The organism is Conexibacter sp. CPCC 205762 (assembly GCF_030646155.1).
GTDB lineage: Bacteria > Actinomycetota > Thermoleophilia > Solirubrobacterales > Solirubrobacteraceae > Conexibacter.
Genome location: NZ_JAUTDN010000021.1, coordinates 1 through 56,172, shown reverse-complemented (window position 1 = coordinate 56,172; position 56,172 = coordinate 1). Strand labels below are relative to the sequence as shown.

Sequence of the window (56,172 nt, the reverse complement as noted above, 5' to 3'; positions counted from 1 at the left end):
AAGCTCAACCGCTCGCACGTCGTCCACGGCACGCAGGCGCTGATCCTGCCGACGCTCGGCCGCACCGAGCTGGACATGCAGGCGCGCGGCGCGCAGGCGGTCACCGTCGAGGACTCGATGGGGATGGTCCACCACTCGCGCGGCACGCTCGCGCCGGCGTCGGAGGAGCTGCGCAGCGAGGTCGCGATCGTCGCCGGGCTGGCGCGCGCCGTGCTCGGGCCCGTCGACGGCGGCCGCGCCGGCGCCGACCTCCCGTGGGAGCGGTTCGCGGGCGACTACCGCCTGCTGCGCCAGAAGATCGAGCAGGTCGTGCCCGGCTTCGAGCGGTTCGAGCAGCGGATCGCGCAGCCGGGCGGCTTCGCGCTGCCGCACCCGCCGCGCGACTCGCGCACCTTCCCGACGACGACCGGCAAGGCCCGCTTCCTGACCAACCCGCTGACGTGCGTGACCGTGCCCGAGGGCCGGCTGGTGCTGCAGACGCTGCGCTCGCACGACCAGTACAACACGACGATCTACGGCCTCAACGACCGCTACCGCGGCGTCAAGGCCGGCCGCCGCGTCGTCTTCCTCAGCGCCCGCGACATCGAGCAGCTGGGCTTCGCGGAGGGCGACGTCGTCGACCTGATCGGCGAGGCGCCGGACGGGATCGAGCGACGGGCGGACCGCTTCCGCATCGTCAGCTACGACACGCCCCGCGGCTGCGCCGCCGCCTACTACCCGGAGACGAACCCGCTCGTCCCGCTCGACTCGACCGCCGACGGCTCCAACCAGCCGGCGTCGAAGAGCGTCATCGTCCGGCTGCAGCGCAGCGCGGCTTAGCCGGCGCCGACGCTCGCGCCGACGTGCTGCAGGTGGGCGTGCATCGCCTGCTCGGCGGCGTCGCCGTCGCCGGCGTCGATCGCGCCGACGATCGCGCCCATCTCCTCCAGCGCGAGCGTGCGCAGGGCGGGATCGCTCGCGGTGCTCGTGCGCGAGTGGCGCAGCAGGTCGGCGATCGCGCTGAAGAGGACGCGCAGCGGGACGCTGCCGGAGGCCTCGACGATCGCGGCGTGGGCGGCCACGTCGGCGTCGCCGAAGTGGTTGGCGTCGGGCAGCGCGGCGCGCATCTCGGCGACCGCCTCGTCGAGCAGGCGCAGGTCGTGCGCGTCGCGGCGGGTCGCGGCGAGGCGCGCGGCGAGCGGCTCCAGCCGGCGGCGGACCTCGAACAGGTCGCCGAGGTCCAGCGGCGCGCGGTAGGTGCCCGAGCCCTGGCGCGACTCGATGATGCCGAGGTCCGAGAGCCGTCTGAGCCCCTCGCGCAGGCTCGAGCGCGAGACGCCGAGCTGGGCCGCCAGCTCCCGCTCCGGCGGCAGCCTCTCGCCAGGCGCGACGTGCTCGTCGGAGAGCAGCTCACGCAGGCGTTCGGCGACATGGTTGCGTGGCGGCATCGCAGCCGATTATAGTGGTCGGACCATATTGGTCTGACCATTTTTGAGGTATCCATGCGCATCGGCACCGCCATCTCGAACGGCACCCCCACGCCCGTCGTCGACCGCGACGGCGCGCTCTACCCGCTCGACGTCCCCGCCGGCACGACCGTGCGCGATCTGATCGCCGCCGGCGGCGCGCTGCCGGCCGTGCGCGAGCAGGCGCTCGACGACGCGACGCTGACCGCGCCGCTGGCGCCCGGCAAGATCGTCGCGATCGGCCTCAACTACATGGACCACGTCCGCGAGACGGGCATGGAGGCGCCGAAGTCGCCGCTCGTCTTCACCAAGTTCACGACCAGCGTGATCGGCGACGGCGACGAGATCCGCGTCGACCGCGCGATCACGCAGAGAGTCGACTGGGAGGTCGAGCTGGCCGCCGTGATCGGCAGAACGGCGTCGCGCGTGTCAGCCGAGGAGGCGCTCTCGCACGTCTTCGGCTACACCGTCGCCAACGACGTCTCCGCGCGTGACGTGCAGTTCGCCGACGGCCAGTGGGTGCGCGGCAAGTCGCTCGACACCTTCTGCCCGCTCGGCCCGGCGATCGTCACCGCCGACGAGGTCGCCGACCCGCAGACGCTCGCGATCACGACGCGCGTCAACGGCGAGGCGGTGCAGGACTCGAACACGAAGGAGATGGTCTTCGGCGTCGCCGAGCTGATCTCGTTCTGCTCCCACAGCTTCACGCTCGAGGCCGGCGACGTGATCCTCACCGGCACGCCCTGGGGCTGCGGCGAGTTCATGGACCCGATCCGCTCGCTGCAGGCCGGCGACGTCGTCGAGGTCTCGGTGGAGGGGATCGGCGCGATCACCAATACGGTCGTCGAGCTGTAAGGCGGGGTGCGGAGGCGCCGCCGGCGTGGTGGCGGCGGCGCCTTCCTATCCTCGGTAGACGTGAGTCAGGCCCCACCACGCGACGGACGTCGCATCCTCGCCCTCTTCCGCCCCTATCGCGCGCGCCTCTCGCTCGTGCTCGGGCTGATCGTGCTCTCCGCCGGATTGAGCATGATCTCGCCGTTCCTGCTGCGCGAGGTGCTCGACGTCGCGATCCCCGACCAGCGCACCGGGCTGCTGTCCGCGCTCGTCCTCGGGATGATCGCGATCGCCGTCGTCACCGGCGCGCTGAGCGTCGGGCAGACCTACCTCTCCAACATCGTCGGCCAGCAGGTGATGCACGACCTGCGCGCGTCCGTCTACCGCCACCTGCAGCGGCTGTCGCTCGCCTTCTTCACGAGAACCCGCACCGGCGAGGTGCAGTCGCGCATCTCCAACGACATCGGCGGGATCGACAACGTCGTCACCTCGACGGCGACCTCGATCGCCTCGAACGTGACGACGGTCGTGGCGACGATCGTCGCGATGGCGCTGCTCGACTGGCGGCTGGCGGTCTTCTCGCTGATCCTGCTGCCGTTCTTCGTCTGGCTGACGCGCCGCGTCGGCCAGGAGCGCAAGCGCATCACGGCGACCAAGCAGGGCAGACTGGCCGACCTCTCGTCGCTGGTGGAGGAGTCGCTGTCGGTCTCCGGGATGCTGCTCGGCAAGACGATGGGCCGCGGCGGCGACCTCGCCGAGCGGTTCGCGCGCGAGTCGCAGGAGCTGGCCGGGATCGAGGTGCGGCAGCGGATGGCCGGGCGCTGGCGGATGGCGACCGTGCAGATGACGTTCGCGATCATGCCGGCGGCCGTCTACTGGTTCGCCGGGCAGTCGATCGCCGACGGCGGGCAGGCGATCTCGATCGGCACCGTCGTCGCGTTCACGACGCTGCAGACGCGGCTGCTGTTCCCGATCGGGCAGCTGCTGTCGGTCGGGCTCGACGTGCAGACCTCGCTGGCGCTGTTCGAGCGGATCTTCGAGTACCTCGACCTGCCGGTCGACATCGAGGAGGCGGCCGACCCGGTGCGGCTGCGGCCCGAGGAGGTGCTCGGGGAGGTGCGCTTCGAGGACGTCGGCTTCCGTTACGCGCGGACGCTGCCGGACGGCTCTCCGGCGCCGTGGACGCTGGACGGGATCGACCTGGTCGTGCCGGCCGGGACGCGCACGGCGATCGTCGGCGAGACCGGCGCCGGCAAGACGACGCTCGGCTACCTGGTGGCGCGGCTGTACGAGGCCGAGCGGGGCGCGGTCACGATCGACGGCGTCGACATCAGACAGGTCTCGTTCGACTCGCTCGCGGCGACCGTCGGCGTCGTCTCGCAGGAGACCTACCTGTTCCACGCCTCGGTGCGCGAGAACCTCCGCTTCGCGCGGCCGGACGCGACCGACGCCGAGATCGAGGCGGCGGCGCGCAACGCCCGCATCCACGACCTGATCGCCTCGCTGCCCGACGGCTACGACAGCGTCGTCGGCGAGCGCGGCTACCGCTTCAGCGGCGGCGAGAAGCAGCGGATGGCGATCGCGCGGACGCTGCTGCGCAACCCGCCGGTGCTGGTGCTCGACGAGGCGACCAGCGCTCTCGACACGCAGACCGAGCAGGCGGTGCAGGAGGCGTTGGACCGGCTCGCCGAGGGCCGCACGACGATCACGATCGCTCACCGCCTGTCGACGGTGCGCGACGCCGACCAGATCGTCGTGCTCGACAGAGGCCGGCTCGCCGAGCGCGGCACGCACGCCGAGCTGATGGCCCGCGGCGGCCTCTACGCGCGGCTGGTCGCGCGCGACGACGCGGGCGCGCCGTCGGCTCCTGCCGCGTGATGCGGGCACCGCGCCGCCTCACGCCGGCTGGCGCGTAACATTCGCGTTGCAGATGAGCAACACGCCTGTCATCGACGCGTCGCTGCGCGCTGCTGCGCGGCGGGCGTTCGCCCGCTACGGCTACTCCGGTGCGACCGTCGAGCGGATCGCGCAGGAGGCGGGGCTGTCGCGCGTGACGCTTCACCGCCGCGGGATCGACCGCGAGGCGCTGCTGGGCGCGCTGGCGGAGGACGCCGCGGACGCCTACCGGCGCGCACTGTGGCCGGCGCTGACCTCGGCCGGCAGCGGGCGCGAGCGGCTGGAGGCGGCGCTGACCGCGATCTGCGCGACCGCCGACCGCGAGCTGGACGTGCTCGTCGCGCTGCGGGCGCGACGGGACGCGGTCTTTCACGACGCGGGCGCGGGAGGCGTCGGCGCGGCGGGCGATGCCTCGGCGGGCGACGCGGGGGCCGATGACGAGAGCGGCTCAGACGGACTCGGGACGCGGGCCGTCTTCTTCGAGCCGCTGGCGCGGCTGCTGCGCGACGGTGCCGCGGACGGGTCGCTGCGGGCGCAGGACGATCCGGACGAGGTCGCGGTCGTGCTCTTCAACCAGGTCGGCGGGACCTACATCCACCTGCGCGGCGAGCATGGCTGGAGCCATGAACGATGCCGCGATGCACTGGTGCAGCTGACTATCCAAGGACTTGTCTCACCCTCGACCTGAGGGTGAGACAGGGTGTCAGAGCAGCGCGTAGAGCGCGAGTGCCGCCAGGCCGCCGCTGGCAGCGGTGAAGGAGGCGACCGTGACGATGCGATAGGGCAGCTTGTCCGACTGCTCCCGCCCCCACGCGAGCGGCACGAACAGCAGCGGGTTGACGACCAGGCCGAAGGCGAGCAGGGCGGTGAGCCACGCCGGGCGGTCGGGCACGACCTGGTCGATCGCGATCAGGATCAGCCCCATCGAGACCCAGTCGAGGTGGAGCTGGCGGAAGCGCGCCGGCGCGACGACGCCGTGCCGGGAGAACCATTCCGGCTGCTGCATCGTCGCCAGCACGAGCCAGCCGGACAGGCCCGCGAGCGCGAGCGAGATCAGGCCGAGTGAGCTGAGCAGGGGCATCGTCGTGACGGTTGGGGGTGGACATCAACGTTGCATATGGGTAACGTTGATGTTGCATGAGAACTCTAACTCGCCAGCCCGAGCGGCGCGCCGGTTACGTTCGTGCCGCCGGCCGCGCCCCGCTCGCGCTCTACGACCCGCTCGTCGCGCTGACCGTGCGCGAGCGCACCTTCCGCTCCCGCCTGCTCGCGCAGGTGCTCGACGGCGCACCGCCCGAGCGGCCGCTCGATCTCGTCGAGGTCGGCTGCGGGACCGGCTCCTTCACCACCATGTTGGGTGGGGCGGGCGTGCGCGCGATCGGGATCGACGGCGATCCGGCGACGCTGGCGCGGGCGCGCGGGAAGCGCGGCGCGGAGGCCGTCGACTGGCGGGAAGGGCTCGCGGACGCGCTGCCGCTGCCGGACGCGAGCGCCGACCGGGTCGTGATGTCGCTGCTGCTGCACCACCTCTCCCCCGCGACCCAGCGGACCGCGCTGGCGGAGGCGCGGCGGGTGCTGCGGCCGGGCGGCCGGATCCACGTCGCCGACTGGGGGCCGGCGCGCGATCCGCTGATGCGGCTCGCCTTCCGCGGCCTCCAGCTGCTCGACGGCGTCGAGAACACCGCTCCGCTCGGCAACGGCGAGCTGCCCGGCCTGCTCGCCGCCGCCGGCTTCGGCGACCAGCGCCTGCACGACCGTCTGCGAACGCTCGGCGGCCCGCTGGAGCTGCGCTCCGCGCGGGCGGCCGGCTAGGCCGCGCGGCCGACCCGCAGCAGTTCCCGCCACTCCTCCGGCGCAAGCTCGGCCGGCGCGGTCGTGGCGACGAACTCCTCCAGCACCTCGATGAAGCGCGTCGGCTCGTCCAGCTGCGGGAAGTGGCCGGAGCGCTCGAACAGCTCCAGCCGGCTCGACGGCACGAGCGCGTGCGCATCGCGCCCGTGCGAGGCGGGAATGACGCTGTCGTGCTCGCCCCAGACGATCAGGAACGGGACGTGCTCGGCCAGGTAGAGACGGTCGCGCGCGTCGACGCGCTGGCCGCCGGCATCGACGATCGCGCGCAGCGTGTGGACGAACGCGGCGCGCGCGTCGCGGTCGGCGAGCGAGGCGTGACCGGCCGCGATCTCGGCCATGTCGGTGCCGGCGCGCAGGCCGAGGCGGCCGAGCAGCGAGCCGACGAAGCGGCCGGCGTCGAGCAGGTAGTGGTTGACGAGCAGCGGCAGCACGACGTCGGAGCCGGGCAGCGTCGCCGCCCGCAGCAGCACGCTGACCTCGCGCCCCAGCCCGCCGCTGGCGACCAGCACCAGCCGCTCGCAGCGCTCGGGGAACTGGTACGCGAGCTGCATCGCGACGCCGCCGCCGAGCGAGTGACCGACGAAGGTCGCGCGCTCGTGGCCGAGCGCGACGAGCAGGTCGCGCACGCCGCTGGCGTAGGCGCCGAGCGAGTAGTCGCCGCGCGGCTTCGCCGACTGGCCGTGTCCCAGCAGATCCGGCGCGATCACGGTGAAGTGGCGCGTCAGCAGCGGGAAGACGCGCTCCCACGTGCGCGACGTCGAGGTGATCCCGTGCACCAGCACCAGCACCGGTCCGCTGCCGCCGGCGCGAAAGGCGATCCGGTGGCCGTGGAGCGTCATCTCCTGCAGCTCGAAGCGGTCCATCTTCAGGACCGTACCCGCGCGAGGGCCTGCGCGAGCCGGTCCGGTCCGGCGATAGCCTCCGCGCCGGATTTCGGCCGAACACCATCTTGCATCGACAACCATCGAACCGATAGCGTGAACGCATGCCCTTCGCCGTGACCAAGCCGCTCCGCCAGGAGGTGGAGCGCGCCTTCCCCGACCGTCCTTTCAGCGTCCGCTTCTGGGACGGCAGCGTGCTGCCCGCGACCGGCGGCCGCGGTCTCGAGTTCACGATCAGATCGCCGCGCGCGGTCGCGCACGCGCTGCGCGCACCCGGCCAGCTCGGGATCGGCCGCGCCTACGTCTCCGGCGAGATCGTGCCGAACGACATCGACGCCGCGATGGATCTGCTGCAGGAGTGGAAGCCGGCCCCGATCGACGGCAAGGCGAAGACACGGCTGATGGTCGCCGCCGCCCGCGCCGTCGGGCTGACGCGCCCGCCGAAGCGGCCCAACGCCGAGATCATCCTCAGCGGCAAGCCGCACTCGCGTGAGCGCGACGCCCAGGCCGTCCGCCACCACTACGACGTCTCCAACGAGTTCTTCAGACTGTTCCTCGGCGACGACATGACGTACTCGTGCGCCGTCTTCTCGCGCGGCGCGAGCACGCTCGCCGAGGCGCAGGAGACGAAGCTCGACCTCGTCGCCGCCAAGCTCGGGCTCAGAGCGGGCGAGCGGCTGCTCGACGTCGGCTGCGGCTGGGGCAGCATGGCGATCCACGCGGCGCGGCACTACGGCGTCTCAGTCGTGGGGATCACGCTGTCGCAGCCGCAGGCGGAGATCGCGCGCAGACGCGTCGCCGCCGCCGGCCTCGCCGACAAGATCGACATCCGCGTGCAGGACTACCGCGACCTCGGCGACGAGCAGTTCGACGCCGTCTCCTCGATCGGCATGGTCGAGCACGTCGGCGAGGACAACCTCGACGAGTACGCGCGCGTCCTGTACGCCGCGCTGAAGCCGGGCGGGCGGCTGCTCAACCACGGCATCACGCGCCTGCGTCACAGCGATCCGAAGGCGGGGCCGTTCTCCGAGCGCTACGTCTTCCCCGACGGCGCGCCGCTGCACCTCAGCCGCAACCTGCTCGCGATCGAGCGCGCCGGCTTCGTCGCGCAGCACGTCGAGGGCTTCGCGAACGACTACGCCGAGACGCTGCGGCACTGGTACGAGAACCTCGACGCGCGCCTCGACGAGGCGACGGCGCTGGCCGGCGAGGAGCGGATCCGCGTCTGGCGGCTCTACCTGCGCACGGCCCGCAACGGCTTCCTGACCGGCTTCATCGGGATCTACCAGGTGCGGGCGCAGAAGCCCGGCCCGGACGTGCTGCCGGGCCAGACGCCGGCGGGCGCGGACGGCAGAGGGCAGTCGGCGCTGGGGAAGTAGACGGAGCGCTGGCGATCGACTGGTCGATCGCCAGCCAGTCACCACCCTCTCCCGGTGACCGCCTCGAGCTTATCTCCAAGCGCCGCGTCACAATGGCGAGCAAGCCGCTGCGCCCACCGAATTCGCAGCAGCACATCGGTGACTGTCCACAATGCCGGTTCGCCGCCATGCGCGACATCGTTGCGATAGGTGACCAGCTCGCCCCCGTACTCCTTGAGATCTCTCAGATACCGCGAGCCGTGCTTGGTTTCGATCCGTTCGAAGAGGTTGATGTCACAGCGTCTCAGCAGCGCCTGCGCCTTTTCGGGCCATGGGTTCCAGACCCGGTCCGGAAGCGAGTCGGTTCTCAGAGTCCCGGCGGGAAGCGAAGCTTCTTCGATCCACAAAACCGCATACCGCCGGTGCATTTCAGCGAGTTGTTCGGGCTTCGCCTTGCGCCGATCCATGTAGCGCTCACAGAGCTCGGCACGCAGCACCTCAGGCAGCTTTCTGGTCGCGGTACCACTCTGGTCGATGCGTTCGAGGAACTCCTGGGCCTGCGACTCAAGACACCCTTGAAGGCGGCCGCTGACCAACATGACACATCCTTTTGTCATAGCCATCGAGAGCGCACCGGAATGGCCTCCCCGGCGCCGATCAGGTTTCGGCATGCTGCGCTGCATCGTCGGGCTCGACGGATTGGCGACGAGCAACTGCACCGCCTCCCGCAGATTGACGATGAAGTCGCCCCACGCCTGTGACGTCGCCATCTCTCACCCAGAGATCTCGCTGAGGATGGCCGACTCAAAGCCGAGTCTTCTCAGCTCCTTCGCATAGATGGAGACACGCGTGAAGAGGCGCGTGCGATCGCCGGTTGCCCGCGAGATGGCATCCTCGAAGTCATCGTTGTCGAAGGTGAGGGACGCCGTCATCTGCTCGATCTCTCTGCGCGCTTTTCTGAAATCGGCAAGTGGAGCGTCAACGCGCGCAAAATTGAGCATCACGGCGTCGAACATCGCGCTGTTGACCGTCGGTCGCCAGTCCCATTCGTCCGTCTCCTGATCGACTTCGGCCCGACGGAAGCATTCGCCGCCGAACACGACGAAAGCCTTCTCTGCCGTCGCAAGAAATCGCTGTTGCTTCTCTTCCAGCGCCTTCTCGCCAAGGTCGTGATGGTCTCGCATGTAGCTGTTGAGGAACCGCTTGAGATTTGGTCGGTACAACCCGAGACGCTCGTCGAGCGCCATAAAGCGAAGCACCAGTTCCTCAAACGCCATCCGACTGTCGTCACGATTCGCCAAACAGCGTCTGAACTCAGACGACTGAGCTGTTTCACGGAGCATCGTGTTAAACGATCCGCGGAAAACACTGTTCCGCAGCTCCTGTGCATTGAGTGGCACCGACCCGGTGTTCAGACGCTCGAAGACGTCAAATCGGATCTCCGGGTCTGAGTCCTCGGTGATAACGATGCACCGTATCGTCCGGTTGCGGATCAGACGCTGTTGCCGCTCGGTGAGTCTGTGAAATTTCTTGCGGTTCAGGTCACTGAGGACCTCCAGCCCCGTAAGCGCAAACTGATTGTCGAGAAAGCGAACGAGCGAACGCATACGCTGCTGCCCGTCGATCACCGACCGCGAGCCATCCGCTTCATCCGCCAGATAGCACACAGGAATCGGAACGTTGATGAGCAAGCTCTCCACGAGCTTGCTTGCTTTGCGGTTATCCCAGACGTACTTGCGCTGGTAGACCGGCTGAAGGTGGAGCGATCTTGTCGTCACCTGGGTGACGAGATCGCCGATAGCGAGATCATACGGCTGGGTGATAAGCCGCCGATCCGGCGGTCTGATGTGCTCAAAGTCACCGCCCTCCGAATCGTCAGCGACGTTTTCGATGACGACCGGGTTGTCCGCCGGCGGCTCCAGCTCTTCCTCCGCCAAATCGATGCCGCTCACGTCTTCTTCGTCGTCCATGCGCGCAACGCTATCGCGCCACTCGGCCCCCTCGCCAGGCATCATCCGCTTACGGATAGGACTCCGGCGTACCCGGTCTGATGTTCTGAGCATTGCCACTAGAGTCTGCCGCGAGCGTTTCTCGCCCCCTGGCCAAGCCTCTTGGCGCGGCCAGCACGCGACGTCACAGGAAGGGCCTCAGACGTAGCCGCGCAGGGCGGCGGCGGCGCGGGGGCCGTAGCCGCCGCCGAACAGCGCCGCGTGCAGCAGCAGCGGCGCCGCCTGCCACAGCGCGACGCGCTCGGCGGCGCCGGGGGCGAGCGGGGCGACCTCCTCGTAGGCGGCGAAGGCGCGCGGGCCGGGGCCGCCGAAGAGGCGCAGCATGGCGAGGTCGACCTCGCGGTGGCCGCCGTGGGCGGCCGGGTCGATCAGCCACGGCTCGCCGTCGGGGCCGTGCATCACGTTGCCGCCCCAGAGGTCGCCGTGCAGCCGTGCCGGCGGCTCCGGCGGCCCGGCGATCCCCGGCTCGCCGCCGTGCAGCCGTTCGATCACGCGCTCGGTCAGGCGCAGGGCGGCGTCGTCGAGCCCGCCGCGGGCATGCGCGAGGCGGGCGAGCGGGCGCAGGCGATGCTCGGCGTAGAAGGCGGGCCAGGTCGCGGCGCCGGCGCGCGTCCCGGCGGGGGCGGCGGCTGCGGGGGCGGCGGCATCGCTCTCAGCGATCGAGATCGGGCCGATCCGCCAGCTGCCGTCGGGCGCGCCGAAGCGGCTGGCGCCGGCGGCGTGGAGGCGGGCGAGGCCGCGGCCGAGCCGCTCGTCGGCGTCGGGGGCGGGCGGGGCGGCGTCGATCCAGGGGAGCGCGAGCAGGCGGATCGGCGGCGCGGCGTCGGCGTCAGGCGCGGGGGCATCAGGCGCGGGGGCATCAGGCGCGGGGGCATCAGGCGCGGGGGCGGCGGCGTCGAGCACCGCACGCGGGAACGGGAGCGGGAGGGCGCGGGCGGCGGCGAGCCAGCGCAGGCCGGTCGCCTCGGCGGTGTAGACGCCGGGCGCGGCGTCGGCGCTCGTCTTGACGAAGATCCGCTCGCCGCTGGCCAGCGTCGCCGCCCAGGCGTCGTTGAGCGAGCCGCCGGGGATGCGGCGCAGCTCGCGCACCTCGTCGCCGAGCGCGCCCGCGAGCGCGTCGGCGAGGGCGCTCATCGCGCGGCGCTCGCGCGGGTGGGGCGCGGCGCGGCAGTGGGCGCGCGCGTCAGGGGCGGCGGCGCCAGCGCGCTCACGCCACCGCACCGTCGCGGCGGAGCGCTTCGAGCAGGCCGGCGCAGGCGGCCTCGACCAGGTCGAGCACGTGGTCGAAGCCGTCGGCGCCGCCGTAGTACGGGTCTGGCACGTCGAGGTCCGGAGAGCCGGCGCTGGCGGGGTCGTACTCGCGCAGCAGGTGGACCTTCGCGGCGGCCTCGGGATCGGGCGCGAGCGCGCGCAGGGTGCGGGCGTTGTCGCGGTCCATCGCGATCAGCAGGTCGTGGCGGCCGAAGTCGGCGGCGGTGACCTGCTGGGCGAGGCTCTGCATCGCGAAGCCGCGTGTCGCGGCGGCCGCGGTCGCGCGTGCGTCCGGCGGGTTGCCGACGTGCCAGCCGCCCGTCCCCGCGCTCGCGAGCGCGATCTCGCCGGCCAGGCCCGCCTCCTCCACGAGCCGGTGCATCACCGCCTCGGCCGTCGGCGAGCGGCAGATGTTGCCGAGGCAGACGAACAGGATCCGCGTCGGCAGGTGCGCCGGGGGCGGCGGGGTCGTCATCGCAGCGGCAGCTCCCGGCCCATCCGCGCCGCGACGCGGCAGCCGACGCCGACGCAGGTGCGCATCGCCGAGACCTGCTGCGACAGCGCCGCCAGCCGCTCGGGCGACGCCTCCCCCGCGATGTTCTGCAGCTCGTCCGGGTCCACGCGCCGATCGTAGAGCTCGCGCTCGCCGTTGGCGTACTCGACGTACAGCAGGTCTCTCGTGCGCAGCGCCTCGTACGTCGGCGGGTTGCCGCTGCCGCGCAGCGGGAAGTCCGGGTCGGCCGGCGAGGTGACCGCGCCGCGGTGCTCGACCAGCGCCGCCTCGCGCCAGTCCAGCGGCGCCGGCTGGCCGCGCAGGAACGGCACCAGGCTGCGGCCGTCGACGGCCGCCGGCACCACAGCGCCGCCCAGCTCGCTGAAGGTCGGGCAGAGGTCGACGTTCTCCGCCACCGCGTCGATCGTGCTGCCGGCCGGCACGCCCGGCCCGGCGACGACGAGCGGCACGCGGATGTCGGGGTCGTACGCGGTCAGCTTGCCGGGCGTGAGCCGGTGCTGGCCCATGTGGAAGCCGTTGTCGGAGCTGAAGACGACGTAGGTGTTCTGCTCGACGCCGAGCGCTCTCAGCTCGCGGCGGATCTTGCCGAGCGCGCGATCGACCGCCTGCACCGAGCGGACGCGGCGCTGGAAGAGCTCGTCGATCCGCGCCTGCTGGCCGGGCGACAGGCGGCCGTGGTTGCGCAGCCAGCTCGGCTTGTCGCTCAGGTCGACCTCGTCGAAGGCGGCGCTGCGCGGCGCCGTCACGGACGCGAAGCGGCCCTCGTCGCGCGGGGCCGGGGTCGCCGGCGTGTGCGGCGCGAAGCTCGCCAGCTCGAGCATGAACGGCTGCCCGTTGCCGACCGCCGAGCGGACGAAGCCGACCGCGTCGCGGCGCAGCACGGTCGTCAGGTAGTCGCGCCTGCGCCAGCCTCTGCGCACGACCCTGTCGTCGCGCACCATCCGGTAGCCGTAGCCGGGATAGCCGTTGCCGACGCCCTGCCAGTCGGTCCAGCCCGGCGGGATGTACGGCCTGCCGGCCGCGTCCTTCACGCTGATCGGATTGTACTGGTTCATGTACTTGCCCATCAGCGCGGTGCGATAGCCCTGCGCCGCCAGCGCGGTCGCGAAGGTCGCCTGCTCCTGCCCGCGCGAGCGGAAGGCGAGGAAGCCGCCGTCGGCGCCGGTGTTCTTGTAGATCCCGGTGTTGTGCGGGTACTTGCCCGTCAGGATCGAGGCGCGCGAGGGGCAGCAGAGCGAGTCGGTGACGATGTAGTTGCTGAACGTGACGCCCTCGCTGCGCAGCTGCTGCACGTTGGGCATGTAGTCGACGAGGTCCCACGAGAGGTCGTCGGTCAGCACGAAGACGATGTTCGGCTTCGTCGTGGAGAGGCCGCTCTGGGCCTGGGCGCCCGCGGCGAGCGCGAGCAGCAGGATGATGGCCGCGGCGAGCGCGGCCAGCGGTGCACGTCCGGCCTTCATCTCAGCGTCCAAAGTACGGCAAGCGGCTGAGCTTGGCGCTCTTCAGCACGCGCTTGTAGATCTGATCCAGCAGCGGCAGGTTGTCGCGCGCGATGTTGCTGTGCTCGCCCGGGTCCTTGCGCAGGTCGAACAGCTCGCGGCCGCGGTTGTTGCCGTCGGCGATCAGCGCCCAGCGGCCGTCGCGGTAGTACCAGTGGTTGGCGTAGCCGCCGAACCAGAACGGGCGCGCCTCGGCGGGCGCTCTGGAGGACAGCAGCGGTGACAAGTCTGAGCCGTTCATCGAGGAGGGGCGTCTCGTCCCCGTCATCGACAGCAGCGTCGTGCCGACGTCGTGCGGCGAGGAGAAGTAGTCCGTGCTCTGACCGCCGCGGCGGCGGTCGGGCGCGCGCAGCAGCATCGGCACGTGGATCAGCTCCGGATGCAGCTCCAGCGCCGGCTTGCCAGTCCAGCCGCGCTCGCCGAGCACGATCCCGTGGTCGCTCAGCAGCACGATCGCGGTGCTGTCGGCGAGGCCGGCGTCGTAGAACTTCGACAGGAAGTGGCCGAGCCAGACGTCGGTCTGCGTGACGGCCGCGGCGTAGATCCCCGGCAGCCGTCTCAGCTCCTCGGCGGTGAGGTATCTCGACGGGCGGTAGCGGACGTTGCCGGGCTCGTTGCCGCTGTAGCTGGCGTCGAGGTATAGGTCGCGGTACTTCTTCACCGGCGCCCACGGCTCGTGCGGGTCGAAGCAGTCGACGACGAGCGCGAACGGCCGTCTCGCGCGGCGGGCGCTTGAGAGCACGTCGAGCGCGTGGCTGAAGACGCGGGCGCAGCACTGCTCGCGCTCGTCGCGCGCGCCGGAGAGGTTGGCGAGGTGCTGCCGCATCCCTCTGACGTACGCCTCGGTCTGCATGTCGCGCGGAAGCCAGTGACGCGCGCTCGCGAGCGAGATCGAGGAGGAGGGCCGCAGCGCGCCGACCTGCCCGCCGATGCGCATGAAGCGGTCGACGCTTCTGCGCAGCGGCGCCCACGTCGGGTTGAAGCCGAGGAAGGGGTTGTCGGTCACGTAGCCGGTCCAGTAGCCGGCCTTGCTCAGCGCTCTCAGCCAGGTCGTCTCGCCCTCGCCGAGGCCGGTCCAGCCGGGCGTGCCGGGCAGGTTGCGGGTCGGCTTCCAGCCGCTCCAGGGGTAGACGCGGCGGCTCGTCATCAGCGAGCGGCGCGCCGGCACGGTCGGCATCGCCTCGGGGAAGGCGCGCGTGAAGCGCAGGCTCTCGCGCGCGAGCGCGTCGATGTTCGGCGTCCTGACCTTGCTGCCGTTGACGCCGACGTGGTCGTAGCGGAGCGAGTCGATCACCAGCACCAGCACGTTCGGCCCGTCGGGCGTCTGCGCCGCGCGCGCGGCGCGCGAGGCGGCCTGCGCGGGGGCGGGTTGGGCGGTGCTCGCCGCGACGGCAGCGGCGCCGGCAGCGCCGGCGGTGCCGAGAAAGCGGCGACGGTCGATCCGTGACTCCATGGTTGCTTGCGACACCCTCGTGTCGCGAAAGGTGCGGTGGCGCGTCAGGCCGTCACTCGCGGATGTGGAGTCTCTCGCCCTGCGGGCCGAAGATCGCGATCAGCTCGACCGGACCGTCGACGGAGCCGAGCCAGTGCGGCGTCCAGCAGCTGAACTCGGCCGCCTCGCCCGGTTCGAGCACGAGGTCGTCGTCGCCGAGGATCAGCCGCAGCCTGCCTCTCAGCACGTAGACCCAGTCGTGGCCGGCATGGGTGCGCAGCGGCTGCGGCTCGTTCTTCTCGGCGCCGATCCGCATCTTGTAGGCGCGCAGGCCGCTCGCGGCCGGGTCGTTGGTCAGCTCCCAGTAGGTCGTGCCGCTGCGCGTTCTCGGCGCGCTGCGGATGCGCGGGTCGGGCTGGATGCGGACCGCCAGCAGCTCGTCGACGGTCACGTCGAGGGCGCGGGCGAGCGCGGGCAGATGGTCGAGCGCCATCCGCCGGCCGCCCGACTCCAGCCGGCTGAGCGTCGAGACGGCCATCCCGGCGCGCTCGGCGACGGCGGCGAGCGTCAGCCCGCGCGCGACGCGCAGCTCTCTCAGCCGGCGGCGGACGCGCGCGTCGGTGTCCTCCGGCTCGTGGGCGTGCGCGTGCTCATGCGTCTGGTCAGTTGCCATTTCAGCAAAAGACCTTGCCAGATGCGGGGTGGGAACGCAACGCTGTCGTGCATGAACGAACCGTGGGACTGCATCGTGATCGGCGGCGGGGCCGCCGGACTGAGCGCCGCGCTCGTGCTCGGGCGCGCGCGACGCACGACGCTGGTGATCGACGCCGGCAGGCAGAGCAACCTGCCCGCACACGCGATCGGCGGGCTGCTGGGACAGGACGGGACCTCGCCGGCCGCGCTCTACGCCGCCGGCCACGAGCAGCTCGAGGCGCTGCCGAGCGTCGAGCTGCGCGGCGGCGAGGTGGCGCGGGCGGAGCGGGTCGAGCGGGTCGGCGACGCGGGCGCGGGCTTCGGCGGCGCGGCGGACGCGGGCGGCGGCGGCGGCGCGGCGGCTTCGCGAGCCGGCTTCGCGCTGACGCTCGCCGACGGCAGCCGCGAGCTGACGCGGCGGCTGCTGATCGCGACCGGGATGGACTACGTCCCGCTCGACCTGCCCGGCGTCGCGCCGCTGTGGGGCGACAGCGTCTTCCACTGTCCCTTCTGCCACGGCTGGGAGGTGCAGGGGCGGCCGTGGGCGGTGCTCGACGGCACGCCGCACGGCTTCGACCGCGCGCTGCTCGCGCGCAACTGGAGCGACGACGTCGTGCTGCTCAGCAACGGCCCCGCGACGCTCGCCGACGACGAGCACGCGACGCTGCGGCAAGCCGGCATCGCGCTCGACGAGCGCCCGGTCGCGGAGCTGCGCGCCGACGGCGGCCGCCTGCGCGCGGTCGCCTTCGCCGACGGCGGCGAACTGACGCGCGACGCGCTCCTGATCGGGCTGACGATGGAGCCGCGCGTGGCGCTCGCCGAGCAGCTCGGGCTGCGGCTCGACGGCCGCGGCGCGATCGCCGTCGACGGCTTCCAGCGCAGCTCGCTCGACGGCGTCTTCGCGGCCGGCGACGCCGGCGGCTCGATGCAGGTCGCGGCCGCGCTCGGCAGCGGCGGCGGCGCCGGCGGCTTCCTCGCGATGAGCCTCGTCGCCGAGGACTTCGGCCGCGCCTGGCCGCCGCTGGCGAGATAGGCGCGCGGGGGCGGCGGCGCGCCCGGCTGCGGCGCGCGGCGCAGCGCGGCGGGCGGGTCCGTAGTTCCCCGCGGCGGTCTGCGGGATCGCCCGGCTGGCAGCGGGGGACCGACGCGGGATCGTGATGACACCCCGTCACCGCAACCCGCTTCGCAAAGGAGCCGACGATGCGCAAGGAAGCCCCGGACGCACCACTCCTCTTCGTCTTCATGCTGCCGATGCTCGCGATCGTCGGCATGGTCCTCTGGATCGGCGCCTCGCCGACCTGGCTGATCGTCGGTCTCACGATGGCGACGATCGTGCTGACCACCGGCATCGTGATGTACGCGATCAAGCGTCTCCTCGACGACGGCGACGGCGAGGGCAACCCCGACGTCATCCCGCACTGAGGAGCACAAACGGCGCGGAGGGCGGCGGAGAGGTCCGCCGCCAGTTCCGAGCAGGCTGGCGACGGCAAGGCGACGGGGCCCGCCGCCGTCGGGTATCACCCCTTCGGTGACGATGCAGCCGCCCTCCGCCCCGATCCCCTCGGCCGCCGCGCTCGCAGCGCGCGCGGTCGACGTCGCGCTGCGCGACGGGGCGCCGATCCACGTGCGCCCCGTCCGCGCCGGCGACCTGCCCGCGCTGCGGGCGTTCCTCGAATCGCTCTCCGCCGACTCGCGCCGGCTGCGCTTCTTCACCCCCGCCGCCGACCTCGGCGCCGCCGCCCGCTGGGCCGCCGAGGTCGATCGCCACGAGCGCGACGGGCTGCTCGCGCTGACCGGCGACGGGGCGATCGTCGGCCACGCCGCGTGGGCCCGCTACGGCCCCGGCGCCGACCGCGCCGAGGTCGCCTTCGAGGTCTCCGAGACGATGCGCGGCAGAGGGCTGGCGACGATCCTGCTGGCCCACCTCGCCTTCGGCGCGCGCGCCCAGGGGATCGCGACGTTCGTCGCCGAGGTGCTGCCGGAGAACCACAAGATGCTCGCCGTCTTCCGCGAGAGCAGACTGCCGCTGCAGGTCCACTCCGAGCCGGGCGTGCTGACCGTCGAGATGCCGACGGCCTTCACCGACGAGGCGCGCGAGCGCTTCCGCCAGCGCGAGCGGCTGGCGGCGGTCGCGGCGATGGACGCCGTCCTCAGACCGCGCTCGATCGTCGTCGTCGGCGCCTCGCCCGACCGCGCGACGATCGGCGGCGCGCTGTTCGCCAACCTCGTCGCCGGCGGCTTCACCGGCACGCTGCACGCCGTCAACAAGCGCGGCCGGCCGATCGGCTCCCACCCCTGCCAGCGCACGCTCGACGAGGTCCCCGGCGAGCTCGACCTGGCGGTCCTGGCGATCCCCGCAGCCGAGGTGCTGACGGTCGCGCGCCAATGCGGCGAGCGCGGCGTGCGGGCGCTGGTCGTCGTCGCCGCCGGCTTCGCCGAGGCGGGGCCGGAGGGCGCCGAGCGTCAGCGCGAGCTGATCGCGACCTGCCGCGGCGCCGGCATGCGGCTGATCGGCCCCAACGCGCTCGGCGTGCTCAACACCGACCCGGCGATCAGGCTCGACGCGACCTTCGTGCCGACGCAGCCGCCGCCGGGCGGGATCGGGCTGCTGTCGCAGAGCGGCGGCGTCGGGATCGCGCTGCTGGAGCAGGCGCGGGAGCTGGGCGTCGGCATCTCCGCCTTCGCGACCGTCGGCAACAAGGCCGACCTGTCCGGCAACGACTTCCTCGAATGGGGCGAGCAGGACGAGCGCACGAGCGCGATCCTGCTCTACCTCGAGTCGTTCGGCAACCCGCGCAAGTTCGCGCGGATCGCGAGACGGGTCGGGCAGCGCAAGCCGGTCGTCGCCGTCAAGGCCGGCCGCACCAGCGCCGGTCAGCGCGCCGCCTCCTCCCACACCGGCGCGCTGCTGGCCGGCAACGAGCTGGCCGTCTCCGCGCTCTTCCGCCAGGCCGGCGTGCTGCGCGCCGACACGCTCGGCGAGCTGTTCGACCTCGCCGCGCTGCTGGAGCGCCAGCCGCTGCCGGCCGGCCGCCGCGTCGCGATCGTCACCAACACCGGCGGGCCGGGGACGCTCGCGGCCGACGCCTGCCAGGCGGCCGGGCTGGAGCTGCCGCTGCTGCCGGAGCGGCTGCGGCGCGAGCTGGGCGCGATCGTGCCCAGAAGCGCCGGCCTCTCCAACCCGGTCGACCTGCTCGTCGACGCCTCGCCGCAGGCGTTTGCGGAGGCGGTCGAGACGATCGGCCGCAGCGACGCCGTCGACGCGATCATCGCCGTCTTCGTCGCGCGCCCGTTCGCGCGTGCGGAGGACGTCGCGCGGGCGCTGCACGGCGCCGCCGCGACGCTCGACGGCCGCCTGCCGCTGCTGTCGGTCTTCATGACGGGCGACTCGCTCGCGCAGGCGATCGGCGAGGAGAACGCGGCCGCCGCTCAAGCGGCCGCCGCCGACGACGACGCCCCGCGGGCGCCGGCCGCCGTCTCGCGCCGGCTGCCGGTCTTCCGCTACCCCGAGGACGCCGCCCGCGCGCTCGCCCGCGCCGCCGAGCACGCGCGCTGGCGGCAGACGCCGCGCGGCGTCGTGCCGGCCTTCCCCGACGCGCGCACCGACGAGGCCTCCGCGATCGTCGCCCGCGCGCTCGGGGCGGGTGGCGGAGGAGACGAGAGCGGCGGCTGGCTCGATCCGCTCGCGACCCACCGGCTGCTCGCCTGTCACGGGCTGCCGCTGCCGGCGCAGCGGGTCGTGCGCAGCCCGACGGCGGCGGCGAGAGCGGCGAGGGAGCTCGGCGGGCGGCTCGCGCTGAAGGCGATCGCCCCTGGTCTGCTGCACAAGTCCGACCGCGGCGGCGTCGTGCTCGACCTCGCCGGCCCGACGGCGGTGCGACGGGCGGCGCAGCAGATGCGCGAGCGCTTCGCCGCCGCCGGCTGGCCGCCGCCGGAGGGCTTCCTCGTGCAGGCGATGGCGCCGGCCGGGATCGAGCTGCTGGTCGGCTCGACGACCGACCCGCTGTTCGGGCCGGTCGTCGCGGTCGGCCTCGGCGGCCGTGCCGTCGAGCTGCTGAGAGACGTCGCGGTCCGGCTCGCCCCCGTCACCGACCGCGGTGCGCGCAACGTCGTGCGCGAGCTGGGGACCTTCCCGCTGCTGCAGGGCTACCGCGGCGCGCCGGTCGTCGACGTCGCCGCGCTGGAGCAGGTCGTGCTGCGCGTCAGCGCGCTCGTCGAGGCGCACCCGGAGGTGGTCGAGCTGGACTGCAACCCGGTCGTCGTCCACCCCGGCGGCGCGCTCGTCGTCGACGCGCGCGTCCGCCTCGCCCCCGCCGCACCGCCGGCGCCGACGCCGGCGCTGAACAGACGCTGACTCAGCCGCCCAGCAGCGCCTTCGGCAGCGCCAGCGGCAGGCGCGTGACCCGCTGCAGCGTCTCGTCGTGCAGCGCCGCGCGCGCGGCCGCGTCGCCGGGGACGCCGTGGACCGCCCCGCCGGGGAAGGTCGAGGCGCTGCCGAGGTAGAGCCCGCGCAGCGGCGTGCGATACGGGCTCAGCGACGGCACCGGGCGGAAGACGAGCTGGTCGAGCGCGTAGGAGCCGCCGCCGACGTCACCGCCGACGAGGTTGGCGTTGCGCTCCTCCAGCTGTCTCGGCGCGAGCACGTGGCGGGCGGCGATCAGGTCGCGGAAGCCGGGCGCGAAGCGCTCGACCTGCGCCTCGGCGGCGTCGACCGCGGCCTCCATGTCGGCGCTCGCCGGCAGGTGCGTGTACGCCCACGCGGTGTGCTTGCCCTCGGGCGCGCGCGTCGGGTCCGCGAGCGACTGCTGGCCGGCCAGCAGGAACGGTCTCGCCGGCAGCCGGCCGGCCTCGACCTCCAGCAGCGCGGCGCGGATCTCCGCCGCGTCGCCGCCGACGTGGACGGTGCCGGCGCCGCGCACCTCCTGCGCCTCCCACGGGATCGGCCCGTCGAGCGCCCAGTCGAGCTTCAGCGTCGGCTGGCCGTAGCGGTAGCGCGCGAGTCTGCGCACGTAGCGCTGCGGCAGCGCCGCGCCGGCCAGCTCGATCAGCTGACGGGGCGTGACGTCGAGCAGCACCGTCGGCGCCGTCACCGTCTCGCCGTCGCCGAGCGCGACGCCGCTGACGCGCCCGCCGCTGACCTCGACGCGCGCGACCCGGGCGTCGACGCGGGCGACGCCGCCGAGCGCGCGGAAGTGGCCGGCGAGCGCGTCGGTCAGGCGGCCGGCGCCGCCCTCCGGGCTGGGCCAGCCGACGGCGTGGCCGAGCAGGTTCAGGTACAGGCCGGAGATCGCGCTGCCGGCGCCGCCGACCGGCACGTCGCCGTGCAGCGCCGCGCCGAACAGCCACGCCTTCGCGCCCTCGCTCTTGAACAGCTCGCCGCCGAGCGCCTCGGCCGAGGCGAGCAGCAGGCGCGTGAACTCCAGCGTGCCGCCGACGCCCAGCCCGGCCAGCAGCCGCGCGCCGCCGGCGAGCGGCGGGAAGCCGCCCAGCATCGTCGCCCGCAGCGCGCCGAACCGCGCCAGGTACGGCTCGGCCAGCTCGCGCCAGGCGGCGCCGTCGCCGGGCGCGAGCGCGTCGAGGCTCGCCGCCGTCGTCGCGACCTCGCGCGCGAGCACGGCGGCGCGGCCGCCGGGCAGCGGGTGCGCCATCGGCACGGCCGGCTGGACCCAGCGGAGGCCGTGGTCGGCCAGCGGCATGCGCGCGAAGACCGGCGAGGCGGCCGCCGCCGGGTAGACCGACGAGAAGACGTCGTGGTGGAAGCCGGGCAGCGTCAGCTCGGCGGTCGCGACGGCGCCGCCGAGCTGCGGGCGCGCCTCCAGCAGCAGCGTCTGGCGGCCGGCCGTGGCGAACGCGATCGCCGCCGCCAGCCCGTTCGGGCCGCTGCCGACGACGATCGCGTCGAAGCGCTGGCTCATCGGGGACCCGTCTTCAGCGCGAGCTGGTGCAGCATGCTCTCCTGCGGGTCGCCCTCGCCCCAGAAGGCCGCCTGCGCGTCGGCGCCGGCGAGTCTGTAGGCCTGGTCGAGATGCCACGGCATGTCGTCCCAGGTGCCGGCCGCGCGCACGTACGCCTGGCCGTCCTGGACGTACAGCAGCAGGCGGTTGTTGCCGGCGCCCATGAAGTGGCCGGCGTGGGTCGTCAGGTCGAAGCCGACCAGCGGCGTCGCGCCGTCGGGCAGCGGCTGCGGCTCGTCACGGCCGATCCGCGCCATCCCCTCGTTCAGCTCGGCCATGTAGGCGGCCAGCGGCTCCGGGTCGGCGTGCGTCACCAGGCGCGTGATCGTGACGTAGCCGCGCGTGTAGACCGGCGTCTTCTCGGCCGGTTGCGCGGCGACCTCGATCTCGAACGTCTGGCCGGCGAGGCCGCCGCTGCGCAGCGGCGTGAAGCGGCCGATCGCGGTGCCGTAGTCGGGCCACCGCTCCGGTCTCGTCAGCACGTCGACGATCGCGTCGGCGTCGGGCACGGCGACCGGGTCGTAGGTGTGCCAGACCTGCTCGGCCTGCGGCTTGGCGGCTGGCGTCAGCTCGCCGAGCTTCGCCAGCTCCAGCCGCTTCTCCGGCACGTAGGCGGCCTTCTCCGCCTCCGTCTCGAAGACGACGCCCCAGCCGCGCCGCGCGTCGTCGGCCCACGCCGCCGCGAACCAGTCGCCGAACAGCTTCGCGCCGCCGGCCAGCAGCTGCGCGCGGTCGAGCGTGCCGCGCTCGGCGGCGTTGAAGCGGCGGCGGCCGAAGGCGCGGTGGAAGGCGAGCACGTCGTGGGCGTGCAGACGCCGGCCGCCGCGCTGCCAGCGGGTCGTGACGATCGCGAAGGCGAGCCGCAGATCCTCCGGGTCGCGCTGGCCGGCGGGCTTGGCGTAGTAGGCCGCGTTGAGGAAGTCGGTCACCCAGCCGGCGGCGTCGGGAGCCGCGATCGAGCTGCCGCCCATGCGCGCGAAGCGGACCTGGTCGCTGGTGAGGGCGCGTCGCGCCACGAGCCCGGCGCCGACCGCTCCGACGGCGACCGCCGCTGCTCGCTTCTTCGTGGTGCTCGTCATCGCGGGACCTCCTGTGGTGCCTGACCTGTGCGGATTCGCTGTCTGCTGCGGACCCTAGTCAGAGGGTTCTCCCCCGTTCGTGCCGCCGCGCACACGAGCGGTCGCATTCGGTGAAAAGCCGAAGTTGTGACAGTAGGAGCCCACATATACCTAGCCCTGAGTATTCAACGGGACGAACGGTCAGACGTTGCCTACCGGTGAGGACGGGCGCGCGCCAGGATCCGGCCGCGATGCCCTCTCTCACGCTCCTCCCCACCGACCCGGCCCTCGCGCAGCTCGGCGGGGCCGAGGCGTTCGGCAACGCCGTGCGGCTGCTGCGAACCGCCGCCGGGATCACCCAGCGCGACCTCGCCGAGCGCGAGGGCCTGCACCGCAACTACCTCGGCGCGCTCGAGCGCGGCACCGTCGCCAACCCCGGCCTCGCGACCGTCGACCGGCTCGCCCGCGCGCTCGGCGTCAGCGTCAGCGTGCTGGCCGAGAGCTTCGTGCTGCCGCTGTCTGCGACGGCGGAGCCGGGCGGCCGCGCCCACGCCGCCGGCCAGCGGCGGCGCGAGCCCAGCGCCGAGCCGCTCGGCCGTGCGCTGCGGCTGCTGCGGCGCCGCCGCGAGCTGACGCGCGCGGTCCTGGCCGAGCGCACCGGCATGCACAAGAACTACATCGGCAGCCTCGAGGAGGGCGCGATCGCCAGCCCCGGGCTGCTGACGGTGACGCGGCTGGTGATCGGCCTCCAGTGCGGCCGCGGCGACGACCTCGACCTGCTCGCCGAGCAGGTCGGCACGCTCGCGCGCGTCTTCGCCGGCGAGGACGTGCAGCCGCGCGCGATCGCGGCGTAGGCCGGCGCCCGCGGACGCGGCCGGCACCGCCGCTCGCCGTCCGCAGCCGCGGCCGGCGCCCGCCGCGCGTCTGCCGCTCAGGCGCGCGAGCGCGCGACGCCGCGCTCGCCGCGCGCTGCCGCGCGCCCCAGCGGCTCGCGCCAACGGCGCGTGAACCAGCGCGCCCGCTCGATCGCCGGCTGCTCGACCCAGCGCCAGCTGGCCGCCGCGACGGGGACGCTCAGCGCCAGCGCGACCAGCGTCGCCGGCAGCGTGTGCAGCGGCAGCAGGCCGAGATGCCGCGCGAACAGCAGCAGCGGCACGTGCCACAGGTAGACGCCGTAGGAGATCGTCCCGAACCACACCAGCGGCCGCAGCCGCAGCAGCGCGGTGCCGGCGCCGGAGCTGCCGGCGGCGACCGCGACGACGAGCGCGAAGCCGGCCGCGCCGGGCAGGTCGCGCCAGATCCGGAACGCGTACGAGTGCGATCTGACCGCCGCCCCATGCGCCTGCCACCAGGCGTCGCCGGCGACCAGCGCCAGCCCCAGCGCAAGCAGCGGGTAGGCGACCCGCGGGCCGAACGGGCGGCGGCCGTCGAGCGCCAGCGCGACGGCCATCCCGAGCGCGAAGTACGGCAGCATCGCCGGCAGCAGCTTGCTGGAGACGATCGAGCCGGTGCCGGCGATGTCGACGTTCCACATCACGCCGAAGGCGAGCAGCGCCGCGGGCACGAGCAGCTGCGCGGCCCGCGCGCGCGGCAGCCGCAGCGCCAGCAGCGCGACCAGCGGCAGCAGCAGGTAGAAGCTGACCTCGACCGCGAGCGTCCACATCGGCGGGTCGAGCTTCATCACCGTCGCCGGGTTGAAGTTCTGCGCGAAGACGAGGAAGTGCGGCAGCAGCTCCGCCGGCGGCAGCCGCACGCCGGGCGTCTCGCGCGCGCCCCACAGCAGCGCGAGCGAGCCGGCCAGCGCGAGGTAGTAGGCCGGCAGCACGCGCGCGCCGCGGCGGACGAGGTACTCGCGCGTGCCGGGCCGCGGCCGGCGGCCGCGCGCGGCGGCGACGAACGGCCGCCACAGCAGGAAGCCGGAGAGGACGAAGAACAGCACCAGCCCGAGCCGCCCCTCGTGCACGACGTAGTCGAGCGTCGTCACCCGTGAGGAGGCGGAGACGTCGGCGCGCGTGTAGAGCCAGGCGTGGAACAGCAGCACCGACAGCGCCGCGAGGCCGCGGGCGCCGTCGATCGCACCGCTGCGATCGGTTGTGCTCGTGGGGACGGACACGGGCGGGCCACGCTAGCGCGCCCGGATGAGCTGAGGCTGAGAGTCGCCGCGACGACGCTCAGCCTCGACTCCAGCCTCAGGGTCGCTGCGGAAAGACGCCCTGCAGCGCGATGATGTAGTTCAGCACCAGGTACGGCTGCTGGTTGGAGTGCGGCTGCGTCTGCCCGGCGACCGAGATCGCGTTCGGGTTCATCGCGACGGCGTTGTCGGTGCCGCTCGTCTGGAACGCGTTGCCGTTGCGCGACTGCGCGATGATGCGGTTGGGCCCCGGCTGCGTCAGGTTCGCGGTGTCGACCTGGTTGACGTTGACGACGTGGTTGTGCCGCGCCATCTCGGCCTCGATCAGCGTGACGGAGTCGCTGCCGGCCTGCTCGCCCTGGAAGTACTGGCTGTTGTCGACGTGGAGCGGCACGCGCCCCTGCAGGTCCGGCAGCGCGAAGGTCGACTTGCCGTCGCCGCCGTACATCGTGCCGAGCAGCGAGAAGAGCGCGGTGTTCTGCGAGATCGGCAGCAGCTGACCGGCGCAGGTCGCGTAGCCGGTCGGCGCGAAGTTCCCGGCCCAGACCTTGATCTCGCCGACGAAGGGTGACGACATCGATGGCCTCCTAGCTGGGGCTCGGGTAGATCCCGAAGAGGGAGATGATGAAACGGATCACGAGGTACGGCTGCATGTTGTCGTGCGGCTGGCTGCTGCCTCTGAAGTCGACCGCCTGCGCCGGCATCGTCTGGCCGTTGGCGCCGCTGCGGTAGATCTGGACCGTCCCGACCGTCCCCGGCACCGCGTCGCCCGGGTTGGCGCCGGTCGCGTTGTCGAGGCTCGCCATCAGGTTGTGCTGGTGACCGCCGAGCTGGCTGGTCGTCAGCGTCACGCTCTCGCTGCCGCCGACCTCGCCCAGTATCCGGGTCGTGAGGCCGTTGCCGGTGCCCATGTGCATCGACGCGCGGCCGTTCAGGTTCGGCACCGCGAAGGTCTCCTGGCCGTCACCGCCGTAGGTGGTGCCGATCAGGTTGAAGAGCGTCTCGTTCTCGGAGATCGGCAGCAGCGCCCCATCGCAGTTGGCCCAGCCGTTGGGCGCGAAGTTGCCGCCGAACATGCGGATCTCGCCGACGTACGGCTCAGACATCGTCGTTCTCCTCGACCTCTAGTTGCGTGACGGGAATATGCCCTGGAGGGCGATGCAGAAGTTGAGCACCGAGAACGGCATCACGTTGCTGTGCGCCGCCGAGCCCGCAGGTGAGATCGTCGGCGGCGGTCTCGTCGGCGTGGTGCCGACCGGCGTCAGGTTCGTCGGCCCGGTGTAGAGGTTCGCGGCCGACGCGAAGATCCCCGGGAAGGCGTCGTTGCCGGCCACCTTGGACGCGAACAGCGTGTGCATGTGCGCCGGGATCTGACTCGGATTCAGCGTCACCGCCTCGCTGCCGCCGATCTCGCCGAGCGCGTTGCCGCCGCCCCAGCCGACCGGCAGCCGGCCGCGCAGGTTCGGCAGCGCGAAGGTCGTCTGCCCGTTTCCGCCGTAGGTCGTGCCGAGCAGCGAGAAGAGCGGCTGGTTCTGGTTGATCGGCAACAGCTGGCCATCGCACTGCGCCCACCCTCGAGGTGGGAAGTTGAACGACATCGGGCGGATTTCGCCCAGAAAGGGTGTCCCCATACCGCGTGCTCCCTTGCCGCCGACGTGATGCGCCGCACCGTATAGATGTCAGACGAGAGATGCAAAGCGTGTTCAATGTTTCGCAACTATTTGCGCAATCAGGCTGCAGATGCGTATCCTCCAGCGACTTCGTGCTGAAGTACCAAACGTGGGTGCATCACCAGGACGTGCCTCACGAGTGACCGACGATTCGCGGTTCGTGGCGCGGGCCACCCGCGGCGCATGGGAGGGAACGGCGTGACCGTCTCCGGGAATCCGTCAGGAGCCGACCGCTCGACCGCGCAGGGACTGCGCGGAGCGGCTGCGGCGATGTTCATCTGCGCGATCGCGTTGATCGCCTTCGCGAGCCCGGCGCGGGCGATCTCGCCCGCGAGCGCCGATCGCGCCGCATTGCGCGCGCTCGGCTCCGAGCGCGGTGACGCGCCGGTGATCGTCTTCCGGCAGGGGCGGCCGCTCGCCGCCGGCACGGTCGTGCGCCAGGCCGGCGCCGAGCGCGCAAGCGCCAGCTCCGCCTTCGCGCCCAACACCGCCGTCCGCCGCGACCGCCTGCGCAGAGCGGGCGCCGACGTCACGCGCGCGCCGCAGGTGATCCGCGTCGGCGGCGAGGCGGCCTGGCTCTACTACGAGGACCGCGGCCCCTTCCGGCTCTACCAGCACCCCGGCCGCGTCGCGCTCGTCGGCGTCGACAGCGGCACGGTGCGCGTCAGCGCGAGCTTCGACTGGCCGCCGCTGGTCGCCGGCCGGCCGCCGCTCTACCTGCGCAACGCCGTCGCCTACCGCGACCGCAGATTCCGCGTCTTCACGCGCCTCCCCCGCGTCGCCGGCACCGCCCGCAAGGACAGCGCCCGCAAGACGGCGCGCGGGACGACCGTCGCCGCCAAGGCCGGCGCCGACCGGGCGGCGCTGGCGCTCGCGCGCGCGCACGCGTGCGGGATCACCGTCGCTGACATGCTCGGCAACGCGTACGACTACGCCAGCGTCGACCGCACCCGCGCCGCGGTCGGCAGCCTCCTGTCCGACCTCGAGAAGCGCGACCGCGGCTTCGTCGCCGCCCGCTACTCGACCCGCGACGGCCTCACGCCGTCGGCCTTCGTCACGCGCCTGATCAGAGGCCACGGCTGCAAGAGCGTGCTGCTGTGGATCGCCGGCGGCGGCGTCGAGGGCGGCCAGCCGACCGTCAGCCTCGGCGCCTCCGGCCACGCCGACGGACGGCTCGAGCAGCAGGATCTGCGCGCCGACGAGCTGCGCGCGCTGCTGCGCGCCAACCCCGGCACCGACTTCCAGCTGCTCGTCGACGCGCCCTACGCGGGCGGCCTGATCGACGCGCTCAAGAGCGAGCCGAACCTGCGCGTGCTGCTGACCGCGAGCGAGAGAGACGAGACCGCCTACGCCTGCATCCCCGGCTCGCGCAGCCTCTGCCCCGCCGGCAGCGGCGCCACCCAGCTCGCCTTCACCAGCCGCGTCCTGACCGGCATCGACGGGCTGCTGGCCGACAGCGGCGCCGTCGACAAGGCCAGCGCGGCCGTCGCCGGCGGCACGCCCTTCCTCGGCTCGCTGCTGACGGAGGGCTTCGCGCGCGGCAACGCGGCGGCGAAGCTGAAGCCGCTCGGCGTCCACCCGCAGCAGTTCGTCAACTTCCCGAAGGGCGGCGGCGGCCCCGCGCCGCAGCCGCAGAGCATCGGCGTCCCGCCGTTCGCGCAGGACCAGAGCGTCTCCACCGACGAGGACAGAGCGATCAGAATCGACCTCGCGAGCGATCCGATACAGGCGCTCACGGGCTTCTTCTCGATCGTCAGAAACCCCGCCCACGGCAGACTGAGCGACTTCAGCTTCCCGACCAACCGCTTCCTCACCTACACGCCCGACCCGGACTTCAACGGCAGCGACACGTTCCAGTTCCGCGTCACCGTCGCGCTGCTGATCTCGACGACGGCGACGGTCACCGTCACCGTCAGAGCGGTCAACGACGCGCCGGTCGTGACGACCTCGGCCGGCGCGACCGCCTTCACCGAGGGTGACCCGGCGACCGCGATCGACGCGGCGCTGACGGTCAGAGACGTCGACTCGCCGAACCTGACCGGCGCGACGATCGCGATCGGCGGCGGCTTCGCCGGCGGCGAGGACCAGCTCGTCTTCAGCGACACCGCGACGATCAGAGGCAGCTTCGAGAGAGCGAGAGGCGTGCTGACGCTGAGCGGCAGAGCGCCGCTCGCCGACTACGAGAGAGCGCTGCGCTCGGTCGCCTACGCGAACGCCGGCAGAGACCCGAGAGCGGGCCCGCGCAGCGTCGCCTTCAGCGTCACCGACGGCGCGCTCACGAGCGCGGCCGCGACCAAGACGGTGACGGTCAGAGCGATCGCCGACCCGCCGGTCGTGACGCTCAGCGGCGGCACCGTCAGATACACGGAGAACGACCCGGCGACGACGGTCGACGGCGGCCTCACCGTCAGCGACCCCGACTCGACCGACGGCTCCGGTGCGACCGTCCAGATCGTCAGCGGCCTCGCCGCCGGCCAGGACGTGCTCGAGCTGACCGCGCCGCCGGCCGGGATCAGCGCCTCCTACGACGCGCCCAGCGGCACGCTCAGACTGAGCGGCAGAGCGTCGCTGGCCGCCTACCAGACCGCCCTGCGCGGAGTCAGATACCGCAACACGAGCGACGCGCCGTCGACCGTGCAGCGTTCGATCCGCTTCCTCGTCACCGACGCCGGCGGCACCAGCTCGGCGCCGGTCGCGGCGAGACTCGACGTGATCGCGGTCAACGACGTGCCGACCGCCGGCGACGACGCCTACAGCACCAACGAGGGCGTCACCGTCACCGACGCGGCGCCCGGCGTGCTCGCCAACGACAGCGACCTCGACGGCGACACGCTCACCGTCACCGAGGTCGACGGCGCGGGCGCGAACGTCAGCAGAGCGACGAGAACGGCGAGAGGCGGCACGGTCACGATCGACGCCGACGGCGCGCTCAGATACGACCCGAGCGGCGTCGCCAGCGGCCTCAGAAGAGGCCAGAGCATCGTCGACTCGATCGCGTACACGGTCGAGGACGGCAACGGCGGCAGAGCGACGGCGACGGTCAGATTCACCGTCACCGCCGTCAACGACGCGCCCGACGCGGTCGACGACGCCTACAGAACCGACGAGCAGACGCCGCTCTCGATCGCCGCGCCGGGCGTGCTCGGCAACGACAGCGACCCCGACGGCGACACGCTCGCGGTCGACCAGGCTGACGGCTCCGGCGCGAACGTCGGCGCCTCCTTCAGAAGCGCCAGAGGCGCGACGGTGCTGATCAGAGCGGACGGCTCGCTCAGCTACGACCCGGCCGGCGCCTTCGACGCGCTCAGAGCCGGCGAGGAGGCCAGAGACACGATCGGCTACCGCGTCAGCGACGGCAACGGCGGCACTGACAGCGCCACGATCGCCGTCACGATCAGCGGCGACAACGACGCACCGGTCGCCGCCGACGACGCCTACAGAACCGACCAGGACACGCCCCTCACCGTCGCCGCGCCCGGCCTGCTCGCCAACGACAGAGACGCCGAGGGCGACACGCTGACGATCGACCAGGTCGACGGCAGCGGCGGCAACGTCGGCAGCGCGTTCAGAAGCGCCAGAGGCGCGACGGTGAGAGTCAACGCCGACGGCTCGCTCAGCTACGACCCGGCCGGCGCCTTCGACGCGCTCAGAGCCGGCGAGGAAGCGAGCGACACGATCAGCTACCGCGTCAGCGACGGCAACGGCGGCACCGACACGGCGACGATCAGCGTCACCGTCAGCGGCGTCAACGACAGACCGGTCGCCGCCGGCGACGCGTACAGCACCGACGAGGACACGCTGCTGACGGTCGCCGCGCCGGGCGTGCTCAGAAACGACACTGACGCCGACGGCGACACGCTCGCCGTCAGCCAGGTCGACGGCTCGGCCGGCAACGTCGGCAGAGCGTTCACCTCCGCCAGAGGCGCGACCGTCAGAGTCAACGCCGACGGCTCGCTCAGCTACGACCCCAACGGCAGATTCGAGACGCTCAGAGCCGGCCAGAGAGTCGACGACAGCGTCACCTACGAGGTCTCCGACGGCAACGGCGGCAGCGACACGGCGACGATCAGCGTCACCGTCAGCGGCGTCAACGACAGACCGGTCGCCGCGGCCGACGCCTACAGAACCGACGAGGACACGCTCCTCACCGTCGCCGCGCCGGGCGTGCTCAGAAACGACAGCGACGCCGACGGCGACACGCTCGCCGTCGACCAGGTCGACGGCTCGGCCGGCAACGTCGGCAGAGCGTTCACCTCCGCCAGAGGCGCGACCGTCAGAGTCAACGCCGACGGCTCGCTCAGCTACGACCCCAACGGCAGATTCGACGCGCTCAGAGCCGGCGAGGAGGCCAGAGACACGATCAGCTACCGCGTCAGCGACGGCAACAGCGGCACCGACACGGCGACGATCAGCGTCACCGTCAGCGGCGTCAACGACAGACCGATCGCCGTCGGCGACGCGTACAGCACCGACGAGGACACCGCGCTGACGGTGCCCGCGCCGGGCGTGCTCGCCAATGACAGCGACGCCGAGGGCGACACGCTCACGGTCAGCCAGGTCGACGGCAGCCCGGCCAACGTCGGCACGACCTTCAGAGCGGCCTCCGGCGCGCTCGTGACGATCGGGGCCGACGGCGCGGTCAGATACGACCCCAACGGCAGATTCAACTCGCTCAGAGCGGGCCAGAGAGTCGACGACACCGTCACCTACGAGGTCTCCGACGGCAACGGCGGGACCGCCACGGCGACGGTCAGATTCACGCTGACCGGCGTCAACGACAGACCTGACGCGATCGACGACACGGTCAGAACCGACGAGGACACGGTCGCGACGCTGAGCGCGCCGGGCCTGCTCAGAAACGACACCGACGCCGACGGCGACACGCTCACCGTCGACCAGGTCAACGGCGCCGCCGGCAACGTCGGCAGAGCGTTCAGAACCGCCAGAGGCGCGACCGTCAGAGTCGGCGCCGACGGCTCGCTCAGCTACGACCCGACCGGCCAGTTCGACGCGCTCAAGCCCGGCGAGCAGGCGACCGACTCGTTCACCTACCGCGCCAGCGACGGCAACGGCGGCACCGACACCGCGACCGTCAGCGTCACGATCGACGGCGTCAACGACGCGCCGTCGGCGGCCGCCGACAGCTACGACGGCGTCGGCAACACGACGCTCGTCGTCAGCGACCCGGTCCCGGCCGGCGAGGCCGCCAAGCAGCTGACCGGCAGCGTCGAGGACAACGACAGCGACCCCGACAACAGCAGCGCGGAGCTGAGCGTCAGAGCGGAGAGAGTCAGCTCGAGACTGGGCGGCTTCGCGACGCTGCAGAGCGACGGCAGCTTCACCTACGTGCCGCCGACCGGGACGACCGCGACCAGCGACTCGTTCGACTACACGATCAGCGACGGCAGCGCGACCGCGAGAGGGACCGTCACGGTCAGACTCGCCGGCCGCGTCTGGTACGTCGACAACACGGAGGCGGCGGGCGGCACCGGCCGCTCCAGCGACGCCTTCGACACGCTCGGCGAGGCGACCACCGCCGCCGGCTCCGGTGACACGATCTTCGTGCACACCGGCGACGGCGGCACGACCGGCCAGAACGCGGGCGCCGTGCTCGGCGCCAACGAGCGGCTGATCGGCGAAGCCGACGACCTCGTGATCGGCGGCGACCTGCTCTACGACGGCACCGCCGCGAGACGGCCGTCGATCGGCAACGCCGGCGGCGCGGGCGTCACGCTCGCGAACGGCAGCACCGTTCAGGGCCTCGCGATCGCCGGCAGCGGCGGCGCGGCGATCAGCGGCAGATCCGGCACCGCCGGCTCAACGATCGCCGACGTCACGCTCAGCGGCAACAGCGGCGGCATCGCGCTCAGCGGCACGACGGGCACGTTCAACGTCTCCGACGTCGACGCGAACGTCAGCGGCGGCGCGGCGCTCTCGGCCGCCAACGCCGGCACGCTCAACCTGACGAGCGCCGGCACGATCGCGCTCAGATCGAGCGGCGGCCGCGCCGTCGACGTCAGCGGCACCGCGCTCAGCGGCGCGATCGACAGCGCGACGGCGAGCGGCTCCGGCGGCGGCGTCGCGCTGCAGACGACGACCGGCTCGATCGCCTTCGGCGACGTCGCGGTCAACGTCAGCGGCGGCACCGGCTTCCTCGCCGACACCGTCGCCGGCCTGTCGGTCCCGGCCGCCGGGACGGTCAACGTCGCCGACAGCGGCGGCACCGCCGTCGCGATCCGCAACAACACCGCGCCGAGCGTCACGTTTGACACCGTCAGCGGCACCGGCGCCGGCACCACCGGCATCGACGTGACCGGCAACAGAGGCGGCGGGACGACGACGTTCAGCGGCACGACGACCACCTCGACCGGCAGCGGCGCCGGCGTCAACCTCGACAACAACACGGGCCATGCGATCGCGTTCGGCGGCCCGCTCTCGGTCACGACCACGAGCGGCGCCGGCTTCAGCGCGACCAGAGGCGGCACCGTCACCGCGACCGGCGCGGGCAGCAGAATCGGCTCGACGACCGGCACCGCGCTGAAGATCGACAGCACGACGATCGGCGCCGCCGACGCGACGTTCCAGTCGATCTCCGCCAACGGCGCCGCCAACGGCGTCGTGCTCAACCAGACCGGCTCCAGCGGCAACCTCGCCGTCACCGGCACGGGCGCCGCCGGCTCCGGCGGCACGATCACGAACATCAGAGGCGCCGACGGCTCGACCGCCGGCATCGGCCTCTACCTCAACCAGACCAGCGGCCCGGCGTTCAGATCGCTGGCGCTCAGCAACAACGACGGCTGGGCCGTCCGCGGCACGAGCGTCTCCGGCCTCTCGCTCGACAGCTCCACGATCAACGGCACCAACGGCACCAACGACGCGTTCGACGAGGGCAGCGTCTACCTGACCGACCCGACCGGCGCGACCGGCATCACCAACAGCGCCATCTCCGGCGCGGTCGAGGACAACGTCCACGTCAACGCGACGACCGGCACGCTCGACCTGACGTTCTCCGGCAACGACGTCGGCGCCAACAGCACCGCGACGGGCAGCAACGCGATGCTGCTGGAGACGCGCAACAGCGTCACGTCGAGAGCGACGGTCAGCGGCAACCAGTTCAGATCGTCGCGCGAGGACCTCTTCCAGGCGACGACGACCGACCAGGCCAGCAGCACCGTCAACGTCACCGGCAACACGATGACCAACGCGCAGACGCAGGTCTCCGGCGCCGGCGGCATCCTGCTGCAGACGGCCGGCAGCGGCGCCGGCACGGCGTTGAGATACCTCGTCCAGAACAACAGAGTCAGCGGCACGCTCGGGCCGGCGGTGTTCGTCCAGAAGGGCACCGGCATCGCGACCGCCCAGGGCAGAATCGACAACAACCAGGTCGGCGTCGCCGGCGTCACCGGCTCGGGCTCCAGACAGGGCTCCGGCATCGACGTCGAGGCGCGCGGCCAGGGCACGCACACCTACGCGATAACGAACAACACCGTGCGCCAGGTCCAGCAGGACGGGATCGCGCTGATCAGCGGCGAGGACGGCATCGCCGACAGCGGCGTCGTGACCGTCAACGCGACGGTCAGCGGCAACACCGTCGCCGAGCCGGCGATAGCGAGAACGCTGACCGGCTTCCGCAGCGAGATGGCCGACCCGGCGGCGACCGTCACCGAGTGCCTCGACCTGCAGGGCAACACGCTGACCGGCTCCGGCCCGTTCGGCGGCGACGTGCGGATCCTGCACGACTTCCCACAGAACACGATCAGACTGCCGGGCTACGCCGGCGGCGCGCAGGACGGCGTCGCGGTCGAGAACTACATCGCCGCGCGCAACACGCTCTCGACGGTGAACGCGTTCCCGCCCGGCAGCGGCCCCGGCTTCGTCAACGGCGGCGCCGGCTGCACGCAGCCGTCGTAGTGCGTTCGGCCGCACCCTCCGCATGGAGGGTGCGGCCGCGCTAGCGTGAGGCCGATGCGCCGCACGCTTCCGCTCGCCCTGCTCGCGCTCGCCGTCGCCCCGGCGGCGGCGCAGGCGGCCGACTCGCCGGGGATCGCGCCGGGCGAGCCGAACCCGGCGACGCCGGTCGCCGTCGACTGGCGGCTCGACCAGGCCGGCCGCGACGCGCGCTCGCTCGACCTGCTCGCGTTCGGCTCCAGCTCCTGCCTGCCGGGCAGCCTCAGCGCCGCGGTGGTCGAGACGCGGGCGCGGATCGAGATCTCGGTCCGCACCGTGCGGCCGAGCGGCCAGCTCTGCACCGACGACTACGTCCCCGTGCCGCTCACGGTGCAGCTGAGAGCGCCGCCGCGCGGGCGGCTCGTCGTCGGCCCGCGGCGCCTGCGCAGCGATCCGCTCGACGGCAGGGCGCCGGGGCGCCGGCGCGTGCCGCGCGTCACCGGCCTCGCCCCGCGCGACGCGGTCGCGGTCGTCCGCCAGCACGGCCTGGCGCCGCAGCTCGAGCACGTCGCCGACCTGCGCAGCCGCCCGCGCGTGATCGGCCAGACGCCGGCCTCCGGCCGCTCCGCCGCCCGCCGCGCGCCGGTGACGCTGTTCGTCAGCCGCTGAGCGCCCGGCGGCGCCCGCCCGCCGCGTCGCCGCCCGCGCGCGCCAGCCGGCGCGCCTGACGCCGACGCGCCAGTCGCCTTGCCACGGCCGCCGCCGCGAGCGCCATCGCCGGCGCCGTCGCGACCGGCCGCCCGCGCGATGTTTCGATGCGCACGAACCCGCTTGACAGCGCAATCCTCCATTGACATGCTAAATAAAGTTCGATCTTTAAATAATTGAAGGTCGAGCCACGGTGCGCGCACACCGCGACACAGACCTACACGGTCTGAATAACTAAAGATTTGTTCATTATTCGATGAGGGGGATCATCGTGTCTGTCGCTCACCTCCGCGCGCGAGCATGCTCGCTGCTGCGGATCCTCGCCTGCGCCGCCGTATCGCTGACGGTGGTGCTGCTGCTCTCTGCATCCCAACCCGCGACCGCCGACTGCGTCAGCGGCGGCGGCTCCAGCTGCCTGCCAGGCGCCGGCTACGTCAACAGCGTCTCGTGGTCGTGTGTGATCGACACGGCCGACTGCTACTACGACTCGGTCACCGACAGCAGCAGAGCGGCCTCGTCCGACTTCGGCTGGGGCGCCGCCTCCTACAGCGGCGCGGGCAGCGTCTTCGTCTGCATACGGGCCACGGGCTCGCTCCCGTTCATAGGCTGCGCCTACGACCTGGCGCGGGCCTGCGCGCTCGCGAGTTGTGACGACCAGGACCTTGTGTTGATGAAGGTCCTCGTACAGAACCAGTCGGGTGTCTCGCACACGATCAACGGCAGAGCACAGGGGTGAGTGCGATGAACGTTGATGCACGTTCCACGCGTCGGCGCCGGCTGCTGGCGGTGCTCGTCGCGATCGCCGCGGCGGTCGCGATCGCGCACGTGACCGCCACCTCCGCCCAGCCCGGCGCGCCGCGGCCCGGCGATGAGGCCGCCGCGATCGTCACGCGGCCGCTGCCGGCCGCCCCGCCTGACGTCCCCGCCCCCGCCGGCGGGCCGCGCGACGGCCGTCACTGGCGCGCCGTCGCCCGCGCGCGGCTGCGCGTGCTGCGCCAGCCGCACAGCGTCACCGCCGACGCGGTCCCACCCGCAGTCGCCAGCCAGCCGACGACCGCCGGCATCGACCTCGCCGCCGCGCGCCGCGTCACGGGCAGCGGCGGCGAGCAGGCATGGATCGCCCCGTCGAGCGACGGCAGCTCCGTCTGCGCGGTGCGCAGCGGCGCCGTCGCCTGCTCGGCGACGATGCTGTTGGAGGTGACCGGACTGAGCCCCGCGATCAACGGGCGCGGCGGCGAGCCGTACCACGTCTGGGGCACCGCCGGCGACGACGTCAGATCGCTGGTGCTGGTCGAGGGTGACGGCACCAGAGTCGCCGTCACGGTCACCGACAACTTCTTCGACGTCGCGACCGACGACTGGCCGAGATCGCTCACCTGGACCGGCCCGAGCGGGCCGGAGTCGTTCGTCTTCCCGCCCGACTTCAGCGGCTGACCGACGGCTGAACCGGACTCCGGCCGGCCCCTCCCGCGGGCCGGCCGGAGCTCCCTCCCCTTACCCGTCCTGGTCCGGCAGTTCGTAAACCCTCTCACCGCAGTCGGGACTGACGCAGGTCGGCCGCAGCGTCTTGCTCGCGGTCGTGCCGTCGTCGAGGACTATCTCGACCGTCCCCTCGACTCTGTCGGCCCCCGCCGGCACCGCGCCGGCCGGCAGCGCGACGGCGAAGCCGCGCAGTCTGATCTCGTCGCCGAGTCGCTTCAGCAGCGCTCTGCCCGCCGGCAGCAGCTCGTCCTCCGGCGGCCGTGTGATCGGGGCGACGATCTGCTGCGGCGTCAGCTGCGCCGCGTAGCGCTCGCCGCCGATCGCGACCGTCACCGATCGCGCGCTCGCCTCGACCTCGCCGATCAGCAGCCGTGACAGCGTGCCGTCGCGCTCGGCGATCACCGGCCCGATCAACGCCAGCGGACTGTCCTGCATCCCCGCCGCCAGCCCCAGCGGGCTGTAGCCGTTGACCGGCGCGAATCTGTCGGTCGGCAGCTCATCCGGCAGCGCCGCCAGCACGACGAAGCCGCCGTCAGTGCGGTGCAGCGACAGCGACCAGCGGTTGCCGGCCGCGTCGTCGAGCGACAACGTCGCGCGCGGGGCGCCGGGGATCGCTCTGATCCCGGCGCTCGGCGCGTCGTTGCCGCCGACCAGTCTGTCGAGCGCGCTCGGCACGACGCCGGCGACCCCTGCGGTCGCCACCGTCAGGCCGAGCAGACCGCCGCCGGCGAAGCCGAGCCACCTGCGCCGGCGCCGGCGCGCGTTGCTGCGGCGGATCGCCGCCAGCAGCTCCCATTCGATCGTGTCGAGCACGTCACTCATCGTTTGCCCTCCCGCAGGCTGCCGCCGAGCCGCGCGAGCCCACGGCTCACGCGCTGGCGGACGAGCGCCTCGCTCACATCCTGTTCGCGGGCGATGTCGTCGTAGTCGCGCTCGTCGACGACCCGTGCGAGCACGGCGGCACGTTGCTCGGGGGGAAGGTCGTCGACGAGCGCAGTCAAGGGGTTTCCGCGCATGCGCGCGGTCAGCCGCGCCTCGGCCCGCTCCAGCTCCTCGTCCTGGAACTCGATGCGGGGGATGCCGAGGCGCTGACGGGCCGCCAGCGCGCGGCGCTGCTTGCGCCGGCTCATCGCCAGCAGGTTGTTGGCGATGCCGAACAGCCACGCGCGCGCCGGCTCCTGCCGCGGCTTGTAGCGGCGGCGGCCGGCGAAGGCGCCCGCGAAGACGTCCGCCGTCAGGTCGGCTGCCGTCTCGACGTCTCCGGTGCGCTGGCGCAGGTAGGCGAGGACCGCCTCGGCGTGGCGACGGTAGAAGACGGCGAAGGCCTCCGCGTCCTGCACGGAGGCCTTCAGCAGCTCGTCATCGCTCCGGAGGTCGGCCATCTCTTCATACCTTGCCGATGCCTCCCGGCTGTGACAGCCACACCGAGAAGAGGTGTGGCACCATGACGGAAACGCGCGTTACGGCGTTCCGCCACCGCCTCCCCCGCCACCGCCGCCGCCCTGCCCGGCGACCTGCGCGACGTAGGCCGAGACGGCGGTGATCTCGTCTCTCGACAGCCGCCCGCCGAACGCCGGCATTCCGCCGCCGCCGTTGGTGACCTGTCTGTCGGTCACGTCCTGCGACGGTCTGAGGTCGTCGAGGTTGGGGCCGACGGTGCCGCTGGCGCCCGCGTCCGCGAGCGTGTGGCAGCCGGCGCACTGGGTCGAGAAGACTCTTCTGCCGGTCGCGAGGTCGGCCTGCGAGCTGGTGCCGGTGGAGGTGGCCGGTCTTCTCTGCTGCGGCGTCGTCGTTCTCGCTCTTCTCTCCGTGCCGCCGGCCATCTGCGTGCCGCTGCCGCTCTCCGGCGCGCCGGTCGCGTCGATCCGGTAGGCGACGATCTCCGCTCTCTGGCCGGCGCCCTGCGGGAAGCTGGCGGCGGTGATCAGCGTGTCGCCGGCGACCGCGATCGTCGCGTTCGTGCCGGCCTCCAGTCTCGTCGACCAGACGACGTTGCCGGTGTCGGCGTCGAGCGCCCACAGCATGCCGTCGAAGGTCGTCGTGAAGACGAGGTTGTTGACGACGGTCGCGGCGCCGTACGGCGGCGTCGCGAATCTGTGGACCCACTTCTGCGAGCCGTCCTCGACGTTCAGCGCGACCAGCTGGCCTCTGCCGGCGGCGATGTCGAGTCTCTGTCTCTCCTGCGACTCGAAGTGGACCGGCAGGTCGACGACCGGCGCGTAGACGACGCCGTCGCTGACCGCCATCTGCGTCTCGACGCCGCCGAGCACGCCGGGATAGACGGTCACCGGCATCTCCAGCCGCTCGTATCTGCCGGCCAGCGCCAGCTCGTTGTCTCTGTCGTGGCCGTTGTGGATGCCGACCGCTCTGCTCCAGAGGCGGTCGCCGCTGTCGGCGTCGAAGGCGTAGACGTAGCCCTGCTTGCCGGAGGAGAGGACGATTCTTCTGCCGCCCGACTCGGTCAGGATCGGCGGCAGGTGCAGGTCCCAGTCGTAGACGTCGTGCGGCAGCACCTGCTGGTACCACTCGACCTCGCCGGTCGACGCGTTCAGCTTCACGAGCGAGTTGGTGAAGAGGTTGGGCCCCGGGCGGCTCTGCGCCCACGGGTATCTGTCGGTGCCGGGCCACGGCGCCGGATTGGCGACGTCGACGTAGATGTTGTTGTCGTCGTCGAAGGCGGGCGGGTGCCAGAGGCCGCCGCCGGAGTTGATGTCTCTGTGCTGCGGATCCCAGAGGCTGAGCGGGACGGTGTAGAACGACCACAGTCTCTTGCCGCTCTCGCCGTCGAGCGCGTGCACGATGCCGACGCCGTCGCCGGTGTAGAAGCCTCTCGCGTTGCCTGGGACCGTCGAGATGTAGACGACGCCGTCCTTGTAGCCGGGCGCCATGTCGACGCCCTCTCTCTCGTTGCGCGTGAGTCTCTCGTTCCAGATCTCTCTGCCGCTGGCCTGGTCGAGCGCGAAGGCGCCGTCGCCGGTGCCGCCGTAGACGCGGCCGTCGCCGACGGCGAGGCCGTTGGGGCCGACGGTCGGCGAGTCGAATCTCGTCTCCCACTTGACGTCGCCGCTTCTGAGGTCGATCGCCTGCACGTTCGAGTCGAGATCCTGCGTGTAGACGGTTCCGTCGACGACGATCGGCGTCGAGGCGTAGCCGCCGAAGGTGCCGGCGGCGGTGATCGGGACGGTCCAGGCGACGCCGAGTCTGCTCACCGTCGAGCTGTTGATCGGCCCCTCGACGTTGCGCGTGTTGGCGAGGTCGCCGTTGGGGTAGGCCCATGTTCCGGCCCCGCTGGTCCCGGACGGGCCGGCGACGAACGTCGTGCGGCTCGCGGTCGAGTCGCTGTCGTCGTCACCGCAGCCGACTGCGAGCAGGAGCGCCGCGACCACCGCGACGAGCGCCGGCAGCCAGCGACTGGAAGCTTGCAAGCGACCGCCCCATCCGTCCATGCGTTCCTCCTCACAGGTCAACGACTCCAGCCTTCCCGATCCCGAACGGGTTGACCCGCCAACTGCGCCAGATTCCGGCGCGGGCCGGCGCCGCCTGCTGGGCGGCCCGGCCGGGCGGCGGCTGCGCGCCGCCGCGGCGCTGCTGCTGGTCGTGCTGGCGACGCTCGGCGGCGCCGTGCTGGCGCTCGCGACCTTCCGCGAGGACAAGCAGCTGCCGGTCGCGACGGTGCGCCTGTCGGTCCAGCTCGACGAGCCGGGCGCGCTCGGGATCTACGTGCCGCTGGTCGACTGGGGCGTCCGCTTCGGCGCGGTGCGGCTGCCGGTGCAGCTGCGCGTCGACGTGCGCCGCGTCGACCGGGCCGCGGCCGAGCGGATCGCGCGCAACCGCGAGGTCGACCTGGAGGCGGTCAGAGCGGCGGCGACCGACGCGATCCGCAGCTACCTGAAGGCGCTCGTGCTGGTCGTGCTCGTCGCCGCGCTGCTGGCCGGCGGGCTGACGGCCTTCGCGGTGCGCGCGCGCAGCGTGCCGCGCGTCCGCTGGCTGCTGGCGACCGCGGGCGGGACGGCGCTGGCGGCGACGGCGGCGGTCGGCCTGCTGCTGCCGCCGCGCGGGCCGCTCGACAACCCCACCTACTTCGCCCATGGCGCCGACATCCCGCAGGCGCTGCAGGCGCTGGAGACCGTCAACCGCTCGGTCGGCACGCTCAGCGAGGACGTCGACGCGCAGCTCGTCGGCCTCGCGCGGCTGGTGCTGGCGCCGGGCGAGCGCGGCGTGCTGCCGGCCGGCGGGCCGCGCCTGACGCTCGCCTCCGACGTGCACAACAACGTGCTCGTGCTGCCGACGCTGCGGCGCGTCGCCAGCGGCGGGCCGCTGGTCATCGCCGGCGACCTGACCGACCGCGGCACGCCGCTGGAGGCGAGCGTCACGCGCGACGTGGCGGCGATCGGCTCGCCGACGATGTTCGTGACCGGCAACCACGACTCGGCGACGCTGGAGCGCTCGCTCGCGCGCGCCGGCGCGATCGTGCTTACGCGCTGGGGCCGGCTGCTGCCCGACGGCAGCTACGGGCCGATGGTCGTCAACGTCGACGGGCTGCGCGTCGCCGGCTACGACGACCCGTTCACGCGCCGCGAGCCGGGCCACGAGCGCGGCACGCGGCCGGAGCCGAGAACGACGCAGGAGCTGCAGGACGGCTTCGCGCGCTGGTTCGCGCCGCTGCAGGGGCGCGTCGACGTCGTCGTCGTGCACGAGCCGGCGCTGATCGAGCCCGTCCTGAGCGGGCTGGCGGAGAGCCCGCCGGCGAGTCCGATCGCCTTCCTCGTCGGCCACACGCACGAGCAGGACCTCAGAACGCAGCGCGACGTCGTCGTGCTCAACGGCGGCACCGCAGGCGGCGGCGGCACCGGCAACCTGGCCGAGTCGCAGCCGATCGGCCTGGCGCAGCTGCGCTACACGCTGAGACCGTTCGACCCGCTCGCCGCCGACCTCGTCACGGTCGACCCCGCCAGCGGCGACGCGACCGCGCGCCACGAGCGGCTCGACCTGACCAGCGCGGTGCCCGCAGAGCGCCGTTAGGGTCGGCCGATGCCGCCGCTGTCCCCGCCGGTCGTCCGCCGCGCGACGCTCGCCGACGTGCCGGCGCTCGCGCCGGTGCTCGCGCGCGCTTTCGACGACGACCCGATCGCCTGCTGGACGCTGCCGCCCGACGCGCTGCGGGCACGGCTGCTGGAGCGGATCTTCACGCTCAGACTGCGGCAGACGCTGCGCCACGACGAGGTCTGGACGGTCGCCGACGGCAGCGCCGCGGCGCTGTGGCTGCCGCCCCACCGCTGGAAGACGAGCGCCCGCGACGACCTCGAGCTGACGCGCGCGCTGCTGCACCCGCGGCTGCTGCCGCGACTGCCGCTGATCGCCCACGGGATGCTCGGGATCGAGCGCCGGCACCCGCGCGGGCCGCTGCACTGGTACCTCGCCGTGCTCGGCACCGACCCCGCCGCGCAGGGCCGCGGCAGCGGCGGCGCGCTGCTGCGGACGATGCTCGACCGCTGCGACGAGGACGGCGTCGGCGCCTACCTGGAGTCGTCGAAGGAGTCGAACGTCGCCTACTACGCGCGCTTCGGCTTCCGCGTCACCGAGGTCACGACGCTGCCGCGCGGCCCGAGCGCATGGCTGATGTGGCGCGACCCGCGCTAACCTCGCCGCCGTGCCCACCAGAATCGCCTTCGCCACCTGTGCCGAGCTGCTCGTCCTCGACCCCGACGACGAGCTGCTCGCGGACGCCGTCCGCGCGCTCGGCGCCGAGGTGCAGCCGCAGGTGTGGGACGACGGCGAGGTCGACTGGGGCGCCTACGACCTCGTGCTCGTGCGCTCGCCGTGGGACTACCACCTGCGGCGCGACGCGTTCGTCCACTGGGCGCAGCGCGTCGCGGGGCTGACGCGGCTGCGCAACGACCCCGCGACGATCGCCTGGAACACCGACAAGGTCTACCTGCGCCAGCTCGCCGAGGAGGGCGTCCCGACGGTCCCGACCGCCTGGGTCGACGCGGGCGAGACGGCCGACCTCGGCGCGCTGCTGGCGGCGCGCGGCTGGGATGGCGGCGAGACGATCGTCAAGCCGTCGGTCGGGCTCGGCTCCTCCAACCTGCTGCGCGTCGCGCCCGGCGACCCCGGCGGCGCGGGCGCCCGTCACCTCGCCGAGCTGACCGCCGCCGGCACCGCGATGGTGCAGCCGTTCGTGCCGTCGCTGGCGGCCGAGGGCGAGCTGTCGCTGCTGTGGTGCGACGGCGCGCTCAGCCACATCGTGCGCAAGCGCCCGCCGGCCGGCGAGTTCCGCGTCCAGCCGGAGTTCGGCGCGGTCAACGTGCCCGACAGCGCGAGCGACGAGCAGCGCGCGGTCGCCGAACGCGCGCTGGCGCTTGCCGCCGCCGCGCTGCCGGACGCCGAGCGCCCGCTCTATGCGCGCGTCGACCTCGTCGCCGGCCCCGCCGGCGAGGTCTGGCTGATGGAGCTGGAGCTGGTCGAGCCGACGCTCTACCTCGAGCCCGTCGCGGGCAGCGCCGAGCGCTACGCGGCGGCCGTGCTCGCCGCCGCGCACAGATAGATCTCGCGCCAGATTCTGGACGGATGTTTCAGACGCGCGCGCGTCATGAAGCACCGTGTTCCGGGACAAAAGCGGTCCCACGCGCTATGGATGCGTGTCTTCGCAAGGTTTGAGGAGAGTTAGGGACCGTTTGCCGTGATGAGCCTGGTTGTGTTCGAGCTGACGATCGCGCTGCTCACGCTCGGTGTCGTCGTCGTTGTCGGGACGAACGGACGCCCGCTGCCGTCGCGCGCCACGCCCCGCCGCCGGCGCGTCGTCGGCCGGCGCCGCTACGCGCTCGCTCGCCGCTGCGGCTTCCGCTACTCGTATCAGCGCGACGCGCTCGTGCTGCGCGGCGTCGGCCAGCGCTGGGGGCCGGTGCTGCGACTGCGCGAGGAGCACGCCGCCGACGTGCCGGCGCCAGCTGACCGCGCCGTGGCCGGCCACCGCTCCTCGCCCGCCGCCGCCGGCGCCGCGACCGCGCCGCTCGGTCGCAGACCGCTCGCGCTGGCCGGTCCGCTGACGCTGCCGGAGCACACGCGCGACGAGCGCGCGCGCTCGGTCGACGTCGTCTGCATCCCGCTGCCGCGGCCGCATCGCACCCAGCGGCTGTGGCAGCTGACCGCGGTCGAGCTGGACTCGCGCTTCGTCTGGGTCGAGCTGACGCGCACGCGCGGCGAGCCGCCGCAGCCGCGGCTGGCCGCCCGCTTCGTGCGCGACATCGGCAGGGACCTCGAGGCGCGCGGCCTGCGGCTCGACGCGATCGTCGTCCGCAGCGGCGGCGCGCAGCGCTGGCCGCAGCTCGGCACCGTCGACGGCTCGGTGCGGCTGCAGCGGCTGCCGCCCGGCAACCAGCACGAGCGGCTGGCCGCGAACATGCACGCGCGGATCCTCAGAAGCTTCTGGCACGACGTCTTCGCACGCGAGCAGCTCGACTCGCTCGACGCGCTCCGCAGCGGCCTCGGCGAGTGGGCCAGGCGCCGCAACGCGAAGACGCTCACCGCCGAGCCGCCGCAGCCGGTCGGCGGCGGCTGACGGCGCCGGCGCCCGCTGCGACGAGCCGGCGCCGAGCGCCGCATCGCGCTCGTCGTCGACGCTGCGCCCCGCGCCGAGACCCCGCCGCGCACGAGATCGACACGCGGCGCGGGCGCCGGTCGCGTACGGTGGCGCGCGATGTCGCGTTCGCGCCCCGACCAGCCGCCGCCGCGCCGTGCGCTCGCGCGCGAGCTGGCGCTGCTCGCGCTCGGCGCCGTCGTGCTGGCGGTGCTGATGCACTGGCCGCTCGTGCTGCATCTCGGCGACGACGTCGCGAAGGACCTCGGCGACCCGCTGTCGCAGTCGTGGCAGGTCGCCTGGGGCGGCCACGCGCTCGCGCACCAGCCGCTGCGGTTCTTCGACGCCAACCAGTACTACCCGTACCGCGACACGCTCGCCTTCTCCGACGCGCTCGTCGGCTACGCCCCCGCCGGCCTCTTCGGCAGCGGCCCGCACGCCGCGATCGCGCGCTACGACCTGCTGTACCTGTTCGCCTACGCGCTCGCGTTCGCCGGCACCTACCTGCTGGCGCGCACGCTCGGCGCCTCCCCGGGCGCCGCGATCGTCGCCGGCGTCGCGTTCGCCTACACGCCGTGGCGACTGGAGCAGGCCGGCCACCTGCACGTGATCTCCAGCGGCGGGATCCCGCTGACGCTGGCGCTGCTGGTGCGCGGCTGGAAGCGCCGCTCGGCCCCGCTGCTGCTGCTCGGCTGGATCGTCGCGAGCTGGCAGCTGTCGCTCGGCTGGACGCTCGGCCTCCAGCTCGCCTATCTGCTGCTGGCGCTGGCGCTCGTGCTGCTCGTGCTCGCCTGGCGGGCCGGCGACGCGCACCGTCCCGCGGCGGCGCTGGCCCGCGCTCGCGCCGCGCTGACGGCGCCGGCGAATCGCCGGCTGGTCGCCGCGACCGTCACCGGGATCGCGCTGTTCGCGCTCGTCGGACTGGTGCTCGGGCGCATCTACCTGCGCGTCGCCGACAGCTTCCCGAGCGCGCGCAGAGGACCGGAGATCGTCGCCGCCTACTCCGGCGGCCCGCTGGAGTTCCTCGCCGCCGGCCGCGACAGCCTCGTCTGGGCCGACGCGACCGCGCCCTTCCGCGACGACCTCGCCGCCGTCGCCGAGCAGTCGCTCTTCCCGGGCCTGGCGATCGTCGTGCTGGCCGTGCTCGGGGCCGGCTGGGGCCTGTGGTCGCGGCGGCTGCGGATCGGGCTGGCGGCGACCGCGGCGATCTGCGCGATCCTCTCGCTCGGCTACGCGAACGCCGACCTGCGCTTCCTCTATCCGTACGGCTGGCTGTCCGCGCTGCCGGGCTGGGACGCGATCCGCACGCCCGGCCGACTGATGACGCTGACGACGCTCGCGCTCGCGCTGCTGGCCGCCGCCGGCACGCAGCGGCTGCAGCGGCGCTGGCGCTGGGCCGCGCTGCCGCTGGCGCTGCTGGTGCTGGTCGAGGGCAGCGCCTTCTCGCTCGACGGCGGCCGCCTCTCCGGCCCGCCCCACCCGGCCGTGCCGACGCCGCCGCCCGGCCTCGCGGCGGCGACCGCGCCGCTGCTGCAGCTGCCGCTGGAGGCCGAGGACAACCGCCGCTACCTGCTGTGGTCGACGGCCGGCTTCCCGCGGATGGTCAACGGCCGCAGCTCGACGATCCCGCCGAAGTTCGCGGCGCTGGGGCCGCGCATCGCCGGCTTCCCGGACGCGTCGTCGGTCGCGCGGCTGCGCGCGCTCGGCGTACGCACCGTCGTGCTCCACCGCGACCGGATCGCGGGCACGCCGTGGGCCGGCTGGGAGCGCCGGCCGTGGCGCGCGCTGGGGATCTCACGCGAGCTGCGGGACGGCGTCGTGCTCTTCCGTATCCCCGCGTCCCAGCGCTGACGTGGAACGCTCCGCCGGCGCCGCGCTGCCGCGCGCCGGGCGCGCGACGACCGCCAGCAGCGCGAGCCCAGCGACGGCGCCGACCGCGAACAGGATCCCCGCGCCGCCGTCGCCGGTGACGACGGCCGGCACGTTCCACAGCGCCGGCGCGGTGCAGGCGACGACGAGCCAGCCGGCGAGCGCCGCGAGCGCGACCGGCACGTCGTTGCGGGCCGCGTTGCCGGCCGTCGCGCGCGGCAGCGCCAGCGCGATCGCGACCGCGACCAGCGCCACGACCGGGATCACGGTCGCCCAGCCGTTGCCGAGCCCGACCGCGCTCAGGAGCGTGTTCGAGAAGAGGTCCTGGCCCATCAGCTTGGCCCACACGCCAGCGCTGTCGGGGTCGCCGATCAGCGGGCGCGTCAGCGTCGCCGCCAGCAGCAGCGTCACGGACGGGCCCAGCAGCGCCGCGCACAACGCCGGCCGCGCGCGCCACGCGGGCGCGAAGCCGAGCGCGACGAACGGCAGCAGCGGGATCAGGAAGCGCGGCCCCGGCGTGCCGCCGCCGAACGGCGTCCAGTAGCCGGAGTCGTAGGTCAGGTAGGCGAGTGCGATCCCGCCGGCCAGCAGCGCCTCGGCGCGGCGCCCGCTGCGGAAGAGCAGCACCAGCCCGTAGACGCCGACGGCCGCGACCGGCGCGATCGTCAGCAGCCCGCGCGCGGAGACGAGCAGCTCCAGCGCCGTCCCCGGCTCGGGCAGCGCGATCCCGAAGAAGGCCTCGTCGTTGAGGCCGAGGAGCGCGTGGCCGCTCATGCCGGAGACCTTCACCGCGCCCTCGTAGGAGTTGTGCCACAGCGAGCCGAACGCCCACATGTTGTAGGCGGCCAGCGGCACTATCCCGCCGATCACGCCGGCGGCGTAGGTCGCGCCGCGGCGCAGCCAGGTCGGCCACGGCAGGCCGCCGTCGGCGCGGCGCGTGCCGCTCGGGCCGCGGAAGGTCGCGTACAGCCCGACGAGCGCGCCCGCGATCGCGAGCGGGTACTCGACGGTGACGGCGAGCCCGGCGAGCAGGCCGGCGAGCGCGACCAGCGCCAGCCGCGGCGGCCCGCCCCGTTCTCGCAGCAGCAGCGCGAAGGCGGCGAACGCGAGCGTCGCCGCCAGCACGTGGCCGAACAGCTGCGTCGCGAACGGCAGCACGAGCGTGCCGGCGCCGAGCGTCACCGCCGCCGCCAGCCCGCCGCCGACGGCCAGCAGGTCGCCGGCGCGCCGCACCATCACGAGCAGCAGGATCGCCGGCAGCACGCTCGCCAGCAGGCCGAGCGCCCAGACGATCGGCGACTGCCGTTCGAGCGTCTCCTGCACCGCGTTGCGGCGTGCGACGCTGAAGCCGTAGTTGTGGACCGGCAGCGCTCTGTAGTGCCAGCGGCTGGGGCCGTGCGCGCGGGCGGTGTCGGCGGCGCGGTCGGCGAGCGTGTCGAAGCCGATCGCGTCGAGCCCGATGTAGGCCGGCGTCAGCAGCATCGCGGTCCCCGGCGCCTTGACCGAGTAGAAGTGGCCGTCGTACCAGGACTTGTCGCGCGTCTCCCAGTGGTAGTCGTCGATCTGCGCGTTGCCGTCGGCGAACGACTTGACCTGGGCGAAGTAGGCGGTCTGGGCCCAGCCGAGCGCCTGCATCACGAGCGCGTAGGCGAGACCGAGCGACACCAGCGCGATCAGCGCGCGGCGGCTGGGGACGAGGCGGCGCGACCGGCCTGAGTGCTGCTGCGACGGACTGCTCATCCCGCCCATCCTGGCGAGCCGGCAGGACGGCGAGATTGCCGTCCTGTGAAGAGATCGTCCAGCCCGCCGCTCGGGAGGTGGATCCAGCCCTCGCGTTCGGCCGCTTTCGCGTGCGCTGCGTCGGGCGGCGGCAGCGTTCCTCTGAGCGCGGCCGCGCGCGCGACGAACGCGCACAGGAGCGCGTCGAGGACGTCGTCGGAGTCGACGCAGGCCGCGCGCGTGTCGTCGCGGAACGTCAGCGCCGCGCCGGCCCGCTCGACGCCGTCGACGAGCGCCCGCAGGCGCCGCTCGCGCAGGTCGCGGTCGCGCTTGTCGTTCTCGGTCGGCAGCGCCCAGAGGTCGCGCGCGGCGGCGGGATAGACCTCGAACCAGGGGCCGTCGACCCGGCTCGGCGCGCCCGCCGCGGTCAGCAGCGCGGCGGCGCGCATCGCGCAGATGCCGATCTTGTCGGTCGAGACCGACAGCGGATGGCGCGCCCTGCCCCGCGCGCGCGTCGTCTCGATCGCGAAGCGGTCGGTCATCCGCAGGCGCAGCAGGGCGCTGTGCTCTCTCACAGTCACGCGCTCGGCCGGGCGCTCGAACGGCCACGCGCCGCCGCCCGCCCACGACGAGACCGCCGTGGCGAAGTCGACCGGCCAGCCGAACGGCGCGTCGACGCCGACCGCGCCGCCGTCCGCCACCGCCGCGCGCGCCGCGGCGAGGATCGGCTCGTCGCCGGCGCTGCGACAGGCCAGCTCGACCTCGGCGCCGTCGTCGTGCCAGCGAACGCGGCAGAGGCCCGTCTTCAGGTCCTGCGCGGCGAGGTCGAGCCCGAGCGTCACCATCTGCGCATCATTGTGCGCAAACGGCGCGCGGATGACGCCCGCTCAGCGCAGATCCCGGCGCGCCCGCAGCGCCCACAGCGCCACCGCCGGCAGCGCCAGCACGGCCGCCAGCCCCGTCAGCTCGGCGATCGCGTCGGCGGTCGAGAAGCGTTCGAGGTGGGTCGCGTGGAAGACGAAGTGCAGCAGCGACATCAGCGCCCAGCCCGCGCAGGCGGCCCGCACCAGCTCGCGCGAGAGCGTCCACGCCGCCCAGCCGAGCACGACCGCGAAGCCGAGGTAGAGGCCGCCGACGTCGGTCACGAGATGCTGGTTGTACGGCGGCAGCAGGTCGACCCAGCTGGCGACGAACGGATAGTCGTCGTAGAACGACTGCGGCGCGAACGCCGCCGGCAGCCCGATGCTGAGCGCGCTCAGCGCCAGCACGGCGAGCGCCGCGCGGGCGATCGCGGGCGCGGCCGGCACGACCGCGCCGGCGCGCTCCTGCGCCGCGTCACGCGAGGCGGCGCTCATCGCTCCTGCTCCGGCGGCGTGCCGAGCGCGTCCGCCGGCACGTGACGCAGCTTCTGCGGGTTGCGGACGATGTCGATCGCGACGATCCGCCCGCGGTCGACGGTGAACGAGATCACGCTCATCACGCGGCCGTCGTCGAAGACGAGGCCGGTGCGGCCGTTGACCTCGGCGAAGCCGCCGCGCCCGGCGCCGAGCGCCAGCGAGACGCGCGCGAAGCCGGCGAGCACCTTCGCGACTCTCTCGCTGCCCGCGATCGGATGGCGCGCGGCGCTGACGACACCGCCGCCGTCGGAGGTCAGCACGACCTCGGGGTCGAGCACGCCGACGAGGCCGTCGACGTCGCCGACCTGCCACGCGGCCGCGAACGCCGCGACGATCTCGGCGTGCTGCTCGCGCGAGGCGGGGAAGCGCGGCGTGCCGTCGTCGACATGTCTGCGCGCCCGCGCCGCCAGCTGCCGCACCGCCGCCGGCGTGCGCCCGACGACCTCCGCGACCTCGGGGAAGCCGAGCCCGAAGACGTCGTGCAGCACGAACGCCGTCCGCTCCGCCGGCGAGAGCCGCTCCAGCACGACCAGCAGCGCCGTCGTCACCTGCTCGTCGAGCGTGACGCGATCGGCCGGGTCGACGGCGTCGGCGCGGCTGGCGGCGCTGCCGGCGACGGTGTCGACCGACGGCTCCGGCAGCCACGGGCCGACGTAGCGCTCGCGGCGCGCCCGTGCCGAGCCGAGCGCGTCGAGCGCGAGCCGGCCGACGACGGTCGTCAGCCAGGCGCGCAGGTCCTCGATCGTCGCGGCGTCGACCCGCTGCAGCCGAAGCCACGCCTCCTGCACGACGTCGTCGGCCTCGGCGAAGCTGCCGAGCGTGCCGTAGGCGAGCCGTCGCAGGTAGGGCCGCTCGCGCTCGAAGCGGCGGGCGAGCGTGTCGGCGCCGGCCGCGGCCGCCGCGCGCGCGTCCGCGCCGGCGGCCTCGCGTGCGCCGTCGCCGGCGGCTTCGCGTGCGCCGTCGCCGGCGGCTTCGCGTGCGCCGTCGCCAGCAGGTCGATCTGCGCCGAAGCCGCTCATCGCAGCACCGACTCTGCCACGTCCGCGGGCGGCTGCGCCAGCCACTGCGCGAACGCCGGCCCCTCGACGGCCGCGTCCGGCGCGGTCAGGCTGCCGCCGCGCAGCGCCCGGCCGAGCCGCGGCGGCCACGGCAGCGGCACGACCGGCAGCCTCCGCCCGCGCGCCGCGCGCCACTCGCGCGCCAGCTCGCCGAGCGTCTGCACGCGCGGCCCGCCGAGCTGCGGCAGCCGCCCGCACGGCCCGGCGTGGACGGCGTCGGCGAGCCGCGCCGCGACGATCGCGGGGTCGATCGGCTGCACCTGCGCGGCGCCGCCCGGCAGCAGCCGCAGGCGCGCCGCGGCGGCGAAGGCCTGGTCGAGCAGCTGGTGGAACTGCGTCGCCCGCAGCAGGCTCCAGGGGACCGGGCCGTCGGTCACGACCCGCTCCTGCGCGAGCTTCGCCGTGTAGTAGGCGAGCGGCACCTGCTCGATCCCGACGATCGAGACCGCGACGTGATGGCCGACGCCGGCGGCCGCCTCCGCCGCCAGCAGCCGGCCGCCGCCCTCGACCATCACCTGCTTCGCGCCGCGCGGGTCGTTGACGGCGTCGACGACGGCGTCGGCGCCGCCGAGCGCGGCGGCGAGCCCGTCGCCGCTGCGCAGGTCGGCGACGTGGTGGCCGGCGCCGGCCGCGACCAGCGCAGCGGCGGCGCTGCCGGCCGCCGGCGCGCTGCGGCTGACGAGCCGCACCTGGTCGCCACCCTCCAGCAGCGTGCGGGCGACGAGCCCGCCCAGCACGCCGGTCCCTCCGATCACCGCTACGTCCATCGTCCTGCTCCCTTCCGCGCCCGTGAAGTCGTCGTCATGCGGAGGTGACGACGCAGCGCGCGGAGCTGTGACATCGGCCTGAGAACCTACGCGACGACGCGCAGCGCGCTCTCCGAGGCGCCGACCGGCGGCTGCAGCTCCGCCCAGCCCTCGACCGTCTCCAGCTGCGCCGCGAGCGCGAGCAGCAGCCCTTCCGAGCCGGCCGGCCCGAGCAGCTGGGCGCCGACCGGCAGGCCCGTGTCGGTCAGCCCCGCGGGGACGTTGACGCCCGGCCAGCCGAGCACGTTCCACGGCCACGCGTACGGACAGGCGGCGACCATCACCTTGTCGGTCGCCCAGCCGCCGAGCCCGTCGATCGCGCCGATCCGCGGCGGCGGCTGCGCCGTCGTCGGCGTCAGCACGACGTCGAAGTCGCGGAAGGTGCGGCCGATCCGGCGCCGGAAGATCCGCTCCAGCCCGCGCGCGGTGCCGAGCAGCGGCCGCAGCCTGCGGCCGACGGCGATCGCCTTCTGAGTGCGCGCGTCGAGCTGCTCAGGCGCCGTCACGCGGCCCTCGGCCCAGTCGCCGAGCCCGCCCATCGCGCGCGGGATGAAGCTCGCGCCGATCAACCCGTAGGCCGGGTCGGCGACCTCGACGTCGTGGCCGAGGTCGGCGAGCACGCCGGCGATCCACATCACGCGAGCGCGCACGGCGGCGTCGAGCGTCGCGGGCGCAGCGCTGAACGGCACCCGCAGTGACAGCGCGATCCGCAGCCGCGCCGGCTCGCGCGTCACCGCGCGCAGGTACGGCTCGGCCGGCGGCGCGGGCCGGTGGCGGTCGTCCGCGTGGGAGCCGCTCAGCACGTCGAGCAGCAGCGCAGCGTCGCGGGTCGTGCGCGCGAGCGGGCCGATGCAGGTGAGGCCGTTGAACGGGTCCGGGTCGGGCCAGGTCGAGATCCGCCCCCGCTGCGGCTTGATCCCGACGAGGTGGGTCCACGCCGCCGGGATCCGCACCGAGCCGGCGCCGTCGGAGCCGGCGGCGACCGCGACGAGCCCGGCCGCGACCGCCGCCGCCGAGCCGCCGGAAGAGCCGCCGGGCGTGTGAGCGGTCGCCCACGGGTTGCGCGTCGCGCCGAAGGCCGGCCCCTCGGTGAACGGCCACTGGCCCAGCTCGGGCGTCGTCGTCTTGCCGACGATCACCGCGCCCGCGGCGCGCAGCCGCCGCGCGACCTCGCCGTCGGCCGGCCGCGGCGCGAACGGGCCCGCGCAGCCGAACGCGGTCGTCTCGCCGGCGAGGTCCATGTCGTCCTTGATCGCGACCGGGACGCCGAGCAGCGGCCCGCCCGCGCCGCGAGCGCGCAGGCGGTCGATCTCGTCGGCCTCGCGCAGGGCGGCCTCGTCGCGGACGCAGCGGAAGGCGTTGAGCGTCGGCTGCGTCGCGTGGATCCGCCGCAGCGACAGCTCCGCCAGCTCGCGGGCGGAGACGTCGCCGGCGGCGACGAGCGCCGCGAGCGTTGCCGCGCCCGCGAACGCGAGCGCGTCCGAAGTGCTGTTGCCGACTGCCGCCATGGGCTCCCTCCACGGTCTCGTTCGTTCGAACGAACGATACGCGACCGTCACTATGCTTCGCCACCATCAGCTCGCCCGTCTCCCCCGATCCAAGCGCCCGCGCGGGCGCACCCGGCGCACCGGCGCCATCCGTCACGCGCGAGCGGATCGTCCACGCGACCCTGCGCGTGATCGCCGAGAGCGGGATCGGCGCCGTCACCAACCGGCGCGTGGCGACCGAGGCCGGCGTCGCGCTCGGCTCGCTGACCTACCACTTCCCCAGCCAGACGGAGCTGCTGCGCGACAGCCTGCTGCGCTACGTCGAGGAGGAGGTCGCACGGCTGGGCGCGATCGCCGAGCAGCTGCGCGCGGCCTCGCCGACGCCGGAGCAGGTCGCGGCGGTCGTCGAGCAGCTGCTCGACAGCGAGCCGACCCGGCCCGGCGCGATCTCCGAGCTGGAGCTGCACCTGGAGGCGTCGCGCGATCCCGCGCTGCAGGAGGCGTCGGGCCGCTGCTTCGCCGCCTACGAGGACTTCGGCTCGGCGATACTCGAGGCGCTGGAGGTGCCCGAGCCGCAGCGCTACGCGCCGATGCTCGTCGCGCTGATGGCGGGGATGACGCTGCGGCGGCTCGGGACCGGCGCCCGCGACGCGCACGGCACCGCCGACGCGCTGATGACGATCATCCGCGGCGCGCGCGCCGGCGCCTGAGCTGCGCGGGATCCGGCCACGGACATGGAACGGGGCCCGTCCGCGTCGTGCGAACGAGCCCCGGCACCACCAGCGGCCACCACAGCCACGAGAAGAGGGGATCGGGCTGGGAGGCGGCGTGCCCCCCCGGGTGCACCGCCTCCCAGCCCTGGTGTTCTAAGGAGGAGAGATTTAGAACGACAGGGATGATGCGGCAGGTCAAGCGGCATGTGGTTGGCCAGATGGCGAAGGTTTCGCCCGACCGCTTCGCCCCCTTAGGGAATCGCCGCCGCCGCTCTGTGCGCTCGCGCACACGAACGCCGCTCGCAGCCGCGCTCAGCCGGCCACGCCGCACTGCGAGCAGACGATCGCGAGCCGCTCCATCGCGCTGTCAGGCCGGTCGGGCAGCGCGTCGAGCGCCGCGGCGGCGGCCTGCACGTCCTCGATCGAGGCGGTGCGCGCCTCCAGCGCGAAGCGGCCGAGCCAGCGCACGGCGGCGCGCTCGTAGCCGTCGTGGTCGCGCATCAGCAGGCAGATGCGCAGCGCGTCTTCGAGGCCGATGCGCGGCATCGCCGCGGCGAGCGTGCGGACGCGCGAGAGGTCGCCGGCGTCGAGCGCCTGACGAAAGATCACATACGGCGGAATACCAGTTCCTGAGGTCACGAACATATGTTCGCATTGGCTTCTACAGCCTTTGAGTGGAGCCATCCATCGGCGGAGAAAGCCCACCGATGAGCGGAAATCGCCCCACGCCCGTCCGCCCGCCCGCCCCGGACCACGCGAACGCGCCGCGTCACACTTGTCCCGCTTGAAACATTTTTGTTCCACCTGCTACGTTGATGTTCCATGCCTGACGAGACTCAGCTCTTCGACGCCGTCGCCCGCGTGATGGCCCGCCAGCCCGGCTCCTCGATGCAGGAGATCGCGACCGCTGCCGGGATCAGCCGCACGACGCTGCACCGCGCCTTCGGCGACCGCGAGACGCTGGTCGAGACGCTGACCGCCCACGTGCTCGCCGACTGCGAGCGCGCCTTCGACGCCGCCGGGATCGACCACGACGACCCGCAGCAGGCGTTCGACCGGCTGCTCGACGACGCGCTGACGCTGGCGAAGGCGTACTCGCTGCTGTTCTCCGAGCCGCACATCCACCGCGTCCCGCGCCTCGTCGACGAGATCGCCGAGCAGGAGACGCGCCTGGCGCGCTTCTTCGAGCGCGGCCAGCGGGCCGGCCAGTTCCGCCCCGAGCTGCCGCCGCAGTGGCTGGCCTACTCGGTCGGCGCCCAGCTGGAGGCGATCTGGTGGGCGATCGAGGACGGCCACGTCGGCGCGCGCGACGCCGCGCGGCTGCTGCGCGCGACGATCCTCGGCGGGATCGCGGTGCGGTCATGAGCCCGCGCCTGCCCGCCTCCGCCGGCCGCTGGACCGTCCTCGCGGTCGTCTGCGCGGCGATCTCGGTCGTCGTGATCGACGTCACCGTCCTGCACGTCGCCGCCCCGGCGATGACCGAGGACCTGAAGCCCTCGGCGATCTCGCTGCTGTGGATCATCGACGTCTACCCGCTCGTGGTCGCGCCGCTGCTGGTCGCCTCGGGCGCGCTCGGCGACCGCTTCGGCCGCAAGCGGATGCTGCTCGTCGGCCTCGTGATCTTCGGCGTCGCCTCAGCGCTGGCGACCGCCGCCTGGAGCCCGCTGGTGCTGATCGCCGCACGTGCCGTGATGGGCGTCGGCGGCGCACTGATCCTGCCCGCCTCGATGGCGATCGTGCGCGACGCCTTCGAGGACCGCAACGAGCGCCGCACCGCAGTCGGCATCTGGTCCGCGACGATGGCCGGCGGCGCCGCGATCGGCCCGCTCGTCGGCGGCTTCCTGGTCGAGCACTGGTGGTGGGGCGCGGTCTTCCTGATCAACGTGCCGGTCGTGCTGATCGTGCTGCCGCTCGGGCTGAAGCTGCTGCCGGAGAGCCGCGCGCAGGTGCCGCCGCCGTGGGACACGCTCGCGGTCGTGCTGGCCGGCGTCGGCATCCTCGGCCTCGCCTGGGGGCTGAAGGAGGGCGCTCGCCACGGCTTCACGCAGCCGCTGACGCTCGTCGTGCTGGTCGCCGCGCTGAGTGCGCTGACCGTCTTCGCGCGTCGCCAGCTGGCGAGAGCCGAGCCGCTGCTCGACGTGCGCCTGTTCGCCGACCGCGCCTTCACGGTCGCGACCGGCGTCGTGCTGCTGTCGATGTTCGGCCTGGTCGGGCTGGAGCTGTTCTTCGCCCAGTACCTGCAGCTCGTGCTCGGGCTCGAGCCGCTGGCGGCGAGCGTGCGGCTGCTGCCGCTGATGCTGTCGAGTCTCGTCGGCGGCCTGACGGCGGCGCGGCTGCTCGGCCGCCTCGGCACGCGCACGACGGTCGCCGGCGGCCTGCTGCTGACGACGATCGCGCTGGTGCCGCTGCTGGCGCTCGGCGTCGAGGACCAGTACCTGCTGCTGGCGCTGCCGTTCCTGGCGCTCGGCTTCGGCCTGGAGGTCGCGCTCGTCGCCGCCAACGACGTGATCATCTCGGCGGTCCCGGCCGAGCGCGCCGGCAACGCGGCCGCGATCGAGGAGACCGCCTACGAGCTCGGCGGCGGCCTCGGCGTCGCCGTCCTCGGCTCGATCCTGGCCGCCGTCTACAGCGACCGGCTGCAGCCCGTGCCGGGCGTCAGCGACGGCGCGATGGCCGCCTCCGGCGAGTCGCTCGGCCGTGCGGTCGAGGTCGCCTCCGGCCTGCCGCGGACGGTCGGCGACGCGCTCGTCGGCGATGCCAGCCAGGCGTTCCTCAGCGGCCTCCACGCGGTCGTGATCGTCAGCGTCGCGATGCTCGCCGTCAGCGCCGTGCTGGCCGCGATCGTGCTGAGACGGACGACCTACGAGGCGGCCGGCGACGAGGCCGTCGAGGCCCCCGCGGACACGCCCGCCGCGCCGCAGCCGAGGGTCGCCGCGCGCTGAGCCGGCGCGGGCGCGGCGCGAGCGGCGCGGCGCGGCCGCCGCGTGCGGC

General features: G+C 73.5%; 48 protein-coding genes (1 of these 48 only partly in view). 22 read left to right on the top strand and 26 right to left on the bottom strand.

Going from position 1 to position 56,172, the window contains the following annotated elements:
• Positions 1 to 819: the final stretch of an FdhF/YdeP family oxidoreductase gene (locus Q7L73_RS16685; protein ID WP_304691027.1), read on the top strand. 1,485 nt of this gene lie to the left of the window's left edge; the window shows 819 of its 2,304 coding nt (coding positions 1,486-2,304); its start codon lies off the left edge, out of view; it ends in the stop codon at positions 817 to 819.
• Here the strand turns inward: Q7L73_RS16685 and Q7L73_RS16680 are convergent.
• Entirely contained in the window at positions 816 to 1,427 is a 612-nt protein-coding gene (locus Q7L73_RS16680) for a FadR/GntR family transcriptional regulator (protein ID WP_304691026.1), read from the bottom strand. The two genes, Q7L73_RS16685 and Q7L73_RS16680, sit on opposite strands and share 4 nt — an antisense overlap.
• Before the next feature lie 54 nt (positions 1,428 to 1,481).
• On the opposite strand from Q7L73_RS16680, the gene Q7L73_RS16675 reads away from it, so the two are divergent.
• From Q7L73_RS16675 to Q7L73_RS16665, 3 genes are read left to right on the top strand one after another with little or no spacing between them, the layout of a single operon-like run.
• Complete coding sequence (locus tag Q7L73_RS16675; protein WP_304691025.1) at positions 1,482 to 2,300, top strand: fumarylacetoacetate hydrolase family protein; 819 nt, start codon at positions 1,482 to 1,484, stop codon at positions 2,298 to 2,300.
• A gap of 60 nt (positions 2,301 to 2,360) precedes the next feature.
• Positions 2,361 to 4,157: an ABC transporter ATP-binding protein gene (locus Q7L73_RS16670; protein WP_304691024.1), complete on the top strand. Its 1,797-nt coding sequence runs from the start codon at positions 2,361 to 2,363 to the stop codon at positions 4,155 to 4,157.
• Between the two features lie 52 nt (positions 4,158 to 4,209).
• Complete coding sequence (locus tag Q7L73_RS16665) at positions 4,210 to 4,863, top strand: TetR/AcrR family transcriptional regulator (protein WP_304691023.1); 654 nt, start codon at positions 4,210 to 4,212, stop codon at positions 4,861 to 4,863.
• Between the two features lie 15 nt (positions 4,864 to 4,878).
• Here Q7L73_RS16665 and Q7L73_RS16660 read toward each other — a convergent pair whose 3' ends face one another.
• Positions 4,879 to 5,256, bottom strand: a complete 378-nt coding sequence (locus Q7L73_RS16660) for a hypothetical protein (RefSeq protein ID WP_304691022.1) — start codon at positions 5,254 to 5,256, stop codon at positions 4,879 to 4,881.
• Positions 5,257 to 5,312: 56 nt separating this feature from the next.
• Here Q7L73_RS16660 and Q7L73_RS16655 point away from each other — a divergent pair, with 56 nt between their 5' ends.
• A complete protein-coding gene (locus tag Q7L73_RS16655) occupies positions 5,313 to 5,987 on the top strand; it encodes a class I SAM-dependent methyltransferase (protein WP_304691021.1) in 675 nt (224 codons plus the stop codon).
• Here the strand turns inward: Q7L73_RS16655 and Q7L73_RS16650 are convergent.
• Entirely contained in the window at positions 5,984 to 6,889 is a 906-nt protein-coding gene (locus tag Q7L73_RS16650) for an alpha/beta fold hydrolase (protein ID WP_304691020.1), read from the bottom strand. The genes Q7L73_RS16655 and Q7L73_RS16650 overlap by 4 nt on opposite strands.
• 122 nt (positions 6,890 to 7,011) lie before the next feature.
• Here Q7L73_RS16650 and Q7L73_RS16645 point away from each other — a divergent pair, with 122 nt between their 5' ends.
• Entirely contained in the window at positions 7,012 to 8,286 is a 1,275-nt protein-coding gene (locus Q7L73_RS16645; RefSeq protein ID WP_304691019.1) for a cyclopropane-fatty-acyl-phospholipid synthase family protein, read from the top strand.
• Between the two features lie 38 nt (positions 8,287 to 8,324).
• Here Q7L73_RS16645 and Q7L73_RS16640 read toward each other — a convergent pair whose 3' ends face one another.
• From Q7L73_RS16640 to Q7L73_RS16610, 7 genes are all read right to left on the bottom strand, one after another.
• A complete protein-coding gene (locus tag Q7L73_RS16640) occupies positions 8,325 to 9,035 on the bottom strand; it encodes a hypothetical protein (protein ID WP_304691018.1) in 711 nt (236 codons plus the stop codon).
• A gap of 3 nt (positions 9,036 to 9,038) precedes the next feature.
• Positions 9,039 to 10,235 carry a DUF262 domain-containing protein gene (locus tag Q7L73_RS16635; protein WP_304691016.1) on the bottom strand — a complete coding sequence of 399 codons (1,197 nt, stop codon included), beginning with the start codon at positions 10,233 to 10,235 and terminating at the stop codon, positions 9,039 to 9,041.
• 177 nt (positions 10,236 to 10,412) lie between these two features.
• Positions 10,413 to 11,408: a fructosamine kinase family protein gene (locus tag Q7L73_RS16630; protein ID WP_304691015.1), complete on the bottom strand. Its 996-nt coding sequence runs from the start codon at positions 11,406 to 11,408 to the stop codon at positions 10,413 to 10,415.
• A gap of 73 nt (positions 11,409 to 11,481) precedes the next feature.
• Positions 11,482 to 12,000, bottom strand: a complete 519-nt coding sequence (locus Q7L73_RS16625; protein WP_304691014.1) for a low molecular weight protein-tyrosine-phosphatase — start codon at positions 11,998 to 12,000, stop codon at positions 11,482 to 11,484.
• Positions 11,997 to 13,499 (bottom strand): sulfatase, encoded by a 1,503-nt coding sequence (locus tag Q7L73_RS16620; RefSeq protein ID WP_304691013.1) that lies wholly within the window; start codon positions 13,497 to 13,499, stop codon positions 11,997 to 11,999. The genes Q7L73_RS16625 and Q7L73_RS16620 overlap by 4 nt, the downstream gene beginning before the upstream one ends.
• 1 nt (position 13,500) lies before the next feature.
• Entirely contained in the window at positions 13,501 to 14,991 is a 1,491-nt protein-coding gene (locus Q7L73_RS16615) for a sulfatase (RefSeq protein WP_304691011.1), read from the bottom strand.
• A gap of 52 nt (positions 14,992 to 15,043) precedes the next feature.
• Positions 15,044 to 15,643, bottom strand: a complete 600-nt coding sequence (locus Q7L73_RS16610) for a helix-turn-helix domain-containing protein (protein WP_304691009.1) — start codon at positions 15,641 to 15,643, stop codon at positions 15,044 to 15,046.
• A 51-nt stretch (positions 15,644 to 15,694) separates the two neighbouring features.
• Here Q7L73_RS16610 and Q7L73_RS16605 point away from each other — a divergent pair, with 51 nt between their 5' ends.
• From Q7L73_RS16605 to Q7L73_RS16595, 3 genes are all read left to right on the top strand, one after another.
• A complete protein-coding gene (locus Q7L73_RS16605) occupies positions 15,695 to 16,696 on the top strand; it encodes an NAD(P)/FAD-dependent oxidoreductase (protein ID WP_304691007.1) in 1,002 nt (333 codons plus the stop codon).
• A gap of 167 nt (positions 16,697 to 16,863) precedes the next feature.
• Entirely contained in the window at positions 16,864 to 17,085 is a 222-nt protein-coding gene (locus Q7L73_RS16600; protein ID WP_304691005.1) for a hypothetical protein, read from the top strand.
• A 112-nt stretch (positions 17,086 to 17,197) separates the two neighbouring features.
• Positions 17,198 to 20,017, top strand: a complete 2,820-nt coding sequence (locus Q7L73_RS16595; protein WP_304691055.1) for a bifunctional GNAT family N-acetyltransferase/acetate--CoA ligase family protein — start codon at positions 17,198 to 17,200, stop codon at positions 20,015 to 20,017.
• Between the two features lies 1 nt (position 20,018).
• On the opposite strand, the gene Q7L73_RS16590 is transcribed toward Q7L73_RS16595, so the two are convergent.
• A complete protein-coding gene (locus Q7L73_RS16590; RefSeq protein WP_304691003.1) occupies positions 20,019 to 21,578 on the bottom strand; it encodes an NAD(P)/FAD-dependent oxidoreductase in 1,560 nt (519 codons plus the stop codon).
• Positions 21,575 to 22,696, bottom strand: coding sequence for a hypothetical protein (locus Q7L73_RS16585; protein ID WP_304691002.1), 1,122 nt, complete (start codon positions 22,694 to 22,696; stop codon positions 21,575 to 21,577). The genes Q7L73_RS16590 and Q7L73_RS16585 overlap by 4 nt, the downstream gene beginning before the upstream one ends.
• A gap of 230 nt (positions 22,697 to 22,926) precedes the next feature.
• On the opposite strand from Q7L73_RS16585, the gene Q7L73_RS16580 reads away from it, so the two are divergent.
• Entirely contained in the window at positions 22,927 to 23,529 is a 603-nt protein-coding gene (locus Q7L73_RS16580; protein ID WP_304691000.1) for a helix-turn-helix domain-containing protein, read from the top strand.
• A gap of 77 nt (positions 23,530 to 23,606) precedes the next feature.
• On the opposite strand, the gene Q7L73_RS16575 is transcribed toward Q7L73_RS16580, so the two are convergent.
• From Q7L73_RS16575 to Q7L73_RS16560, 4 genes are all read right to left on the bottom strand, one after another.
• Positions 23,607 to 24,788: an acyltransferase gene (locus tag Q7L73_RS16575; protein WP_304690999.1), complete on the bottom strand. Its 1,182-nt coding sequence runs from the start codon at positions 24,786 to 24,788 to the stop codon at positions 23,607 to 23,609.
• 76 nt (positions 24,789 to 24,864) lie between these two features.
• Positions 24,865 to 25,383, bottom strand: a complete 519-nt coding sequence (locus Q7L73_RS16570; protein WP_304690998.1) for a phage tail protein — start codon at positions 25,381 to 25,383, stop codon at positions 24,865 to 24,867.
• 10 nt (positions 25,384 to 25,393) lie between these two features.
• Positions 25,394 to 25,912 (bottom strand): phage tail protein, encoded by a 519-nt coding sequence (locus Q7L73_RS16565; RefSeq protein WP_304690997.1) that lies wholly within the window; start codon positions 25,910 to 25,912, stop codon positions 25,394 to 25,396.
• Positions 25,913 to 25,930: 18 nt separating this feature from the next.
• Complete coding sequence (locus Q7L73_RS16560; RefSeq protein WP_304690996.1) at positions 25,931 to 26,437, bottom strand: phage tail protein; 507 nt, start codon at positions 26,435 to 26,437, stop codon at positions 25,931 to 25,933.
• A gap of 237 nt (positions 26,438 to 26,674) precedes the next feature.
• Here Q7L73_RS16560 and Q7L73_RS16555 point away from each other — a divergent pair, with 237 nt between their 5' ends.
• The 4 genes from Q7L73_RS16555 (at position 26,675) to Q7L73_RS16540 (ending at position 36,505) form a co-directional block, all read left to right on the top strand.
• Complete coding sequence (locus Q7L73_RS16555; protein ID WP_304690995.1) at positions 26,675 to 34,387, top strand: Ig-like domain-containing protein; 7,713 nt, start codon at positions 26,675 to 26,677, stop codon at positions 34,385 to 34,387.
• 54 nt (positions 34,388 to 34,441) lie between these two features.
• A complete protein-coding gene (locus Q7L73_RS16550; protein ID WP_304690994.1) occupies positions 34,442 to 35,032 on the top strand; it encodes a PASTA domain-containing protein in 591 nt (196 codons plus the stop codon).
• A 310-nt stretch (positions 35,033 to 35,342) separates the two neighbouring features.
• On the top strand, positions 35,343 to 35,807 hold the full coding sequence (locus tag Q7L73_RS16545; RefSeq protein WP_304690993.1) for a hypothetical protein: 465 nt from the start codon (positions 35,343 to 35,345) through the stop codon (positions 35,805 to 35,807).
• Positions 35,808 to 35,812: 5 nt separating this feature from the next.
• Positions 35,813 to 36,505 carry a hypothetical protein gene (locus tag Q7L73_RS16540; RefSeq protein WP_304690992.1) on the top strand — a complete coding sequence of 231 codons (693 nt, stop codon included), beginning with the start codon at positions 35,813 to 35,815 and terminating at the stop codon, positions 36,503 to 36,505.
• 60 nt (positions 36,506 to 36,565) lie between these two features.
• Here the strand turns inward: Q7L73_RS16540 and Q7L73_RS16535 are convergent, their stop codons facing one another.
• The 3 genes from Q7L73_RS16535 to Q7L73_RS16525 form a co-directional block, all read right to left on the bottom strand.
• The gene (locus Q7L73_RS16535) at positions 36,566 to 37,375 is read right to left on the bottom strand and encodes a hypothetical protein (RefSeq protein ID WP_304690990.1); all 810 of its coding nucleotides are present in this window, start codon (positions 37,373 to 37,375) and stop codon (positions 36,566 to 36,568) included.
• Complete coding sequence (locus tag Q7L73_RS16530; RefSeq protein WP_304690989.1) at positions 37,372 to 37,935, bottom strand: RNA polymerase sigma factor; 564 nt, start codon at positions 37,933 to 37,935, stop codon at positions 37,372 to 37,374. The genes Q7L73_RS16535 and Q7L73_RS16530 overlap by 4 nt, the downstream gene beginning before the upstream one ends.
• A 78-nt stretch (positions 37,936 to 38,013) precedes the next feature.
• Positions 38,014 to 39,978, bottom strand: coding sequence for a PQQ-binding-like beta-propeller repeat protein (locus tag Q7L73_RS16525; RefSeq protein ID WP_304690987.1), 1,965 nt, complete (start codon positions 39,976 to 39,978; stop codon positions 38,014 to 38,016).
• 19 nt (positions 39,979 to 39,997) lie between these two features.
• On the opposite strand from Q7L73_RS16525, the gene Q7L73_RS16520 reads away from it, so the two are divergent.
• The 5 genes from Q7L73_RS16520 (at position 39,998) to Q7L73_RS16500 (ending at position 45,983) form a co-directional block, all read left to right on the top strand.
• Complete coding sequence (locus Q7L73_RS16520; RefSeq protein ID WP_304690986.1) at positions 39,998 to 41,575, top strand: metallophosphoesterase; 1,578 nt, start codon at positions 39,998 to 40,000, stop codon at positions 41,573 to 41,575.
• A 9-nt stretch (positions 41,576 to 41,584) separates the two neighbouring features.
• Positions 41,585 to 42,193, top strand: a complete 609-nt coding sequence (locus Q7L73_RS16515; protein WP_304690985.1) for a GNAT family N-acetyltransferase — start codon at positions 41,585 to 41,587, stop codon at positions 42,191 to 42,193.
• A gap of 10 nt (positions 42,194 to 42,203) precedes the next feature.
• A complete protein-coding gene (locus Q7L73_RS16510; RefSeq protein ID WP_304690983.1) occupies positions 42,204 to 43,100 on the top strand; it encodes a RimK family alpha-L-glutamate ligase in 897 nt (298 codons plus the stop codon).
• 138 nt (positions 43,101 to 43,238) lie between these two features.
• Positions 43,239 to 44,114 carry a hypothetical protein gene (locus tag Q7L73_RS16505; RefSeq protein ID WP_304690977.1) on the top strand — a complete coding sequence of 292 codons (876 nt, stop codon included), beginning with the start codon at positions 43,239 to 43,241 and terminating at the stop codon, positions 44,112 to 44,114.
• A 138-nt stretch (positions 44,115 to 44,252) separates the two neighbouring features.
• Positions 44,253 to 45,983 carry a hypothetical protein gene (locus tag Q7L73_RS16500; RefSeq protein ID WP_304690976.1) on the top strand — a complete coding sequence of 577 codons (1,731 nt, stop codon included), beginning with the start codon at positions 44,253 to 44,255 and terminating at the stop codon, positions 45,981 to 45,983.
• Here Q7L73_RS16500 and Q7L73_RS16495 read toward each other — a convergent pair.
• From Q7L73_RS16495 to Q7L73_RS16470, 6 genes are all read right to left on the bottom strand, one after another.
• Positions 45,927 to 47,741 carry a hypothetical protein gene (locus Q7L73_RS16495; RefSeq protein WP_304690975.1) on the bottom strand — a complete coding sequence of 605 codons (1,815 nt, stop codon included), beginning with the start codon at positions 47,739 to 47,741 and terminating at the stop codon, positions 45,927 to 45,929. The genes Q7L73_RS16500 and Q7L73_RS16495 overlap by 57 nt on opposite strands.
• Complete coding sequence (locus Q7L73_RS16490) at positions 47,738 to 48,565, bottom strand: DUF429 domain-containing protein (protein ID WP_304690974.1); 828 nt, start codon at positions 48,563 to 48,565, stop codon at positions 47,738 to 47,740. Before Q7L73_RS16490 ends, Q7L73_RS16495 begins: the two co-directional genes overlap by 4 nt.
• 42 nt (positions 48,566 to 48,607) lie before the next feature.
• Positions 48,608 to 49,075, bottom strand: a complete 468-nt coding sequence (locus tag Q7L73_RS16485; RefSeq protein ID WP_304690973.1) for a hypothetical protein — start codon at positions 49,073 to 49,075, stop codon at positions 48,608 to 48,610.
• Positions 49,072 to 50,136 (bottom strand): RNA polymerase sigma factor SigJ, encoded by a 1,065-nt coding sequence (gene sigJ / locus Q7L73_RS16480; protein ID WP_304690972.1) that lies wholly within the window; start codon positions 50,134 to 50,136, stop codon positions 49,072 to 49,074. Before sigJ ends, Q7L73_RS16485 begins: the two co-directional genes overlap by 4 nt.
• Positions 50,133 to 50,942 (bottom strand): SDR family oxidoreductase, encoded by an 810-nt coding sequence (locus Q7L73_RS16475; RefSeq protein WP_304715592.1) that lies wholly within the window; start codon positions 50,940 to 50,942, stop codon positions 50,133 to 50,135. The genes sigJ and Q7L73_RS16475 overlap by 4 nt, the downstream gene beginning before the upstream one ends.
• Before the next feature lie 86 nt (positions 50,943 to 51,028).
• Positions 51,029 to 52,489 carry an amidase gene (locus Q7L73_RS16470; RefSeq protein ID WP_304690970.1) on the bottom strand — a complete coding sequence of 487 codons (1,461 nt, stop codon included), beginning with the start codon at positions 52,487 to 52,489 and terminating at the stop codon, positions 51,029 to 51,031.
• Positions 52,490 to 52,554: 65 nt separating this feature from the next.
• On the opposite strand from Q7L73_RS16470, the gene Q7L73_RS16465 reads away from it, so the two are divergent.
• Positions 52,555 to 53,178, top strand: a complete 624-nt coding sequence (locus Q7L73_RS16465) for a TetR/AcrR family transcriptional regulator (RefSeq protein ID WP_370552396.1) — start codon at positions 52,555 to 52,557, stop codon at positions 53,176 to 53,178.
• Between the two features lie 315 nt (positions 53,179 to 53,493).
• Here the strand turns inward: Q7L73_RS16465 and Q7L73_RS16460 are convergent, their stop codons facing one another.
• On the bottom strand, positions 53,494 to 53,790 hold the full coding sequence (locus Q7L73_RS16460) for a hypothetical protein (RefSeq protein WP_304690967.1): 297 nt from the start codon (positions 53,788 to 53,790) through the stop codon (positions 53,494 to 53,496).
• Between the two features lie 213 nt (positions 53,791 to 54,003).
• Here Q7L73_RS16460 and Q7L73_RS16455 point away from each other — a divergent pair, with 213 nt between their 5' ends.
• Positions 54,004 to 54,546 carry a TetR/AcrR family transcriptional regulator gene (locus Q7L73_RS16455; RefSeq protein ID WP_304690966.1) on the top strand — a complete coding sequence of 181 codons (543 nt, stop codon included), beginning with the start codon at positions 54,004 to 54,006 and terminating at the stop codon, positions 54,544 to 54,546.
• Complete coding sequence (locus tag Q7L73_RS16450) at positions 54,543 to 56,123, top strand: MFS transporter (RefSeq protein ID WP_304690964.1); 1,581 nt, start codon at positions 54,543 to 54,545, stop codon at positions 56,121 to 56,123. Before Q7L73_RS16455 ends, Q7L73_RS16450 begins: the two co-directional genes overlap by 4 nt.
• Positions 56,124 to 56,172 lie beyond the last annotated feature (49 nt).

Excerpts from the sequence above, each read along its gene's own strand:
- Q7L73_RS16680 (WP_304691026.1), bottom strand. The coding sequence starts at position 1,427 with ATGCCGCCACGCAACCATGTCGCCGAACGCCTGCGTGAGCTGCTCTCC.
- Q7L73_RS16675 (WP_304691025.1), top strand. The coding sequence starts at position 1,482 with ATGCGCATCGGCACCGCCATCTCGAACGGCACCCCCACGCCCGTCGTC.
- Q7L73_RS16665 (WP_304691023.1), top strand. The coding sequence starts at position 4,210 with ATGAGCAACACGCCTGTCATCGACGCGTCGCTGCGCGCTGCTGCGCGG.
- Q7L73_RS16660 (WP_304691022.1), bottom strand. The coding sequence starts at position 5,256 with ATGCCCCTGCTCAGCTCACTCGGCCTGATCTCGCTCGCGCTCGCGGGC.
- Q7L73_RS16655 (WP_304691021.1), top strand. The coding sequence starts at position 5,313 with ATGAGAACTCTAACTCGCCAGCCCGAGCGGCGCGCCGGTTACGTTCGT.
- Q7L73_RS16650 (WP_304691020.1), bottom strand. The coding sequence starts at position 6,889 with ATGGACCGCTTCGAGCTGCAGGAGATGACGCTCCACGGCCACCGGATC.
- Q7L73_RS16645 (WP_304691019.1), top strand. The coding sequence starts at position 7,012 with ATGCCCTTCGCCGTGACCAAGCCGCTCCGCCAGGAGGTGGAGCGCGCC.
- Q7L73_RS16640 (WP_304691018.1), bottom strand. The coding sequence starts at position 9,035 with ATGGCGACGTCACAGGCGTGGGGCGACTTCATCGTCAATCTGCGGGAG.
- Q7L73_RS16635 (WP_304691016.1), bottom strand. The coding sequence starts at position 10,235 with ATGGACGACGAAGAAGACGTGAGCGGCATCGATTTGGCGGAGGAAGAG.
- Q7L73_RS16630 (WP_304691015.1), bottom strand. The coding sequence starts at position 11,408 with ATGAGCGCCCTCGCCGACGCGCTCGCGGGCGCGCTCGGCGACGAGGTG.
- Q7L73_RS16625 (WP_304691014.1), bottom strand. The coding sequence starts at position 12,000 with ATGACGACCCCGCCGCCCCCGGCGCACCTGCCGACGCGGATCCTGTTC.
- Q7L73_RS16620 (WP_304691013.1), bottom strand. The coding sequence starts at position 13,499 with ATGAAGGCCGGACGTGCACCGCTGGCCGCGCTCGCCGCGGCCATCATC.
- Q7L73_RS16615 (WP_304691011.1), bottom strand. The coding sequence starts at position 14,991 with ATGGAGTCACGGATCGACCGTCGCCGCTTTCTCGGCACCGCCGGCGCT.
- Q7L73_RS16610 (WP_304691009.1), bottom strand. The coding sequence starts at position 15,643 with ATGGCAACTGACCAGACGCATGAGCACGCGCACGCCCACGAGCCGGAG.
- Q7L73_RS16605 (WP_304691007.1), top strand. The coding sequence starts at position 15,695 with ATGAACGAACCGTGGGACTGCATCGTGATCGGCGGCGGGGCCGCCGGA.
- Q7L73_RS16600 (WP_304691005.1), top strand. The coding sequence starts at position 16,864 with ATGCGCAAGGAAGCCCCGGACGCACCACTCCTCTTCGTCTTCATGCTG.
- Q7L73_RS16595 (WP_304691055.1), top strand. The coding sequence starts at position 17,198 with ATGCAGCCGCCCTCCGCCCCGATCCCCTCGGCCGCCGCGCTCGCAGCG.
- Q7L73_RS16590 (WP_304691003.1), bottom strand. The coding sequence starts at position 21,578 with ATGAGCCAGCGCTTCGACGCGATCGTCGTCGGCAGCGGCCCGAACGGG.
- Q7L73_RS16585 (WP_304691002.1), bottom strand. The coding sequence starts at position 22,696 with ATGACGAGCACCACGAAGAAGCGAGCAGCGGCGGTCGCCGTCGGAGCG.
- Q7L73_RS16580 (WP_304691000.1), top strand. The coding sequence starts at position 22,927 with ATGCCCTCTCTCACGCTCCTCCCCACCGACCCGGCCCTCGCGCAGCTC.
- Q7L73_RS16570 (WP_304690998.1), bottom strand. The coding sequence starts at position 25,383 with ATGTCGTCACCCTTCGTCGGCGAGATCAAGGTCTGGGCCGGGAACTTC.
- Q7L73_RS16565 (WP_304690997.1), bottom strand. The coding sequence starts at position 25,912 with ATGTCTGAGCCGTACGTCGGCGAGATCCGCATGTTCGGCGGCAACTTC.
- Q7L73_RS16560 (WP_304690996.1), bottom strand. The coding sequence starts at position 26,437 with ATGGGGACACCCTTTCTGGGCGAAATCCGCCCGATGTCGTTCAACTTC.
- Q7L73_RS16550 (WP_304690994.1), top strand. The coding sequence starts at position 34,442 with ATGCGCCGCACGCTTCCGCTCGCCCTGCTCGCGCTCGCCGTCGCCCCG.
- Q7L73_RS16540 (WP_304690992.1), top strand. The coding sequence starts at position 35,813 with ATGAACGTTGATGCACGTTCCACGCGTCGGCGCCGGCTGCTGGCGGTG.
- Q7L73_RS16535 (WP_304690990.1), bottom strand. The coding sequence starts at position 37,375 with ATGAGTGACGTGCTCGACACGATCGAATGGGAGCTGCTGGCGGCGATC.
- Q7L73_RS16530 (WP_304690989.1), bottom strand. The coding sequence starts at position 37,935 with ATGGCCGACCTCCGGAGCGATGACGAGCTGCTGAAGGCCTCCGTGCAG.
- Q7L73_RS16520 (WP_304690986.1), top strand. The coding sequence starts at position 39,998 with ATGCGTTCCTCCTCACAGGTCAACGACTCCAGCCTTCCCGATCCCGAA.
- Q7L73_RS16515 (WP_304690985.1), top strand. The coding sequence starts at position 41,585 with ATGCCGCCGCTGTCCCCGCCGGTCGTCCGCCGCGCGACGCTCGCCGAC.
- Q7L73_RS16505 (WP_304690977.1), top strand. The coding sequence starts at position 43,239 with ATGAGCCTGGTTGTGTTCGAGCTGACGATCGCGCTGCTCACGCTCGGT.
- Q7L73_RS16500 (WP_304690976.1), top strand. The coding sequence starts at position 44,253 with ATGTCGCGTTCGCGCCCCGACCAGCCGCCGCCGCGCCGTGCGCTCGCG.
- Q7L73_RS16495 (WP_304690975.1), bottom strand. The coding sequence starts at position 47,741 with ATGAGCAGTCCGTCGCAGCAGCACTCAGGCCGGTCGCGCCGCCTCGTC.
- Q7L73_RS16490 (WP_304690974.1), bottom strand. The coding sequence starts at position 48,565 with ATGGTGACGCTCGGGCTCGACCTCGCCGCGCAGGACCTGAAGACGGGC.
- Q7L73_RS16485 (WP_304690973.1), bottom strand. The coding sequence starts at position 49,075 with ATGAGCGCCGCCTCGCGTGACGCGGCGCAGGAGCGCGCCGGCGCGGTC.
- sigJ (WP_304690972.1), bottom strand. The coding sequence starts at position 50,136 with ATGAGCGGCTTCGGCGCAGATCGACCTGCTGGCGACGGCGCACGCGAA.
- Q7L73_RS16475 (WP_304715592.1), bottom strand. The coding sequence starts at position 50,942 with ATGGACGTAGCGGTGATCGGAGGGACCGGCGTGCTGGGCGGGCTCGTC.
- Q7L73_RS16470 (WP_304690970.1), bottom strand. The coding sequence starts at position 52,489 with ATGGCGGCAGTCGGCAACAGCACTTCGGACGCGCTCGCGTTCGCGGGC.
- Q7L73_RS16455 (WP_304690966.1), top strand. The coding sequence starts at position 54,004 with ATGCCTGACGAGACTCAGCTCTTCGACGCCGTCGCCCGCGTGATGGCC.
- Q7L73_RS16450 (WP_304690964.1), top strand. The coding sequence starts at position 54,543 with ATGAGCCCGCGCCTGCCCGCCTCCGCCGGCCGCTGGACCGTCCTCGCG.